This window comes from Deinococcus multiflagellatus, assembly GCF_020166415.1.
In the GTDB taxonomy this organism is placed as follows: domain Bacteria; phylum Deinococcota; class Deinococci; order Deinococcales; family Deinococcaceae; genus Deinococcus; species Deinococcus multiflagellatus.
On record NZ_JAIQXV010000004.1, the window covers coordinates 112,500 to 167,639 of the forward strand.

A 55,140-nucleotide genomic window follows, 5' to 3' on the forward strand; every position below is an offset into this window, starting at 1 on the left:
CCGAAGAAGTTGGGCTTGAACAGGCCCGGCAGATCGCTGTAGCCGCTCTGGTACAGGTGAATCAGTTCGTTGCGCCCGCCGTACACTTCCAGGTTGCTGCTGGCCGGCACGCTGGCGGTGATCAGGCCCTGGGCGCCGCCCGTCATGGTCACGTTGACCGCGTCGGTGGGGGTGTCGCCGCTGGCCGGGGTGGCACTGGCACTCTCGCCCTGCGGGCGGATGATCAGCGCGTGCGCCACCTGACTGGGGTTTTCCTGCAGCGCGGCGTACTGAATGTTGTCCACCTTCAGCTGCCCGCTGCCCTGCACGGCGGCCGGCTGCGCGCCGCCCCGGGCCAGCGCCTGCACGCGCGGGTTATCGGCCTTGCCCAGGCCCGGGAACAGCAGGTTCACCCGCTGGGGGCCGCCCGTGACCTCGGTGCGCACGTCCACCTTGAAGTTGCGGGGGTGCAGGGTCACGGTTTTCGTGACGGTCACGCCGTTCTGCACGTAACGGAACACCGCGTCCTGCCGGTTGGCCTTGACATCGGTGGTCAGGCCCGTGGGCGGCTGGGTCTGGGCCGGCTGGGCGGGGTCCAGGCCCCCACCCTGCACGGCCAGGGCCTTGCGCGTGCCCACCATGTTGACGATGCCCTTCTGGTTTTGCAGCGCGCTGAAATCGTAAGAACCGTCGGCGCGCCGCTTGATAAAGGGCGTGCCCGCATAGCTCTTGACGTACCAGCCGATCACCTCGCCGCGTTCGTTGAACACCACGTCCTGCAGGTTGCTGGTGGCGATGTACTCGTTGCCGCGCACGCCGTCAAAGTCGGCGGTGATCCACTCGGGGGTGATGGCCTTGCCAAAAGTGGGCAGGGGGCCGGTGGTGCCGCAGCCGGTGAGCAGCAGCGCGCCGCCCAGGGCGGCAAGGGACAGCAGATGTCTGGTCTTCATGGGGTGTGGGGGGGCCTCTTGGGGAAATGGTCGGGCACCGGGTCAAACCCGCCCGGCACGAAGGGGTTACAGCGCAGGATGCGCCACGCCGCCAGCCAGCCGCCGCGCAGCGAGCCGTGGCGCTGCAGGGCCTGCGCGGCGTATTCCGAGCAGGTGGGGCTAAAGCGGCAGGTGGGCGCCGGCTTGCGCGGCGAGAGGCGGCGCTGGTAAAAGCGCACGCCCCGGACCAGCAGGTCGCGCAGACCGCTCACCGGGGCTCACCGCCCGTCTGGGGGTCGGCCTGGGGGGACACAGAAGGCACGTCTGCCGGTACGCGGGCCGGCGCACCCGGGTTCCCCCCGCGCGCCCGCCGCCCCGGCGCTTTGCTCAGCGCCCGGTGCAGCGCGGCCTGCAACTGCTCAAACGGCGCGCGCAGCACCGCCGGGTTCGGCATCAGAATGGCGCGGCAGGCGGGCAGGCCGCCGGGCAGGGTGCGCAGCGCCTCGCGCACGCGGCGCCGGGCGCGGTTGCGGTCCACGGCGCGCTTCAGGGTCTTTTTGGACACCACGATGCCCACGATGGCGCGCGGCTGCCACGCTTCCCCGTGGCGGGGGCGGTACTCGGCCACGCGCAGGGTAAACAGCGGGTCGCGCACCACGGCGCCGTGGGCGCGCACCTTGCGAAATTCCCGGTCACCCCGAAGCGAATCCAGCGCCACCGGACGGCGGGGCCGTGCCTGCGTGGCGCTGGGGGGGGTGGACTGGGAAATGGCGGGCGCTCCCGGTGAAGGGGGCTTACTCGTCAGAGACGGTGAGCTGGTGGCGGCCCTTGGCGCGGCGGCGCGCCAGGATGTTGCGGCCGGCCTTGGTTTTCATGCGGGCGCGGAAGCCGTGGGTCTTGGCCCGCTTGCGGACGTTGGGCTGGTAGGTACGCTTCATGGTGCTTTCTCCTTCTGCTCGCGGAGTGGGCCACACTGCTCTTGCCGGCCCCGCGTCACGCGAGAAGCGCCTCCCTGGGGAGGCAAACTCTGGAAGTGTAGCACGCTCTGGCAAGGGCCGAAAAGGGGCGCGCATGTGCGGCAGCGCCCGCACCGGGCAGCCTCTAGCCTGGGGGACATGCCGAGTTCCCCACCCTGGAACGCGCTGCTGGCCGGCGGCGTGCTGCTGACGGCGGCCCTGAGCCTGGGTCCGGTGATCTGGCCCCGCGCGCAGGCCCCGCAGGTCACGCGCGTGGCGCTGCCCGCCCCAGCAGCCACCGCGCCCAGCCGTGAGGCCCCCACCTCCCCGGCCACCTACCCAGCCACCGCCAGCGTGCAGCCCCTGATTTCGGGGCGCCTGAACCTGAACACCGCCACCACCGAGCAGCTCGAAGCCCTGCCGAAGGTAGGCCCCGCCCTGGCCGCGCGCATCGTGGCCGGACGGCCCTACCGCACGCTGGCGGATCTGGACCGGGTGAAGGGGATTGGTCCCTCGGCGCTGAAGACCCTCCAAGGGCTGGTGACCTTCTGAGCAGCGCCGCACTCCCAGCAGTCCACCAGCCGGCCAGCGCACGGGCCACCGCAGGGGCAGGCCGCTTGCCGTGGTCAGTGCCCGCTGTGCTGGGCGTGATTGGCGGCATTCTGCTGGCGCTGGGCCTGCCCTGGGGCGCAGCGGTGCCCCTGGCGGGCGCGGCCCTGGCCCTGCTGGATGCCCGGCTGCCGCTGCTCGTCGTGGCCCTGCTGGGAGGCGGCGCTGGGTGGCTGTCGGCCCACACGGTGCTCTCGCGCCCCGAGCCGCTTACCCCGTGGCTGGGCGCCCAGGTGACCCTGAAGGGCGAATGGGACGGCCAGTTTCTAACCCTGCACGACCCGCGTGCCCGGCTGGCCGTGAGCCCCAAACCCACGCAGGGCCCTGGGCAGCTGGAGGTGGCCGGCCGACTGGTGGCCCCGCAGGGCCGCCGCACCCCCGGCGGCTTCGATCAGGCCGGGTGGCTGCGGTCTCAGGGCGGCCTGTTCGTGCCCACCCCTGGCGCCGTGCTGGTGGGGGCCCGGGTGAAGACCCACCAGCCCGAGGGCGGGCTGCGCGGCTGGTTCCGGCAGGGGCTGAGTGCGGGCCTGAGCGAGCGGCAGGCGGCGCTGATGCAGGCGGTGGAACTGGGCGACCGCTCGGACATCAGCCAGGAGGACTTTGCGCCGGGGTACGCGGTGCGCGACGCCTTTGCCCGCGCGGGCCTGGCGCACCTGATGGCGCTGTCCGGGCAGAACGTGGCGCTGATCACCGGGGTGCTGGTGTGGCTGCTGATCCGGGCCGGCGCGGCGCCCGCGTGGCGTTACGGCCTGCCAGCCGCGCTGCTGCTGCCCTACCTGCTGCTGCTGGTGCAGCCCTCGCCCAGCATCACGCGGGCGGTCATCATGGGCGCGGCGGTGCTGCTGGCGCTGGCCCTGGGGCGCGGCCGGCCCGATCCCCTGGGCCTCATCGCCCTGGCGGCGCTGGCCTGCCTGCTGCTGTTTCCGCTGTGGCTGCTGGACGTGGGGTTTCAGCTGTCGTTCCTGGCCGTGCTGGCCCTCACGCAGACCCCGCGCGTGGCCGAGCGGCTCCCGGCGCGCTGGCCCCACGCGCTGCGGCTGGCGATCAGCGCCACTGTGCTGGCCGAACTGGGCACCCTGCCGGTGGTGGCGGGCAGCTTCGGGCAGCTGCCGCTGGTGGGCCTGCCGGCCAATCTGGTGGCCGGGGTCATCATGGCCGCGCTGGTGCCGCTGGGGTTTGTGGCCGGGCTGCTGGGCCCGCTGGCGGCGCCGCTGAATGTGGCCTGTGGCCTGCTGGCTTCGGCGCTGCTGGCGGTGGCCGAAGCCTTTGGCCGCGCGCCCGTGCTGACCTGGGGGGCCATCGGGGCGGCGGGGGTGGTGGCCTACGCCACGGCGCTGGGCGCGGGGTGGCTGTGGCTGCTGGGCCGGGTGCGGGCCCGCGCGGCCCTGGGCACCCTGCTGGCTGGCCTGCTGCTGACCGCCCTGCCCGGCTGGCTGCGCCCAGCGCGAGAAGTGGTGTTTCTGGATGTGGGCCAGGGCGACAGCACCCTGATTCGCCTGCCGGGCCTGACGATGCTGATTGACGCCGGCGGTTCGGTGGGCAGCAACTACGACGTGGGCGGGCGCACCGTGGTGCCGGCCCTGCGCGCCCTGGGCGTGCGGAAACTGGACGTGCTGGTGGCCACCCACGCCGACACCGACCACATCGAAGGCGTGCCCGCCGTGCTGCGCGCCCTGCCGGTGGGGGAACTGTGGGTGGGCCACCGCAAGCGGGGCGACCCGGTGCTGGACGCCGTGCTGGCCGAAGCCCAGGCCCAGGGCGTGCCCGTGCGCGAGGTGCGGCGCGGCGACCGCGTGCAGGCTTCCGGTGCCACCCTGACGGTGCTGTGGCCCCCCGGTAACCACTGGCAGGAGGAGGACAACGAGAACAGTGTGGCCCTGACGCTGGAGTCGCGCGGCTGGCGCGCGGCGTTTCTGGGCGATCTGGCCCAGCCGGGCGAGGCGCAGGCCGGGCCCGGCAACCTGGACCTGCTGAAAGCCGCGCACCACGGCAGCCGCCATTCCAGCGGCGAGGCGCTGCTGGCGCAGGCCACCCCCGCCGACACGGTGATCAGCGTGGGCCGCAACACCTACGGCCACCCCCACCCCGACGTGCTGGCGCGGCTGGCCCAGGTGGGGTCCAGGGTCTGGCGCACCGATCAGGTGGGCACCATCCGCTGGCCAGTGCCGTAGGAGGCAGTGGGCTGTGGGTCGTAGGAAAAGACTACAGGAGGGTGCGCAGGCCGTCCCAGCCGTCAATCAGCTCAGTCAGGTGCTGGCCGCCCAGCAGATGCGCGTCCAGAATGCCGGGCAGCCAGGGCAGCACATCCGGCGGCAGGGCCTCCAGGGCAAACCAGCCCACCGCCGAGGTTTTTTCCAGCGGCTGGGGCTCGCCCTGCCACGCGCGGGTCAGGAAGAACACGTCCAGGCCCGCTGTGCCCTCCAGGTCGTAGCGGCAGGCGCCCAGGCAGGTCAGGGCGGCGGGGTCCACGCCCAGGCCCACCTCTTCCCAGGTTTCGCGCACAGCGGCCTGGGCCAGGCTCTCGCCGGTTTCCACACGCCCGCCGGGCAGGCCCCACAGCCCACTCGCATAGGACGACCCCGCGCGGCGCCCCAGCAGCACGCGCCCCTGTCCGTCTTGCAGCACCAGCCAGGACACCAGATGAAACGTCATGCGCTCAGGTTGGCATGTCTGGCAGGATTTTCCCCTCTACCCTGGGGCCATGAGCTGCATTCTGCGCGTCTGGGGGGACTTTGATGTGACCGCGTTTCTGGCCGGCACAAACCTTACGCCACATCACGTCTGGCGCGAGGGGGAACCCCAGCGGTTTCCTGATCGCATCGCGCGTGATTCTGGTTTTCTGCTCGCTGCCAGCCCGGCCGACTTCTGCCAGCCCGAACAACAGATTGAAGACGTGATCGCCTTTCTGCAGACGCACCACGCCAGCCTGCTCACTCTGAATGAGCTGCTGACCGTCACAGACCCGGAGTGGGACCACACCTATGCGGAACTGGACTTTGGCATTGAGGACCGTGTGGGCACCCTGAATGAATGGGGCCACGAAATTGTGCATCAGGGTGACCGTTTTCCGCCCATCCTGATCCGGCTGGCGGGGCAGCTGGGGCTGGGCCTGACCGTCTCCCGGTATCCCCGCACGCCCCCCGAGGACGGCGAAGCCTGAGCCCACCACCCATGCGCTATCTTCGCGGGTGCGTCACCGGGGGTGCCGACCCAGAAGCTGGGCGGCTGAGACTTACCCCAGGAACCTGATCCGGGTCATTCCGGCGGAGGGAGCGTGACCGGCCCCGCTTCTGTGGCGGCGGCCCCCGCTTCCCCTCGTGACGCGAGGGGACTTTTTTATGCGCACACCACTGCTGCTGGGCCTGCTGCTGGCTGGGGCCGCCCAGGCCCAGACCACCCTGACCGTGATCACCCACGACTCCTTTGACGTGGACAAAAAGCTCATTGCCGCCTTCGAGAGCGCCAACAAGGTCAAGGTGCGCTTCGTGAAGGGCGGCGACGCCGGCGAACTCCTGAACCGCCTGATCCTGACCCGGCGCGCGCCGATTGCCGACGTGGTGTACGGCCTGGACAACAGCCTGCTGCCCCGCGCGCGGCAGGCCGGCATTCTGGACCCCTACAAGTCCCCGGCCCAGGGCCGCGTGCCCGCCGAATACCGCCTGGACGACGCCGGCCTGCTGAACACCGTGGATTACGGCTTTGTGGCCCTGAACTACGACCGCGCGTGGTTTGAAAAGGCGGGCCTACCGCTGCCCAAAAGTCTGGATGATCTGAAGACGCCCACCTACGCCAAGCTGACCGTGGTGCAGAGCCCCGCGACCAGCAGCCCCGGTCTGGCCTTTTTGCTCGCCACCGTGAACCACTACGGCGAGGCTGGCGCGTGGGCATGGTGGCGCGCGGCGCGGGCCGGCGGCATGAAGGTCACGCGCGGCTGGAGCGACGCCTATTACAAGGACTTCACGAAAAACGGCGGCAAATACCCCATCGTGCTGTCCTATGCCAGCAGCCCCGCCGCCGAGGTCTTTTACGCCGACGGCTTCAATCCCCAGAACCTGCCCGCCCAGAGCCCCACGGGCAACCTGTTCCTGCCGGGCAGCGTGTACACCCAGCTGGAAGGCGTGGGCATCCTGAAAGGCACCAAACAGCCCGCCCTGGCCCGCAAGTTCGTGGACTTCATGCTGAGCGCCCCCGTACAGGCCGATATTCCCACCCGCATGTGGATTTACCCGGCCGCCAAGGCCACGCCCCTGAATCCGGTGTTCAAGTTTGCCCAGCAGCCACCCCTGCCCACCATCAAGCCTGCCGTCAGCGCCAACCCCCAGCGCCTCGTGGACGCCTGGGTGACACAGGTGCTGCGCGCGAGGTGAGGAGGGGGAGGCAGGTGGCGGGCAGCGGGGCGCGGGAAAAACAAACAGGCCACCCCACGCTGACCTTCAGCTTTTCAAAGTAGAACCTTCTGGACCGCACCAAGGCAGCCTGCCCCTCCACTGCCCAGGTCCAGACGAGGCCGTCGTGCCCGAAGGGCGCGGGCCATTACGCGCCATCGGAGGATGGCGTCGAAGCCAGACACGTCACCGCAGAGGGAAGCCCAGCCAACGTCAGTAGAAACTCTTGCCCAGCGCAGCGCCGCTCCCCCTGCCCCTCTGCTGCGCAGCTCTGCGAGTCTGGGGGAGGGGGCTGGGGGGTGGGGTCTACGAAACAAAACCGCAACCACCATCCCATGACCCACCTCCTCCCCTGGCTCCTCACCCTCCCCGGCCTCCTCTTCCTCACCCTCTTCCTGGCCCTCCCCCTCACCCGCACCCTCCTCGAAGGCGGCGTGACCCTGGCCGTCTGGCAGGACCCCTATTTCCAGTCCCGCCTGGCCTGGACCCTCACCCAGGCCGCCCTGACCGCTGCCCTGGCCCTGCTGCTGGGCGTGCCCCTGGCCTACCTCCTGTCCCGCTACGAGGTGCGCGGCAAGGCCCTGCTGCTGCGCCTGCTGCTGCTGCCCTTCGTGACCCCCACGCTGGTGGCGGTGCTGGGCCTCACTGCCCTGCTGGGCCCCCAGGGCGCCGTGACGCGCTGGACGGGACTGGACCTGAGCGACACCCCGGCCCTGGTGCTGCTGGGCAACCTGTTTTTCAACCTGCCCGTGATGGTGCGCCTGAGCCACGCGGCCTTCGCCCGGGTGTCGCCGGGACTGCTGGGCGCGGCGCGCTCGCTGGGGGCCCCGGCGTGGCGCGCGGCCTGGGACGTGGCCCTGCCCCTGGCGCTGCCCGGGGTGCTGGCGGGCACGGCGCTGGTGTTCCTGTATTCGGCCCTGAGCTTTGGTCTGCCCCTGGCCCTGGGCGGCGAGCGCTACGCCACGCTGGAGGTGGAAATCTACACCCTGACGGCCCTGCAACTGCGCCTCTCCGAAGCCAGCGCATTGATCGTGGGGCAACTGGCGCTGACGCTGGTGGTCACGGGGGTTTACGTGGCCCTGACCCGGGGCGGCAGCGGCGTGCCCGTGGGCGGCCGGCCCCGCGCCCGGGGCGGCGCGCGGGCGGCGCTGCTGGGCCTGGGCACCCTGACCGTGCTGATCTGCTTTGCGCCCCTGGTGGCCGTGGTGGTGCGCGGCCTGTGGGGCGCGGCCGGGCCCACGCTGGCCTACTGGCGCGGCATTCTGGCCGATGAGAGCACGCCGCTGCTGCTGTGGAACACCGTGCGCTTTGGCCTGCTGGCCCTGGTCGGGGCCACGCTGCTGGGCGGCCTGTACGCGCTGGGGGCGTGGCGGGCGCGCGCCCGGGTGCTGGACCTGCTGTCGCTGCTGCCCCTGATGGTCTCGCCGGTCAGCCTCGCCGCCGGCTACCTGCTGGCCTACCCGGCGCTGGCCGCTGGCCTGCCGCTGCTGATCGCCGCCTACACCTTGCTGGCGTGGCCGCTGGTGGTGCGCTCGGTGCTGCCGGCCCTGCGCGCCATTCCGCCCCGCCTGCACGAGGCCGCGCGCTCGCTGGGGGCCGGCGCAGGCGCGGCGTTCCGCACCGTCACCTGGCCGCTGGCCTTTCCCGCCCTGCGCGGCGGGGGCGCCCTGGCCCTCGCCACGGTGCTGGGCGAATTCGGCGCGACCCTGGTGCTCACCCGCCCAGAATGGGCCACCCTCTCCACCGGCCTGTATGAGCGCCTGGGCCGCGCCGGCGAGCGCAACCTGGGCGAAGCCTGCGCGCTGGCGACCCTGCTGCTGATCCTCTCGGCGCTGGCCTTTGCCCTGCTGGACGGCGGCGAAGGCGAGGTGACATGAGATGCTAGGGGGGATGAGCGTTGCACCTGCGCTGGCTGTGGATGGCCTGCACAAAGCCTTCGGACCCGTTCAGGCTGTGCGCGGCGTCTCTCTGACCGTGGCGCGCGGCGAAACCGTGGCGCTGCTGGGGCCGTCGGGCTGCGGCAAAAGCACCGTGCTGCGGCTGGTGGCGGGGCTGGAGCGCCCCGACGCGGGCACCGTGGCGGTGGGCGGGCGCGAGGTCACCCACCAGCCCCCGGAAACGCGCGGGGTGGGGCTGGTGTTTCAGGATTACGCGCTGTTTCCGCACCTGAGCGTGCTGGACAACGTGGCTTACAGCCTGCGGGTGCGCGGCACGCCCCGCGCCGCCGCCCAGGCGCAGGCGCGCGAAGCCCTGGCCCTGGTGGACCTGGGCGGGCTGGAAGGGCGGCGCCCGGCGCAACTCTCGGGCGGGCAGGCGCAGCGGGCGGCACTGGCCCGCGCGCTGGCCACCCGCTCGCCGCTGCTGCTACTGGACGAGCCCATGTCCAACCTCGACGAGCGGCTGCGCGCCGACCTGCGCGCCGGGCTGCGCGCGCTGTTTGCCCGCCTGGACGCCGGGGTGCTGCTGGTCACGCACGACCAGCGCGAGGCGCGCGCCCTGGCCGGACAGGTGGCGGTGATGCGCGCCGGAGCGCTGGTGCAGCAAGGGCCCACCGAGACGGTCTTTGCCCAGCCCGCCAGCGCCTGGGTGGCGGCCTTTCTGGGCGAGCCCAACCTGCTGCGCGCGGGGAGCGGGCAGGTGCGCCACGTCCCCGAACGTGCGCTGCACCTGGGCACGGGCGAGCCCTGGCCGGTCACCGCCGGGCACAGCACCGAGGGCGGTCTGCAGGTGACGGTGGCCCACGCCCTGGGCCCCCTGCGCCTGACCCTCAGCCCGCGCGAAACGACGCAACTGCACGGCGACACCCTGCGCCTGAGCGTGGACGACGCCCAGGTGCGCCTGCTGCCCGACGACCGGGGGCAAGGGTGAGCCGAGCCTCAAAAAACGCCGCTCTACGTTCCGGACTTTTTCGTCCGGAGGAACGTGCAGAGCGGCAGAGCAACAAAGAACAAGCGACGGGGTTCGAGGAAGACACCTCTAACAAGGCACTCGATATTCCGGAACAGGACGGGCTTCGTATGATCGCCTGGATTCTGGTGGGCGGGCGGGTGGTGGATACCCCCACCCTGCGCGCGCTGCCCGCCCCGGCCCTGGTGGTGGCGGCCGACGGTGGCGCGCGCCACGCGGCCACCCTGGGACTGAACGTGGACCTGTGGGTGGGCGACTTCGATTCCTCGGCCGGGCTGAACCTGGACGCCCCCCGCGAGGTCTTCCCCACCGCCAAGGACGCCACCGACGCCGAACTGGCGGTGCAGGCCGCCCTAGACCGGGGCGCACGCGAACTGGTGATCCTGGGGGCCTTTGGGGGCCGGTTTGACCACACCCTGGCGCTGGCCCTGGGCGCGCTGCGGCTGGCCGGCCAAGGCGGTCTGCGCGTCACGCTGACCAGCGGCGATGAATGGGGCTGGCCCCTGCTGCCCGCCTCGCCCCTGACGCTGGCCCTGCCCCCGGGGGCCACCCTCAGCGTGCTGGCCCTGACCGACCTGCAGGGCCTGACCCTGCGGGGGGTACGCTGGCCCCTGACTGGCGCGGCCATTCCCCAGGGCAGCGGCTGGACGGTCAGCAACGAGGTGACCGGCCCGGCCGTCACCGCGCACCTGGGGGCCGGGCAGGCGCTGCTCACAGCCCTGCCAGAGCTGCCAGCCTGAAACGGCAAAGGGAGGGGCGGCCACCTTCGCCGCCCCTCCCCTGTTCTGGCGTCCTGCTGGCTTCAGTTGGCCGGGCAGGCGTCCACACCGGCACGGGTGCCCCGGGTAAAGCGGCAGCCGTAGGCGGGGTCGGCCACCACGCTGGGGGTGGTCACGTCGTCCCCGGCGGGTTTCACGCCGGTGGCTTCCCACTTCACCAGATCGGTGAACGCTTCCACCAGTTCCGCTGGGGTGAACTCGCAGTGCCCGGCGGCGCGAATGGCGCGCTGCACCAGCCGCTCGCCATTGCCCGCTGCATTGGCGGCGGCGCGGTACAGCTGCTGGTGGCGGAAGGGCACATAGAAGTCCCCAGTGGTGTGCATGGTCAGCACCGGCACCGAGAATTCGCCGTTCACGCGGGGCAGCCAGCGCACGGTGCCAGGGCGCGCGGGGTTGGGATCGGCCGCGGCCGTCACGCGGACAATGCTGGCGTTAAACGCCTTTTCGGCTTCGGTGGGCGTGGCGCCCTGGGTCCAGCGGTAGGTGGTGTTCGCGTTGCTGTAGATGTTGCGCGGCAGCACGCCCATGACCGTGCCGTCGGCGCCACCGGTGCTGAGGACCGCCTGCTGCCACTGGGCGCTGCGGAAGCCCAGCTCGAAGACGGGGCGCGGCCCACCCGTGAGGTTGCGGGCGATCTCGCGCAGCTTGGCGCCCTGGGTGGCGTTTTCCTGCCACGTGGCCCCAGCGGTGCTGCTGAAGTTGGCCGCCAGAATATCGGGCAGCAGCGCGCGGAAGGTGTCCTGACCCTGCGGGAAGGCTTTCGGGCCCAGGCCCGCCAGCTGCGCGGCCACCAGCGGGTAATCGCCCAGCCATTGGAACTCGTATTCCTCGTCCATCACGCCGCACAGTGGCAGGGCGGCGGCATAGGTGGTCTTGTTCTTGGCCGTGGCCAGGGTTTCCTTTTCCACCGCCGCGCCGGCCACATGCCCGCCCATGCTCACGCCTACGATCAGGGTCTTTTTGGGGGCCCCGTACTTGCCGCCGGTCAGACTGCCAAAGGCGTTGGCCAGGGCGTTGGTGTCTTCCACACCCGCCTGCACGTCGTAGTAGTTGGCGCTGTAGGAGCTGGCGGCCCAGGCGTAGCCCTGGCTCAGCCACAGGGCGCGCAGGGGCGGGGCCTGCACGCGCAGTTCCTTGCCCTCGCCCGCGTAGCCGTGGGCGTACATGACCAGCTGGCCGTTCCAGTTGGCCGGCACTTCTATGGCGTAGCTGGCTTCGCCGCGCAGGCCCGCCATCTTGCCCTGGTACAGGTCGGCGCCCGGCACGGGGCTGAGGGTGGGCACCACGGCCGTAAAGGTCCGGGTGTCCTGGGTACGGGTGTCGAGCACAGGAGGCTGGGGTGGGGTACAGGCGCTCAGGGCCAGGGCCGAAAGCAGGGCGGCAGTCAGGGCACGCATAGGGAAAACCTCCAGAACAGGGGAAGTGTTGAACCGGGTTCAATTGAAAAAGGCCCGGCGATGATAGCGCCCAGGCCCGCCGCTGGGAACCCACGGGCGCTCCCCCTCGTAGGGGGGGGCGATGAGACAGGTTCGGGGCGGACGGGGATGGGGCTGCGGGTGCCTGGGCTGCGGCGGCGGCACGCTGCTGGTGCTGGCGCTGCTGGGGGGCTTGGCGTGGTTTTTCGTGATCCAGCCGGCGCGGAATTTTCTGGCGGGCTTGCAGATGCCCACGCAGACGCAGACCCAGGGACAGCCCCAGGGCACGGCGGGCCAAAGTGGCGGCGCGGCCCAGGGCGCGGGCACGGCGGCGGGCGCTCCCCTCACCAGGGCCGAGGTGCAGCAGTTCGTGCGGGTGCGGCGCGAGGTACGCCAGGCCCTGGGCACCTCGTTTACCGGCGTGCAACAGGTCTGGACGGATATTCAGAACGGCCAGAACCCCAACCTGCTGCAGATGATGGCCGTGCTGCGCGACGCGGGCGCCAGCGTGGGCGCCGCCCGGCAGGCCCAGGCGGCCGCTCTGGCCAAGGAAAGCATGAGCGCCGGCCGCTACGCCCAGGTGCGCGCAGCGGTGAACCGCGCCCTGGGCCTGCCCACCGTGGACTTTGCCCAGGCCGCCCAGGCGCTGCAAAACGGCCAGCTGCCGGACCTGAACAGCACCGTGCAGGCCGGCGGTGGCCCGGACCGCGCCCTGGTGCAACCTTTCCAGCGAGAACTGGAGGCCACGGCGGCGCTGGGCCTGCTGGGGCTCTGAGGGCTGGGGAGTGGAAAATGGGCCGTGGGTTGGCGGCGAGGTTCGGGGTGAGTAAAGAGGTCAGTTGAAGCGCTGAAGCAGGACAGCGGCGAGGGCAGGCTGGGGGCATTCCCTAGCCTGCCCGCTGCTCTTGGCCCTGTGCCGACCGGCTTGGGCGTAGGATGAACCGAGGTTCTCCCCACCCTTCCCCACAGCTGCGCCGCCCTTTCCCCGGCCCACAGGAGACGTCCATGCCCAAGCGGTTGCCCCTTTCGTCCGTCCGGCCTGCTGCCTTGCTGACTGCTGCCCTGTGCGGCGGCGCCCTGGCGGCCACGGCACTTAAGCCCTTCTCGCTGGACATCGAGAACGCCTCGGGCAGCGAGAAGTACACGGTCAGCGGCCAGGCGCCGGCCAGCTACAAGGCCGACAACTTCTTCGGCAATCTGGAAGACGCCACGCGCAAGATCACCATGAAGTTCCGGGCGGCCAGCACCCTGGTCACCTACGATGTGGCCGCGCCGCGCAAGGTGCTGCGTTCGGTCAAGACGGCCACGCGGCAACTGCTGGTGGTGGACACGCAGGGCAACAACAGTTTTTCTGACCGCTACCACCTGGGCATGACCGTCAGCGCCAAGGGGGTGCCGGGCCGCTTCGTGTTCTGCGAGGCCAGCACCAATACCCTGGGCCTGATCACCGAGGCCATCGCCATCTGCGACTCGCTGAGCCTGAAGAAGAAGTAAAACGGTTTCCGAAAGCTTCCGTCACGTACGTACAGAAGGTTTCGGAAGCCGTATCAGGGGGCGTCAACTGTTGCCCGCCTTGCGCACCGCGCGGCCAGGCTCCGGTAAGGTGGCGGCATGAACACCGAGCTTCTGCCGCCGCCGGCGTCCACAGCGCAGTCTGAAGCGCTGTTCGCCCGCGCCCGCGCCGTGACCCCCGGCGGGGTGAACAGTCCTGTGCGCGCCTTTCGCAGCGTGGGGGGCACGCCGCGCTTTATGGCCCACGCCGACGGCGCCTACCTGACCGACGCCGACGGCACCCAGTACGTGGATTACATCGGGTCGTGGGGGCCCATGATCCTGGGGCACAACCACCCCGGCGTGCGCGAGGCAATTCTGCAGGCGCTGGCGGGCGGCACCAGCTTTGGCGCCCCCGGCGAGCGGGAAGTGCAGCTGGCCGAACTGGTCACCCGCCTGACCGGCACCGAGCGCGTGCGCTTTGTCAACAGCGGCACCGAGGCCACCATGAGCGCCCTGCGACTGGCGCGCGGCGCCACGGGGCGCAAGTTCATCGTGAAGTTCCGGGGCAACTACCACGGCCACGCCGACGGCCTGCTGGTCGAAGCGGGCAGCGGCCTACTGACCAACGCTGACCACCTGGGCGGCTCGGCCCCCAGCAGCGCGGGCGTGCCCGAGGAATACGCCCGCCTGACCCTGGTCAGTGAATACAACGACCCCGCCGCCCTGGACGCCCTGATGGCGGCGCGCGGCCACGAGGTCGCCGCCGTGATTTTCGAGCCGGTGGTGGGCAACGCGGGCGTGCTGATCCCCACCCCCGACTTTGTGGCGGCGCTGCACCGCGTGAAGGCCAGCGGCGCCCTCCTCATTGCCGACGAGGTCATGACCGGCTTCCGCCTGTCCCTGCGCGGGGCCACCGGGCGGCTGGGCCTGGAACCGGACCTGATCTGCTGGGGCAAGATCATCGGCGGTGGCCTGCCGGTGGGCGCCTACGGCGGCCGGGCCGACGTGATGGACTTCGTCTCGCCGCAGGGCCCGGTGTACCAGGCCGGCACCCTCAGCGGCAATCCGCTGGCGATGGCGGCCGGGCTGGCCACCCTGCAGGCCCTGGAAGCCGACCCGGGCCTGTACGCCCGGCTGGACGCCTACACGGCGGCCCTGGCGGGCGGCCTGCGCGAGGCGGCACGGGAAGCTGGCGTGGCCATCAGCATCAACCACATCGGCTCCATGCTCACGGCCTTTTTTCAGGACGCCCCGGACAGCTCGGTGCGCACCTACACGGACGCTGCGCGCAGCGACACCGCCGCCTTTGCCCGCTGGTTCCAGGGCCTGCTGGCGCGCGGGGTGTACTGGGCCCCCAGCCAGTTCGAGAGCATTTTTGTCAGCGGCGCGCACGGCGACGCCGAACTGGGCCTGACGCTGGACGCCGCGCAGGCTGCCTTTGCAGAGGTGGGCGGCGCATGACCCAGCTGACCCAGAGCGCCCAGCTGCGCGAGGTGCTGACCACCAGCAAGGTGATCGCTGTGGTGGGCTTTCACCACGACCACATGAAGCCCGCCCACTACGTGCCGGAGTACATGCACCGCCAGGGCTACACAGTGATTCCGGTGAACCCGGCGCTGGCGGCGCGCGGCGAGAGCTATTTCGGCGCGCGGGCGGTGGCCACCCTGGCCGAGATTGGCACGCCGGTGGACATCGTGGACGTGTTCCGCCGCAGCGACAAGGTGCGCGGGCATCTGGCAGACATCCTGGCCATGACGCCGCTGCCCCGGGTGGTGTGGCTGCAGCAGGGCATCCGCGACGACGCTGTAGCTCGCGAATTGGCCGCGCGGGGCATTGACGTGGTGCAGGACCGCTGCCTGCTGGCCGACCACCGGGCGCTGCTCTGAGCATGCACGACTGGCTGGTGGTGGGCGCCGGGCTGGCCGGGCTGGCCTTCGCGCGGGACGCTGGGCAGACCGGGGGCCCAGTCACCGTGCTGGACAAGAGCCGGGGTGTTTCGGGCCGGGCGGCCACCCGGCGGGTTGCCCTGCCGGACGGGACCACCGCGCGGCTGGACCACGGCGCGCGCTTTTTCACGGCCCGGCACCCGCGCACCGTGGCCCTGGCGGAAGGCGGCGTGCGCGAGGGCTGGAATGCGGTGTGGACCCGGGGGGTGGCCACTCTGGACGGGCGCGGGCTCCATGTCGCCCAGGACACCCATCCCCGCTACGCCCCGCCACAGGGCCTGAGCACCCTGGGGCGCGTGCTGGCCCGGGGGCTGGACATTCACACTGGCGTGCAGGTCACCAGCCTCGCGCGGCGCGGCGACCACTGGCAGGTGCACGCTCAGGACGGGCAGACCTGGGCCGCCCAGCGGCTGGTACTGAACCTGCCAGCCCCACAACTGCTGCCCCTGCTGGACCCGCTGATGCTGGGCGACGCCCTGCGCCACTCGGCCAGCGAAGGCGCCCTGCAGGCCGCCAGGCGCGTGGGCTACGCACCGTCCTGGGCGGTGGGGGCGGTGTTGACGGGTGCTCCCCAGTGGGCCCACCCCGCCACCCGCCTGACGGGCGGGCCGCTGGAGTGGGTGGCCCTGGAGCACACCAAGCGCCCGCCCGGCCACCCGCCGGCCCTGACCCTGCAGGCGAACGCCGACTGGACGCGCGCCCATCTAGACGCCCCGCCCCAGGAGGTCTGCGCCCGGCTGCTGGCCGCCGCCGAGGAGGCCCTGGGCGAAACCCTGCCCACGCGTGCGGCCTTTGCCCACCGCTGGCGCTTTGCCACCCCCACCCACCGCGCCCCCGGGCCCTGCCACTGGGACGCGGCCCTGGGCCTGGGCTGGTGCGGCGACTGGTTCACCCCCGATGCCCACGGCCCACGCGCAGAAGCGGCGCTGCTGAGCGGCTGGGCCCTGGCGCGGCAGGTGACGGAGGGGCTGTGAGCTCTGGGCCATGAGCCATGAGGGAAGGGCGTTCCGGCAGCACTAGGGGGTGGACAGCCGCTGATCTATGAACCCACCGCTGTTCAGCCCCACTGACGGGTCATACGGATTCCAGATCACCCGTTACAGCCCCTCCGCGTCGCTTCAGTGCTGTCACGCCTATCCGTCACCGTTTTTCTTTCTCCCTCTGGGCGTGTTCATCAGTGATAGACGAACTGGTGAACCGCAGTCCCTACCACACCCTGGAGCCACGAGCGCATTTCTTGCTCATGGCCCATAGCCCAGAGCTCATGGCCTCTTTCACCCCAGCGCCAGTTCTGGCTGCGGCTCTCCCTGCGCCAGCCCCAGCATGGCCAGCACGCTGGCAGCCCAGCCCTCATCGTCCAGCACGCGCCAGTGGTGGGCCCACTGCCAGCGGCGGTAGGCATCGGCGGCGGCCTCTAACTGCGGCGCCGCCGCCCCGGGCCCCAGTTCGCGCAGGGGGTTAGTGGGGGGCGCCAGCAGGTGCTGCCGGGTCAGGGCGCCTTCCAGGTCCGCCAGGGTCTTGGGCCCAAAGGCGAAGGCCACGCGCCCGCCCAGAATCCAGCGGCGCAGGTCGTCCTCGGCGGGCAGGGTGTACAGAATCAGTTCGCCGCCGGGGTGACCCTGGCCGGACCGCACCAGGGTCAGGCCCGGCATGTTGTCGCGCAGATAATCGGCCACCGCCCCCACCGCGTAAGCGGCAGCGCCGGAGCGCAGATGGGCCAGGGCCACACGCGGGTCCAGCCGGGGCAGGGGAAAGGCGGGAGCCGGGGCGTCCAGCGCCACTGGGGCCGGCAGGCGCAGCGCCTGCCCCTGCACTTCCACCCGCCGCTGCCCGCGCCACTCGCTGCCGGTCAGGTGGGCGGCCAGGTCCCGCTCGCCGCCAGCAGCGTCCGTCTCGCCAAACTTCACGCCGCGCAGGCCCGCCACCTTGAACTGCAGGCTGTCGCCGCGCTTGCCCACCAGCCGCGTCTCGGTCAGGGTGTCGCGCAGGTGCCACAGGGGCAGCGGGTGCCCCTCACCAAACGGCTCGAAGGCGGCCGTCTGGTCCAGCAGATCCTGGGTGGCCCCCAGCGCCGGCAGCGCGGCGTCCAGCCGCACGCGGGGCACGGGGGCCGGGAACTGGCGTACGTAGTCGTGCACCCGGTCCCGGAAGGCCGCAAAGTGCGTTTCGTCCATCGCAAACCCCGCCGCTCCCGGGTGGCCCCCGTAGCGCCGCAGCAGGTCGCCGCTGAATTTCAGGCCCCCCACCGCGCTGATGCCCGGCGTGCTGCGCACCGAGCCCTTGCCCTGCGCCACGATGTACACCGGCTTGTGGTAGGTGTCCAGCAGCTTGCTGGCCACGATGCCCATCACGCCCGCGTGCCAGTCGGGGTGCGTCACCACCAGGGCCGGGTCGCGGGGGTCCACCAGGGTCAGGGACTGGGCGAACATCTCGTCTTGCAGCTTGCGCCGCTCCAGGTTGCGGATTTCCAGGTATTCCGCCAGCCGCCGGGCGTCGTGGGCGCTGCTGGTGGTCAGCAGGTCCAGCGCGACATCGGCCTCGCCCAGCCGGCCGGCCGCGTTGATGCGGGGGGCCAGCACAAAGGCCACGTCGCGCGCACCGGGGCGGGCCACGCGCCCCGTCTCCAGCAGTGCCCGCAGCCCTGGCAGTTCGGTGCGCGCCAGTTCGTCCAGGCCCGCCTGCACCAGCGCGCGGTTCTCGCCGATCAGGGGGGCCACGTCGGCAATGGTGCCCAGGGTGGCCAGCGGGCTGAGGTGCCGGGGCTCGCCCAGGCCCAGGGCCTCGCGCACCGCCCAGAGCAGGTGGTAGGCCACGCCAGCGCCTGTCAGGTTATGCAGCCCGCCGTCGTAGCCCTGGGTCAGGTGGGGGTGAACCACCAGGGCTTCAGGAAACTGCTCGCCGGGGGCGTGGTGGTCGGTCACGATCACCTCAGTGCCCCGGTCCAGCAGGGCCCGCACCTCGGCGTGGTTGGTCACGCCGCAGTCCACCGTCACCAGCAGGTCGCAGGCAGCGGCGTGTTCCTCCACCTTGTCGGGGTGCAGGCCATAGCCCTCGTTCAGGCGGTGCGGGATAAAGCCGTGCACCTCGGCGCCCAGTTCACGCAGGCCCAGGACCAGCACAGCGGTGGCGCTCACACCGTCGGCGTCGTAGTCGCCGTGAATGCGGATGCGCTGGCCCGCCCGGATGGCCGCCGCGATCCGCACCGCCGCTTCGCGCAGCGCCGGATTGGGGGTCAGGATCAGGGGCGGGGCCAGCAGCGCCGGGCTGAGGCCACGGCCCGCCAGCGCCTGGGCCAGCGGCGGCGCCACGCCCCAGGTGCGCATGGTGTCCAGCAGGTGGGCACGGCTGCTGGGGGCGGCCAGCACCCACAGTGGGCTGGAGGCTGGCCCGCTCACCCTTCCTCCTCGCGCGGCCCCTCGGCGGACCCAGCCGGGCGCAGCCGGGCCTGCAGGGTGGCGGTCAGGCGCTCCTCGGCCTCGCGGCGCAGGCGGGCCTCATGGCCGCGGCGCAGGCGCTCACGCCACAGCCCGGGCAGGAGCAGCAGGCCCATAAACGCCGCCCCCAGCAGCAGGAAGACCGCCACCCCGGCCCCCACCGACAGGGTGAACTCGCCGCCCCCCAGCGGCAGGGGCAGGCGCACCAGGCCAGGGTTTTCAAGCGTCACCAGCGCCAGATAGGCCAGCAGTCCCAGCAGGAACAGCACCTGAAGGAAGGAAACGAGGCGCATCCCCCCAGTGTAGCCCGCCCGGGCACCAACAAAAGGGCCCCTGCGCATGGCAAGGGCCCTGAAGAATGGCTGCCGCTTAGAAGTAGAACTTCAGGCCGGCCTTGACCCCGCCGCTGAAGCCGCCATTGTTAGCGCCCGTGGCAGGCAGCCCGGTGGCCGCGCCCTTGTTGCTGAAGTAATAGCGGCCGTTGCCTTCCACGAAGACCGAGATGCTGTCGGTGACGCGGTAGTCGGCGCCCAGCAGCACGTTGGCGTAGACGTCGGTGGCATTGGTGGTGCCAGAGTTGCGCACCAGACCGCTCGTCAGACCCAGACCGGCGCCCACGTAGGGGGTCAGGCTGCCGCCCGCACCAATCTCGTAGGTGGCGTTCACATCGGCGCTGATGGCGTTGAAGGCCGGGGTGTATTCCACGGCGGCGCGGGCGCCGACGGGGCCAATCACGTTGCTGGAGCCCACCATCGCGGTGCCCGTGAGGCAGTAGTTCACCTTGCTACGGTTGGCGCCGCTGCCCAGCGACAGGCACTCGGAGCCCGCGCCGGCCGACTTGGCCCCGAAGGCGACCCCGGCGTACAGGCCACGGCTGGGCGCCACTTCGGTGGGGGTGGGCTCGCCGATCACCACGGTGGTGGGGGGCGTCACTGGGGTGGTGGTCACGGTGCCGCTGGCGCTGGTGCCGGCGGGGCCCGCCGGGCCGGCAGGACCCTGGGGACCGGCCGGGCCCTGAGGACCAGCGGGGCCCGCCGGGCCGGCCGGGCCAGCCGGAATGTTGCGGATAGCGGCTTCCAGCGCGTCAATGCGGGCCTGCAGCGCGGCCACATCGGCCGAGGCGGCGCCCGTGCCGGTGCCCAGGCCGTTGATGCGGGCTTCCAGCGCGTCAATGCGGGCCTGCTGCTCAGCGCTCAGGCGCTCCAGGTCGGTGACGCGGGTGGCAATGGCGGCCAGCTCGGTGCTGACTTCCTGCATGCCGTTGGCAATGGCGGTCATGTCGCCCGCGTTAAAGCCGCAGTTGGCCAGGGCGCCGGCCTGCAGGGCGCGGTAGAAGATCAGCGCGGCCTGGTAGCGCGTGAGGTTCTCGTTGCCCCGGAAGGTGCCGTCGGGGAACCCCTGAATCAGACCGCACTGCACAATGCGGTCCACGGCGTCCTTGGCCCAGTGACCGGCAGGCACGTCGCTCAGGGTGACCTGGGCGGGCGCAGAGGTAGCGGGGGCGGTCTGGGCGCTGGCAGCGCCGAGGCTCAGGGCCAGGGTGGACGCGAGGATCAACGATTTGTGCATGGGGGGTCTCCTTGGATACGCAAAGGCAGGTTGGCACTGAACGTGACCTGTCTTCCTGGGTTCACCGTAGGAAGAGGCCGTGAGCCCTTTGTGAACTGGGCCCCGGAGAGCTGCTGCTGACCCACCGCCAGATGAGGGCCACCTGATCTTCGCCTTCAGGTGGGCCAGATTGTGAGACTGCACACGAGCTGATGAGGAGGCCGGCCGCCACCAGCAACGGCAAAAGGCGCGACTTCATGAGAAAGCTGTCGGAGCCGTAACCCTTGACATCTATGAGAGGTGGGGCGGGCCCAGTGAACCCTGTTTGCATGGGGTTGCAGCTCATCTGGAGGGGAGGTCAGGCGGTTTCTCATGAAGTCCGGTTCGGGTGTGATTCTCCCTATACTCGCCGCATGAGTCAGATTCACGTGCGAGGCGTGCCCGGTGACGTGGCCCCATTTGTGCTGCTGCCCGGCGACCCCAACCGGGCGCGCCACATTGCCCAGACCTACCTTGAGAACGTGCGTGAATACACCTCTCACCGCCAACTGCTGGGTTTTACCGGCACCTACCAGGGCGTGCCGGTCAGCGTGCAGACCACCGGGATGGGCTGCCCCAGCGCCGCCATCGTGGCCGAGGAACTGGCGCGCCTGGGCGCCCGCACCCTGATCCGGGTGGGCACCCTGGGCGGCGCAACCCCCAGCGTGGCCCCCGGCGATCTGGTGATTGCCACGGCCGCCGTGCCCAACGACGGCACCACCCGTCAGCTGCTGGGCGGCGCTCCTTACGCCCCGGCCGCCAGCTTTGAGGTGAACGAAGCGGCGGTGCAGGCCGCCCGTGCCCAGGGGGCCCCGCACCACGTGGGCCTGATCATGACCGAGGACGCGTTCTATGCCAGCACGCCAGAACACGCGCGGCTGTGGGCGGGGCGGGGGGTGCTGGGCTTTGAGATGGAAGCCAGCGCCATTTTCCTGGTGGCCGCCCAGCGCGGCCTGCGCGCGGCGTGCCTGACCGCCTGCAGCAACGACATTGGCGACCCCCAGCTGGTGCCCGACAACGTGCTGGCCGCCGGGGTGGACCGCATGGTGCGCGTGGCCCTGGAAGCGATTGTGACCCTGGCCGCCCGCGAGTTGCAGGGCTAAAACCCTCTGGGATGCAGCCTCAGCCGCCGGCTTCAGAGCACTCTGGGCCGGCAGTTTGCTTGTATGGCGATGAGGGCAGCAGGGCCTCCGCTGGCCACTTGAAACGGGATTGGCGGACTGGTAAGGCCCGGGTTTCGAGCCACTGCACAGGGGCTTCTCAGCCGGAAAGACAAGCCGGAATCCCTGGTAGGGAGGGCTGAACCGGGAGATTTCCTGTGCCCTGGGGGCTCCACTGCAGCCCTTATGGTGGCTACTGGCCATCGCCAACGACTACAGGTAACCAGGGGCCCCAGACCACCTCTGCGCCAAGCCTTAACCACGGCCCACCGAAGCTGCCCTTCTCTCCTCACGGTCCTGCTGCGGGACCATCCCCCTTCCCCACGCTTCCCGCGCCTCTTGAGCCGGGATTCATGCACTGGGCCCCGGGCGGCGTCATCGGCTGCCGGGCGGCCCCGTGTGGCAGGATGAATCCATGACGCAGCTGGACGAATTTGAATTCAACAACGTGCAGATTGACCAGCATGGCCCCATCGCGGTGCTGACCATCGCTCGCCCGAAAGCCCTGAACGCCCTGAACGCCGACACCCTGTCTGAAATTGCCCAGGCCGTGAACCTGATTGTGGAAGACGCCGAGGTGGGCGCGCTGATCATCACCGGGGCGGGCGAAAAAGCCTTTGTGGCAGGCGCCGATATCAGCGAATTCACCAACCTGGAAGGGGTGTACGACGGGCGCGAGATGTCGCTGGCTGGGCAGGACGTGATGCACCAGATTGCCTCGCTGCCCATTCCGGTGATTGCCGCCGTGAACGGCTTTGCGCTGGGCGGCGGCCTGGAACTGGCCCTGGCCTGCGACGTGCGCGTGGCCGCCACCACCGCCCGCCTGGGCCTGCCGGAAGTCAGCCTGGGATTGATTCCGGGCTTTGGCGGCACCCAGCGTCTGGCCCGCCTGGTGGGGGCCGGGCGCGCCCTGGACCTGATGCTGACCGCGCGGCAGGTCAAGGCCGATGAAGCCCTGACGATGGGCCTCGTGAACTACGTGGCCGACGACGCCCTGACCAAGGCGCGCGAGGTGGCCGAGAGCATGCTGAGGCACGCCCCCATTGCGCTGTCGCTGGTGAAAGAAGCGGTGCGCCGGGGCCTGGACAGCACCCTGGAAGGCGGGCTGGAAATCGAGGCCGACCTGTTTGGCATGACGGTGGCCACCAAGGATTTCCGCGAGGGGGTGGACGCCTTTTTGAACAAGCGCCGCGCGGAGTTCCAGGGTGAGTGAGGACGGCGGCGCCGAAGTGCAGGGGGGCGAGCAGAAGTTCCGCCTGAGCGTGGAAGGTGGCAAGGTCAGCGATGTGGCGGGGCGGGAGGGAGCGCCGCCCGCCCGGGTGGTGGAATTCACCACGCCGCGCGCCAAGCTCATTGAAGAGGCCAATCAGGCCATCCGCACCGACCTGCGCGAATACCCCCGCGCCCTGGCCGCCTACGAAGCCCTGCGCGCCGACCCCGAGGCCCTGGCCCACTGGGACATGGCGAACTACATCACCATGCGCAAGCTGGGGTACAACGACCACGGCCGCGTGCACGCCTTTATTACGGGCGCGGCCAGCATGGCGATCACCGAACTGCTGCTGGAAGGCGGGGTCAAGCCCGACATCATGGACAGCGGGGTGGGCGACGCTGACGACGTGTTTCTGGCCGTGATTCTGGGCACCATGCTGCACGACATTGGCAATCAGGTGCACCGGGTGGGCCACGAGGCGCACGGCATTGCCCTGGCGCTGCCCATCGTGGACCGGATCATGGGGCCGCTGTACCCGGACCCCTTCAAGCGCACCAAGGTGCGGTCCTTTATTCTGGGCGCCATCAACTGCCACGACCTCAGCCCGGCGCCGCTGACCATTGAGGGCGGCATCACGGCCGTGGCCGACGGCACCGACATCACCAAGGGCCGGGGACGCAAAGCCTTTTCGATGGGCAGCGTGGACATCCACTCCATCAGCGCCCTGGCGGTGGATCAGGTGGTGATTGAGCGCGGCCGTGACAAGCCGGTGCTGATCAGCGTGACCATGAACAACTCGGGCGGCATCTTTCAGGTCGAAGAGATTCTGGCGCCCAAGGTGATTCGCACGCCCATGCGCCGCTTCGTGGAACTGCGCGCCGCCACCCGCCCCGAAGGCGAAGCGCAGATTCTCTCGAAGGTGCGCCTGGACGGCGACCACTTCGTGATGGACCTGGAAGGCGGTGAGCAGGTGGCCGTGGAGGTCATGGACACGCAGAAGCAGGTGCAGGAGGCGGTGGCCGAGAACCTGGGCATCGGCACCGAGACGCGCTGAGCCAGGGGTGTTCCGGCGACCCAGAAGAAGGGCGGGGCCTGTGCCTGAGCGCAGGCCCCCGCCCTTGCCGTGGTGACCAGGGGTTTCACCCTGGGGCCAAACGTCGCTCGCGCAGCTCCACCGCACTTTGCTCCCCCCAGAGCCGGCCTGGGTTCTACCCTGCAAGCTCTGGAGGGCAGCCTGACGCCCTACTTATCGGTGCCGGAGAGCGGCGTGGCGCGCTCGGGGCCGCCGTCAATGCCGCCGCTGCGGTGGGTGCCCTCGCCGCCGGCCGCGCGGCCCTCTAAGTCGCTGTCGCCCGTGTTGTTGGGCACGCCCTGGCGGTCCTCGAAGTCACGGCCCCCCAGGCGGCCATCGTTGAAGCCGGGCTGGTCGTTGGGGTTCACGCTCTCCCCCATCACGTCCTCGTGCAGCAGGCTCTCGGCCACCATCTTTTCCTGCAGCAGTTCGCCTGTGGTGCCGTCGTCACGAATCTCGCCCTCGGGGGCGTAACCGCCGTCTCTGTCCACTCGGTCGTCTCGGGTCATGGCCCCACGCTAGCCCGCGCCCGGCCCGCGCCGGGTGGGACACGGCTGAGCCTGGCCTTTAGAGAACACGGCGGGAAAGGCAGCCGCAAGCGGCCTGCGCCGCAGGGTCAACCTCCCGGGTTCATCTCACACCGCGCCGGTTGGCGCCGGGGCCTATACTTGACCGTCTATGACCAAAGACCGCATCACCATGACCCAGCGTGGGTATGACAAATTGCTCGAAACGCTGCACTACCTGAAAACCACCAAACGCGAGGAAATCTCCGAGAACATGGGCCGCGCCATTGAGGACGGCGACCTGCGTGAAAGTGCTGCCTACGACGAAGCCCGCATGCAGCAGAGTGAGAACGAGGCCCGCATTGCCGAACTGGAAAGCCAGCTGGAACGCGCCCTGATCATCGAAGAAGACGCCTCGGGCGGCGCGGGCCTGGGCGCCAGGGTGCGCGTGAAAGACGCCAAGGGCAAGGAGCACCATTTTGAATTGGTGGGCACCTACGAGGTGGACGTGCTGAAAGGCAAAATCAGCGACGCCAGCCCCATCGGCAAGGCCCTGAGCGGCAAGAAGGCGGGCGAGAAGGTGACGGTGCAGCTGCCCAAGGGCACCGCCGAATTCGAGATTCTGAGCGTGGACTACGTGTAAAGAGGAGGCGGGTAGCAGGAAGCGGGGGGCGGTTCAACGGCTCCCCCTCTGCTGGAAAACCGGGCGTGGAGAAATCGTCTCTCCACGCCCGGTTTTCTGGTCTTGGATCAGGCAAGGCGGCTAGGGTCGGGGCTTCAGGGCCGGGATGCGCAGGCCGCCGCGCCCGTCCCAGCCTTTGAAGGCGTAGAAGCGGCCCGGCTCGCCCGTTTTCAGGTAGTCGCTGAGCGGCTCGCGCATGGGCGGGGCCTCGATTTTTTCCAGGGCTTCTTCGGGGGTGCAAAAGCGCGCCTCGACGATAAAGCCGTCGGGGTCGGCGGGGTTCAGTAGACCGTCCCAGGTGGCTTCAAAGGCCACGGCGATGGCCCGCTCGCCCCGGCGCTCGTCTTCGATGTGCACCGTGTAGGCCATGTGCTTGATGCCGGTGAGCTTCAGGCCGGTTTCCTCGTAGATTTCGCGGTACAGGGCTTCGGGGAGGGTCTCGCCGTGTTCCACCACGCCGCCGGGCAGGGTGTGGCGCACGCGGCCGTGCCCCTGCCAGTCGTTGCCCACCAGCAGCACCCGCCCGAAGCGGTCACGCAGAATGCCGGCGGCCACCAGCAGGTCACGCCGCCCCATGCTGCTCCTCCCCAGCCATCTCCAGCAGTTGGCGCTCGCGCTGCGCGCGGGCCAGCGCCGCCACGACCGGCGCCAGGGCCCCGGTCATCACCGTGTCCAGCGGGTGGTTTTTACTCTCCCCTTCCAGGCGGTGGTCGGTCACGCGGTTTTGTGGGTAGTTGTAGGTGCGGATTTTCTCGCTACGTTCGCCCGTGCCCACCTGCGCGGCGCGGTCACTGCGCTCCTGGGCCTCGCGGGCGGCGCGTTCACGTTCAGCGAGGCGCGCGGCGAGCACCTGCAGCGCCTTTTCACGGTTCTTGATCTGCGAGCGGCCGTCCTGGCACACCACCATGATCTCGTCGGGGGTGCCGGGGCGGTACACGGCGCGCACGGCGGAATCCGTGGTGTTCACGCCCTGTCCGCCCGCGCCCTGCGAGCGGAACACGTCAATGCGCACCTCGCTCAGGTCCAGCTGCACCTCGCCCACTTCCGCTTCGGGCAGCACGGCCACGGTGACGGTGCTGGTGTGAATGCGGCCCTGGCTTTCGGTGGCGGGCACGCGCTGCACGCGGTGCACGCCACGCTCCCACTTGAAGGCGCGGAAGGCGCCGTCGCCGGTCACCTCGGCCACCACCTTGCTGGCGCCGCCCAGGTCACTCTCGCTGGCGTCCAGCACATTCAGGCGCAGGCCCGCGCCCTCGGCGTAACGGGTGTACAAGCGCAGCAGGTCCATCACGAACAGCCCGGCCTCGGCGCCGCCGGCCCCGGCGCGCAGTTCCAGAATCACGTCCTTAGGGTCATCGGGGTCGGTGGGCAGCAGGAGCACCACCAGTTCGCCTTCCAGTTCGGCCGCCCTGGCTTCGAGCTGCTGAATTTCCTGGGCGGCGAGGTCGCGCATATCGGGGTCCGCGAGCAGTTCGCGGGCGCCGGCAAGGTCGGCGTCCACCTGCTCGCGCTCGCGCAGCACAGTCATCAGGGGCAGCAGTTCGCGGTGGCGGCGCGTTAACCGGGCGTACTCGCGGGGGTCAGCCAGGGCGGCGGGGTCGCCCAACGCACGCTCGACCATCCCGAATTCGGAGGCGAGGGCCGAGAGCCGGGCGCTCACGTTCGCCAGCCGCGCCGACGCCGGGACACCCCAGGCAGACGGAAGATACAGAAGGTGGACACAGGCAACATAGGCGCAGTCTAGCGTCCAGCCATATCGCGCAGCTGACACGACACCCGCGTGAATTCCTTACGTTTGGGAGGGTCGGCGGGCGTGGCGAGGCAGGCTGGGTTGGGAGGAACGACGGGGCAGACAGTTTGGAAAACCGCCGACAGGACCCTTGCAAATCCGCCGTGTGGGCCGACAGGCCCGCTGCTCCCACTGCGGCGCCGCTCTGCGAGTTTCCCACAAGGCAGGGACAGCCACGTCTCCAATGGACCGCGCCAGCTGAAACGTGGCCTTTGCTGATCCAGCTACAGTGCGTCCCCGAAACCACTGGCAGAGAACCGGCTGTCTCTCCTCTGCAGAGCCTTCCTGTTCAATCCACGGACAGCCGTCACTGCTCCTGCTTTGCCGCTCTCCGAGGCTCCTCGGTCAAAAAAAAGTCTGCCAAGCGTCACGCCCTTTCCTCGCCATCCGTCTAACCCGGTCCCCGGCCGCTGTGCCCGGCGGCGCTACAGTCGGGCGCATGAGAACCGTGACTGTGGGGCTGCTGGGCTGCGGCACCGTGGGCCAGAATGTCCTGACCCTGATCGAGCGCCGCGCCGCCATCTTTGCCGACTTGGGCGTGCGGATTGAGGTGGCCGGGGTGCTGGTGCGTGACCCGGGCAAGCCCCGCGACTGCCCCCCCGGCACCCCACTGACGGCGGACCCCGCCTTCTTGCAGGAGTGCGGCGTGGTGATTGAGGCGATGGGCGGCATCGAGCGGCCCCTGGCCCTGCTGCACCCCTACCTGCGCTCCGGGCGGCCGGTGATCACCGCCAACAAGGCGCTGCTGGCCGAACGCTGGGACGACCTGCGCGAGTACGCCCTGAACGGCAAACTGTACTACGAGGCGTCGGTGATGGCCGGAACCCCGGTGATTGGCCCCATGAGCACGGTGCTGCGCGCCAGCACCTTTACCCGCCTGCAGGCGGTCCTGAACGGCACCTGCCTGTACATCCTCACCCAGATGGAGGGCGGCAAATCCTACGAGCAGGCCCTATCCGAAGCGCAGGCCCTGGGCTACGCCGAAGACCCGCCCACCCTGGACGTGGGGGGCTTTGACACCGCCCACAAGCTGACCGTGCTGGCCCGCTTCTGCGCCGACGGCAACTTCCGCTACGAGGACGTGGAGGTGCAGGGCATTGAAGGCGTGACCCTGGACGACGTGCAGGCGGCGCGCGCCCGGGGCGAACGCATCAAGCTGGTGGCCGAACTGGCGCGCGAGGGGGATCGCTGGCGGGGCCGGGTGTCGCCCCAGTCCCTGCCCGACAGCCACGCCCTCTGCAACGGCGGCGCGGGCCGCAACGCGATGGTGTACGAGGGCGAGGAATGCGGCACCCTGCTGTTTGCCGGCGGCGGCGCGGGCGGCATGGTCACCGCCAGCGCCATGGTCGGCGACCTGCTGGACTGGGTGATCGGCTTCCCCGGCCACGTTCCGCTGCACTGAAAGGAGAAGTCGAAGCGCCGCAGGAGGGGGGTGCCGCGCAACAGCAACCCTCTTGCCAGCCCCGGGGCCCTGTCCCCCTCTACTTCACGCCGGGCCTCGCACCCGGAGTAGCCCGGGGCGCACGCTGGGGCCATGACGCTGCCGCCTGCCCCGACCCCGGCCCCGGACCGCCTGTGGAACCGCTCGTTCGTGCTGTGGTGGGTGGGCAACGCGCAGAGTGCCCTGGGCACCGCCCTGGCCGGAATTGCCACCAGCTTTCTGGTGCTGCACCAGACCGGCAGCGCGGGCCTGATGGGGGTGAACCTCGCCCTGGCCTTGCTGCCGGGGCTGCTTGCCCCGCTGTTCGGCACGCTGGTGGACCGCCTGCCGCTGCGCCTGCCCCTGGTGCTGGGCAACGTGCTGCGCGGGCTGCTGCAAGTGGGTGTGGGCCTGCTGGCCCTGCGGGGCGAGGTGCCCCTGGGCGTCATCTACGCCGCGTCCCTGCTGACCGGGCTGATCGGTGCCTTTTACGGGCCGGCCAGCATGGGCATTACGCCCCGGCTGGTGCCGCCGGATCAGGTGCAGCGCGCCGCCGGGCTGATGCAGGGCGCCACGCAGACCATGCAACTGGTGGGCATGGTGGGCGGCGGGGTGCTGGTGGGCACCCTGGGCAGCGCGCCCGCCCTGCTGCTGGACGGCGCCTCGTTCCTGCTGTTCGCAGGGCTGCTTCTGCTGGTGCAGCTGCCCGCCCGCGCGCCCCAGGCGGCGCGGCCGCCGTTCTGGGCCGACTTCCGCGCGGGGCTGGCCTATGCCCGGCAAAGCCCGCTGATCCTGGGCTTGCCCGCGCTGGCGTTTCTGCTGAACGCCTCGTTCGCGCCGCTGGAGATGCTGCTGCCTGCCCGCATGACCGCCCTGGGGGTTGGCGCCCAGGGCTTTGGCCTGTTCTTCGGCCTGATGCTGGGGGGGCTGGCCCTGGGCAGCTTTACCCTGGCGGCGCTGGGACAGCGGCTGTCGCCCACGCGCCTGAGCGTGTGGGGCTTAGCGGGCATGGGCGCGGCGGTGCTGGCCCTGAGCCTGTCGCAGAGTGCCGGGCAGATGTACGCGCTGGCCGCCCTGCTGGGCCTGTTCAATGCCGCCACCAACGTCTCAATTGGGGTGATTTTCCAGCAGCGGGTGGACCCGGCCTTTTACGGCCGCGTGGGCAGCCTGCTGACCATGGTGAGCATGGCCGGCATGCCCCTGGTTCTGCTGGCCCTGGCCCCGGTGGCAGACCGGGTGCCCATCGCCACCGTGTTCGCCGTGGCCGGCGCGCTGTCCCTGCTGGCGGCCCCGGTGTGGGCTGGCCTGCTGCGCCGTGACCGGCGCGCGGCGCTCCCCAGCCCCATCCCGGGCCCCCTCCCCGCCAAGCCCTGAGGGAAAATGGCTCATGGCTCATGGCTCATGGCTCATGGCTCATGGCTCATGGCTCATGGCTCATGGCTCATGGCTCATGGCTCATGGCTCATGGCTCATGGCTCATGGCCCCCCTGCACCGGCGTGAACAGCAGGCCCAGCAGGCAGGGCTGGGCCCCCGGGACCGCTTGGTCGGCGGCGGCCTGCTCGTCCACCCAGGCCAGCAGGTCGCGCAGGCGCCTTTCCAGTTCGCGCTGGCTCTGCGGGGTCAGCGTGCGGCGCCCCATGTTGCCCACGGCGCCGTGGGGCGGCGGCGTTTTCAGGGCCTGCGGCGCCACGCTCATGCCCAGCTGACCCAGCGCGTCCGTGGCCACGAGCAGTTCGGTGCCGCTGTCCCCCGCAAACAGCCGCGCCAGTTCGTGGGTGACCTCCTGAACAAAAAGGGTGCCCACGCGGGAGAGCAGGTCTTCGACCGTGGCGTGCGGCGTGAGGGCAAAGGGCACCCGGAAGGTGCGGGCCACCGCGCGGTAGAGCTTGATGGGGCGCCCGTCCCGGGGCCGCTCGCCCGCCACCACCACCAGCCCGGCCCCCAGCAGGCGCGTGAGGTGGTGGTGCGTGGTTTTCAGCGGGCGCCCGCAGCGCCGCGCGACCTCACTGGCGCTCAGGGCTTGGGGCACAAGGGGGCCCAGGACGTTCACAGTGTCTTCGGCCAGCAGCAGCCGGGCCTGTTCTGGGGTGCGCGCGGTGAAGGCGTCGGGGAGCACGTCCCCAGTGTGCCACCCTGCGTTCCATTCCGCTCACGACGAAATGGCATGGGCCACGCTATGCTGTGAGTCTCATGTCGGCCGCCCCTCCCACCGAAGCTTTCCGCGTGTCTGGCGGCGTCAACAAGGTGCGGTTTCGCGCCGAATCCGGCTTTACGGTCATGTCGGCCCGCATTCGCAATACAGAGGGCGAGGACCCCGACGCCACCGTGATCGGCGTGATGCCGCCCCTGGAAGCGGGCGACACCTTCAGCGCCGAGGTGCTGATGGAGGAGCACCGCGAGTACGGCTACCAGTACCGGGTGCTGAACATGGTGCTGGAAGCCCAGCCCGCCGACCTCACCGAAGCCGGGGTGGCGGCCTACCTGGAAGCGCGGGTGGGCGGCGTGGGCAAGGTGCTGGCCGGGCGCATTGCCAAGACCTTTGGGCCCGGCACCTTCGACGTGCTGGAAACTGAACCCGAGCGCCTGCTGCAGGTGCCCGGCGTGACCCAAAGCACCCTGCACAAGATGGTGCAGAGCTGGTCGCAGCAGGGCCTGGAGCGGCGCCTGCTGGCCGGCCTGCAGGGCCTGGGCCTGAGCATCTCGCAGGCGCAGCGGGCGGTCAAACACTTTGGCGAGACCGCCCTGGAACGCCTGGAAGCCGATCTGTTCACGCTGACCGAGGTAGAAGGCATCGGCTTTGTCACCGCCGACAAGCTGTGGCAGGCCCGGGGCGGTGCCCAAGACGACCCCCGGCGCCTGACCGCCGCTGCCGTCTACGCGCTGCAGCAGGCGGCGCAGCAGGGCGGGCACTCGTACCTGCCCCGGGGCCGGGCCGAGAAGGGCGTGGCGCACTACACCCGCGTGACCCCCGCGCAGGCCCGCCTGGCGGTGGACACAGCGGTGGAACTGGGCCGCCTGACCGACGACGCCCCGCCCCTGCTGGACACCGAAGACGCCCTGCACGACCCCAGCCGCATCTACCTGCCCCCCGTGCTGCGCGCCGAGAAAAAGCTCGCCGGCCTGATCCGCACCCTGCTGGCCACCCCGCCGGCCGGGCAGGACTGGACGGTGCCCCGGGGCGCGGCCAAGGGCCTGTCCGAGGAACAGGCCAGCGTGCTGAACCTGCTGGAAGACCACCGCCTGGTGGTGCTGACGGGCGGTCCCGGCACCGGCAAAAGCACCACCACCCGCGCGGTGGCCGATCTGGCCGAGAAGCTGGGGCTGGAGGTGGGCCTGTGCGCCCCCACCGGCAAGGCCGCGCGGCGGCTGGGCGAGGTTACGGGCCGCACCGCCAGCACCATTCACCGCCTGCTGGGGTACGGCCCGGCGGGTTTCCGGCACAACCACCTGGAACCGGCGCCCTACGACCTGCTGATCGTGGACGAGGTGAGTATGTGCGGCGACGGGCTGATGCTCTCGCTGCTCTCGGCGGTGCCGCCGGGCGCGCGGGTGCTGCTGGTGGGCGACACCGACCAGCTGCCCCCGGTGGACGCGGGCCTGCCCCTGCACGCGCTGACCCAGGTGGCCCCCACCGTGCGCCTGACCCAGGTGTACCGTCAGGCGGCGCAGAACCCGATTATCCGCGCGGCCCACGGCCTGCTGGACGGGCAGCCCCCGGTGTGGGGTGACCCCCGCCTGAACCTCACGGAAACCGAGCCGGACACCGGCGCGCGGCGCGTGGCGCTGCTGGTGCGCGATCTGGGCGGGCCGGGGCAGGTGCAGGTGCTGACCCCCATGCGCAAGGGGCCGCTGGGCGTGGAGATGCTCAACCACCACCTGCAGAGCCTCTTTAACCCCGGCGAGGGCGGCGTGCGCATTGCCGACGGGCAGGCCCGCGCCGGAGACGTGGTGGTGCAGACGAAAAACGACTACACCAACGAGGTCTTTAACGGCACCGTGGGCACCGTGCTGAAAGACGGGGGCGGGCGCCTGACGGTGGACTTTGACGGCAACGTGGTGGAACTGGCGGGCGCCGAACTGTTCAACCTGCAACTGGGCTACGCCCTGACGGTGCACCGCGCCCAGGGCAGCGAATGGGGGACCGTGCTGGGCGTACTGCACGAGGTGCATATGCCCATGCTGAGCCGCAATCTGGTGTACACGGCGCTCACCCGGGCCCGCGAACGCTTTTTCGCGGTGGGCTCGGCCAGCGCCTGGGCCAAGGCCGCCGGGCGCCAGCGCGAGGAACGCTGCACCGCGCTGCTGGAACGAATTCGCGGGCGCTAGCCTTTTACTGTGACAGAACTGTCACAGGCCGCCTAGCGAATCTGGGATTTTCCACACTCCCCGAACAGGGGGGTGAGATTTTTCGCATCTGGCTTTCATACTGGGCGTCATGCCGCCGAACCACCGCACCCAGGGAGCGACCCTGATCGTGACCCTGCTGCTCGTTATGCTGCTGCTGGCGGTCATCATGAGCATTACGGCCCAAGTCACGCTGTCTACACGGCGGTCCAGCGCCGACCAGGACGCCACCCTGCGCGCCCAATACGCTGCCGAATCCGGCGCGGCGCGGGTGCAGGCGAGGCTGCGCGCGGCGCAGACCCTGATCAGCAGCGCCCGCTTTGCCACCACCACCACCATTCCCCAGATCGAAGCCGATGTGGCGGCCTTGTGCGGGTTATCCAGCCTGCCAGCGGGCCTGAAGGTAGGCGACACGGTGTGCACGCTGAGCACCCGCCCGCAGGGCCTGGCCGAGGCCGATCCCAATAATCCTCGGGTGAACGTGCTGATGCGCGCGGTGGACGCCGCCGCATTTGCCGCTGTGGGCCTGCCCAACACCACCGACGCCCAGCGGCGGCAATTCTGGTCCGAGATGTTCTCGGGGCAGACTGGGGTGGCCCTGAACGGCAGCCTGGAAGGCGCCACGTACGCCGTGACCTATGGACTGAGGCCACAGAAAGTGGTCAAGGCCAGCGCCAATGGCTACCGGCTGGAGTTCAACGTGCCGGACGTGAAGGCCAGCGCCCAGGCCAGCGGCGCCGAGCGCCGGGTGACAGTGCGTGCCGACCAGGACACACTCAATCTGCTCATTCAGCGGCCCTCGCTGGCGCCCAACGCCCTGTTTACCAATCACCACTACCTCAGCGGCGAATCTGAAGGTCGTGGTGAAGGGATCTACTTCACCAGTCGCACCCTGTTCAGCGGCCCAGTGCACACCAATCAGCACTTCAATATCGTGGGCCAGCCCTGGTTTGGTGGCGCTGTCACCAGCGCGGGCTGCCCGGCCGGACAGATCACCACCGGGCCCACAGGCCCCACCTGCGCGGTGGCGGCCGTTCCTGGCGCCAATCTGAACGGCACTTTTGTCTCTGCCACGACCATGAGCCCCAACGATCAGGCACCGTCGCGGTGTAACGCGGGCGGCACCGGCTGCGCCACGCCGCAATTCAGCCAGGGCGTGAACTGGAATGCCCCGTACGTCCAACTGCCCGAGAACGGCAGTGACCAGCAGCGCGAAGCCCTGAGCGGCGGCGTCAGCATTCCCGGCGACGTGAATGAACTGCAGTTGTACCAGGGTACCGTGAACGGACAGACGGTTCAGCGCATCACCTACACCGTGCCGGGTCCCAGTGGGCCGGTCACCACGCAACTGGCCCTGGGTCAGAACGGCACCCTGCAACTCCTGGATACCGACGGCCAGTGGAAGGGCGCGGAGCGTCAGCCTGACGGGTCGTTCAAGCCCGGCGCCGCCTCAACGTTTAACGGCGTGCTGTATGTGGGCGGCAAGGTGGCGAATCTGAATGCCGGGCCCAACGGCGCGTCGGGGCCGGCGGTGACCTCGTTTGCGGGCCTCACACTGGCGGCGGCGGGCGACATCAACATCACCAGCAGCCTGCGCTACGCCGATCCGCCCTGCAGCGGCCAGCATGTGCGCAACGGTGACGGCAGCGTCACGCCCGCCCCCTGCAACAACCTCGACACGCGCAACATCCTGGGCATTTACTCGGCGCAGGGCAACGTCAACCTCATGAAAGACCAGATGGGCACGGACCCGTCCATTCACGCGGTGCTGATGGCGGGAACCGGCGCCGTGCGGGTGGACCAGTACAACCAGGGGCCGGCCATGGGCACGGTCAACCTCGTGGGCGGCATCATCGAGAACTATTACGGGGCTTTTGGCACCTTCAGCGGTGACACCGCCACCAGCGGGTACGGCCGCAACTTTGTCTTCGACCCACGGACCCTGCAGGGCTACGAGCCCCCCTACTTCCCCACCGCCCGCAACTGGCAGATGGCCCTGATGGACAAAGACGTGCAGCCTCTGAACCAACCGCTGCGCCTGCGCGGCGACAGCGTAAGCAGCACGGCCAACGACCAGCGGGAGCCAACGCCGTGATCCGGCCTCGACCCCACCTTCAGGCCTTCACCCTGCTGGAATTGCTGGTCGTGATGGCCATTCTGGGCATTCTGGCGGGCGTGCTGGGCTTTAATCTGCTGGGCAGTTACCGGTCCGCCCAGTTGCGCGAGGCCGCCTCACAGCTGGCCGGCGACCTGCGACAGGCGCGCAGTGACACACTTAAAAGCGGGCAGGACACCCAGCTGGACGTGACCCTGAATACGCCCGCCTACACCGTCACGCGCGGCACGGATACCCCGCAGACCCGTACCCTTCCGGGCGGTGTGGTGGCCACTGATGTCAGAGGCGGCAACCGGGTGAAGTACGAGGCGCCCAACGGCACCACCGACGGCACCGGCGTGGTCTGGACCCTGCGCCACCCCGGCGGGCGCGAAATCAAAGTCAAAGTGGTAGGGATCACGGGGAAGGTCATGATCGATGCAACGAACTGAAACGCGGGGCGGAATCACGATTGTTGAAGTGCTGGTGGGCGTGCTGCTGGTCAGCGTGATTGTGATGGTGGTGCTCACCCCCCTGACCGGCTTTTTTGGCCTCACCCAGCGCAGCACCCAGCAGGTGGGGGCCACCCAGACGGCGCAGCAGGTGCTGGAAACCATTCGCGGCGACTGGCTCTCGCTGGCCATGTATGACCAGCGCTGCACCACCGCGACCATTCCATCCGGCACCACGCTGACCGTCACCAATCTGGATCTGAACGGTGCCCCCACAGGCACGGTAACGCTGAACGCCAGCTGCAGTGGCAACACCCCTGACCCTGCGCCTGTGCGCCGCGTGCAGCTGGTGGCACGCTCCGGCACCGCACAGTCCACCCTCAGTGTGGATGTGGCCCGTCCATGAAAAGCGCCGGTTTTACCCTCATTGAACTGCTGGTGGCGGTGGCCCTGGCGCTGGTCGTGCTGTTTGCTGCCTCGAACCTGCTCATTTCCAGTTCTGGCAGCGCCACCAACCTGCAGGCGCGCAACGAGCTGCTGCAAGAAGGGCAGATCGCCATGAACTACATCGCCACCAACGTGCGCGAAGCGGCATATGTCTACCCGGACGGCACCACCCTGAACCTGGGAGGCGGCGACACCACCCGGCGCCCCGGGGGGGGCAGCTGGCGGGTGGGCGACGCGAATGCACCCATCCTGGCGCTGATCAGGGCGCCCCGGCGCGATGTGGCCACGTGCTCTAATGCAGACGAGGAGGCCAGGGCTGGCTGCTACTACTTCATTGCCTATTACCCGGTGCTGCGCGACACCTGGGTGCGGAACATTGACCCGGACGGCCAGAATCACCCTGGGATGGACCCCGCCAACGCTGACCGCTGGCTGCTGGTGGAATACCGCTGCCGCTTTCCCGGAACCAGTGCCCCCACACTGGCCCAGCTTCAGGCGCGCCTGACCGAGGGCAGCTGCTCTTCAGGGGGAGGTCTGTCGGGCGAAACGGGCCGCCTGCTGCTGGACTACGTGCAGCCCGCCGTGACCAACCTGCCGCGCCTGTTTACCATCCAGGCCGACGCCCCCCAGACCCCCGGCAATGTACGCGTGACCCTGAACCTCAGCCTCAGCCGCGTGGCCTCGGGCAAGGAGGTCAATATTCCGGCGCGCACCTCTGCGGACCCCAGCACCTGGACCCAGGCACTCAGCGCTGCGCCGCGCAACATTGGCACCCTGCCCCCGTAAGCGCCCCTCCCCCCACAGGGCCAGGGGCGTGCTACCATGAAATCCCGGAGGCCGAGCGCCCCGGTTTTTCTTTTTGGCCCCCGCAGGTGGGGGTCAGGCGCTCGCGGTCAGGCATGAAATACATCTTTGTGACGGGCGGCGTGGTGAGCAGCCTTGGGAAGGGCGTGGCAAGCGCCAGTTTGGGGGCCCTGCTGCGCGCCCGCGGCTACAAGGTCACGGCGGTCAAGATCGACCCCTACATCAACATTGACGCGGGCACCATGCGGCCCTACGAACACGGCGAGGTCTTCGTGACCGCCAGTGGCGCCGAGACAGATCTGGACATCGGCAACTACGAGCGCTTTCTGGACCTGGATATTCCGCCGGGCAGCAACATCACCACCGGGCAGGTGTACCAGGAGGTGATTCGCAAGGAACGCGCCGGGGATTACCTGTCGCAGACCGTGCAGGTGATTCCGCACGTCACCGACGAGATCAAGCGCCGTATCCGCGCCGCCGGCGAGACGGCGGGCGCCGAGATCGTGCTGATCGAGGTGGGCGGCACGGTGGGCGACATTGAGTCGCTGCCCTTTCTGGAAGCCATTCGACAGTTCAAATTCGACGAGGGCGACGACAACGTGCTGTACCTGCACCTCACGCTGGTGCCGTACCTGGGCACCAGCAACGAGTTCAAGACCAAGCCCACCCAGCACTCGGTGGCGGAACTGCGCTCGGTGGGCATCAGCCCCGACATCGTGATGGTGCGCAGCAAGGAAAAGCTGCCGCCCGAGATCACCCGCAAGATTGCGGCCTTTACGTCCGTGCGCGAGAACCGGGTGTTCTCCAGCTATGACGTCTCGCATGTGTACGAGGTGCCGCTGGCCCTGGAAGAGCAGGGCCTGGGCAAGGTCGTGGAAGACCTGCTCTCGCTGGAGCGCATTCACCCCAGCCTGGGCGTGTGGCAGAACGCCGTCAAGACCATCAAGCAGCCGGCGCGCGAGGTCACGATTGCCATTGCGGGCAAGTACACCGCCATGCCCGACGCCTACCTGTCCCTGATGGAGTCGCTGACCCACGCGGGCATTGCCAACGACGCCCGGGTGAACATCCGCTGGGTGAACGCCGAGGAACTGGCCGACCCCAGCGTTTCTGACGAGGACGTGCACTCGCGCCTCTCGGGCGCCGACGGCATTCTGGTGCCCGGCGGCTTCGGCATTCGCGGCATTGAGGGCAAGATCCGCGCCGCGCAGTACGCCCGCGAAACCGGTACGCCCTACCTGGGCATCTGCCTGGGCATGCAGATTGCGGTGATTGAATACGCGCGCCATAAGGCCGGTCTGGCGGGCGCCAACTCCGCCGAGTTCGACGAATACGCCCCCCACAAGGTGATTGACCTGATGCCCGAACAGCTGGAGGTCGCCGGGATGGGCGGCACCATGCGCCTGGGCGACTGGCCCATGAATCTGGCGGCCGGCACCAAGATTGCTGAGCTGTACGGCGTGCCCCAGGGCGGCGTGGTCAAGGAGCGTCACCGCCACCGCTTTGAGGTAAACCCCGCCTACACCGACCAACTGAAGGCGGCCGGGCTGGTCATCAGCGGCGTGACCCCCGGTGTGGCCGGGCGCGGCGCCGGGCTGGTGGAGAGCATCGAGATTCCGGGGCACCCCTATTTCGTGGCCCTGCAGGCCCACCCCGAATTCAAGAGCCGCCCCATGCGTCCCAGTCCACCGTTCGCCGGCTTCATTGCGGCGGCGCTGAAAGGAAGTGGGAAGTAGGGTGTGGGCTGTAGGGGCTCAAACCAGCGCCTGAGCCCCCCCTGAGGGCAGGAAGGGACGCAGCTGATTGCGCGTCCCTCCTCTCTTTTCCCACGTCCTACTCCCCACTCCCCACAGCCCCCACCACCCACAACCCCCGCTCCACAACCCTTTTCACCTGCGCTTCCAGCGCCGCCAGATCGCCGGTGTTCTCAATCACCCAGGTGGCCCGGCGGCGCTTCTCTTCGGCAGGGAATTGCCGGGCGTCGCGGGCCAGGATGTCCTCGCGGGTCAGGCCGCCCCGGGCCAGGGCGCGTTCCAGGCGCAGCTCCAGCGGGGCGTCGACCACCAGCACGGCGTCCATACCGGCGTCCAGGCCCCCTTCAAAGAGCAGCGGCACGTCCTGCACCACCCAGGCCTCGCCCCGGTCGGCCGCCGCCTGTTCCAGCGCGGCCATGCGCGCCCGCACCCGGGGATGCACGGTGGCGTTCAGGTCGGCCACGGCCGCTGGGTCCGGGAACACGCGGGCAGCCAGCGCGGCGCGGTCCAGCACGCCCCCCACCACCGTGCCGGGAAAGCGGGCCTCTATCTGGGCCAGCACCTCGGGCTCGGCGGTGACCAGCCGGGCCTGTTCATCGGCGTCCAGCACGGTCAGGCCGTGGGCGCGCAGCAGGGCGGCCACCGTGCTTTTGCCGGCCCCAATGCTGCCGGTCAGGCCCAGGCGGCGCGGGCGGGTGGGCGCAACGTTCACGCCCCCGACTGTACAGGCTGCGCGCCCGTCAGATGGGCGTCACAGAGGCCGCGAACACTGCCCTTATGCTGCCCCCGCCCTCTCACGGCCACTTCACCCGATTTGTCGGCGTTCTCACGTATCATGCCCTTATGCCCATTTCTGGCAGGGTGAGGCCGCGCCGCGACGCCGCGCAGCGCCCCACGGAGGTTTCCGAGTGAATCGACGCACCACAACCGGCCTGCTGGGCCTGCTGATCACGCTGGGCCTGGCCGGCGCGCAGACCGCGCCCGCTGCGCCTGCCACCCCCACCAGCCCAGCGGCGGCCCCGGCCGCTGCCCCCGCGCCTGCCGCCCCGCGCGCCATTCCCGCCGCCAACTACGTGGCGCTGGGCGTGTACTACTACGAGCAGGGGCAGTTTGATCAGGCGTACGTGGCCTACCGCGCGGCGGCCGAACTGGATCCCCGCAACCCCGAAGCCCTGATCGGCCTGGGCCGCTCGCAGATCAAGCTGCGCCTCTACAGCGCGGGCATTGAAACCCTCAAGCGCCTGATCAGCCTGGACAGCCGCAACTTTGACGCCTATATCTCGCTGTCGCAGGCCTATGTGCAGCAGTACATCGGGGCTGGGGACCGCGCCACCGTCAGCGGCAACCTGAATGAAGCCCTGCGCGTGCTGACCGACGCCGAGGCCCTGGCCCAGGCCGGCACCAGCAAGAACGTGCAGCTCAGCCGCGTGTGGAACGAGCGCGGCTATGTCTACAAGCTGCAGGGCGACGCGGCGCGCGCCATTGACGCCTTCAAGCAGGCGATTGCCCTGAACGCCGACAACGCCATCCTGCTGTACAACCTGGGCGACATGTACTACGCGACCGGCAACCTGCCGCTGGCGCTGGAAAGCCTGCAGCAGGCGGTGATCGTGGACCCGCGCGATCCGTACAACCGCGCCTACTACGCCAAGCTGCTGGCCCTGAGTGGCAACCTCACGGCGGCCCGGCCCGAAGCCGCGCAGGCCGCCCGGCTGGCCCCCAAGAACGCCTACGCCGTGGGCCAGTACGGCGTGGTCAGCTACCTGGCCAAGGACACCGCCACCGCCCGCGCCCAGCTGACCCAGGCCGTGACCCTGGACCCGCTGCGCTACCCCGAGTTCTACTACTACCTGGGCCGGCTGGCCCTGGACAGCGGCGACCTGAAGGGGGCCCGCGAGCAGCTCACACGCGCCGCCGCCCTGGGCAGCAACACCCCCGAATACCTGTACTACCTGGGCCTGAGCTACGAGCGCGGTTCGGGCGCGGTGGCCGCCGACCGCCTGAAGGCCCGCGAGAACTACGAGCGCGCCCTGAAGCTGAACCCGGGCTACAAACCAGCCCAGGACGGCCTGAACCGCGTGAAATAACCGGCATTGCTGTCACAACGTTCTGACAGAAGAGTGGGCGCTGGACACCCCCTTCATGTAGCCCCCTGGGTGACCCCCAGGGGGCTTGATGTTGTGACGGGGCTTTGAAAGAGGACTGAAGTGTGGCCCGATGACGGCTGTGAGGGCTTTTTTCGGGCTTCTGTTCCAGCTGGCCGCCTTCCCCTACGGGGCGGGGCGTTCATGTTCGTGAAAGTGACCGGGCTGAAAGTCTGACATTTGTACCGTGAGGGCACTTCAACCGCATCCGCCGACAGGCCACATGCGAAAAGGACCCTCACATGCCCAAAACTGCCCTGACTGCCCTGTTGCCCTTCGCCCTGCTGCTGGCCTCCTGTGGTGGTGGCCCCAGCGCCCCCGCCGCCAGCGCACCCACCACCGTGAGCAGCAGCGCCGCCGGCGGCGGCCAGAGCACGGCCCCCAGCGGCGGCGCTGGCGACCAGACCATGAGCGCCCAGGAAGCCCAGATTCTGGCCGAAGTGAACGTGGCCCGCGCCCAGGCCCGCTCCTGCGGGGGACAGGCCTTCGGCGCCGCGCCCGCCGTGACCTGGAACGGTTACCTGGCCGCCGCCGCCCGGGGCCACGCCGCCGATATGGCCGAGCGCGGGTACTTTAACCACGTCACCCCCGAGGGCCGCACCCCCGCCCAGCGCATGGAAGCCGCTGGCTACCGGGGCTGGACCCAGGTGGGCGAGAACATTGCCGCCGGTTACACCGCGCAGAACGTGGTGCAGGGCTGGCTGGACAGCCCCAGCCACTGCAAGACCCTGATGGACCCCGGCCTGAAAGAACTGGGCGTGGGCTACACCTACCGCCCCGGCAGCACCTACGGCACCTACTGGGTGCAGAACTTCGGCACGCGGTAACGGCGCGCGCCCCGCGCTCCGGGGTTGAAGCCGGAGCGCCTGCAGAAAATCCAGGGCGGGACTGTTCTGTGAGGGGAACAGTCCCGCCCGTTTTCGTGGGGCGAAGGCGACAGGCGCGTGGGGCCTCCATGAGCCCTGGGCGCCACAAGCATGAAGTGGGGTCGGGTGGCGGCCCGGGGAGCGGTGGGGTATGCCTGAGGCTGGCCCAGCGGCAGGGTTCACCGCCACGCCCCCGCCCACGGTCCAGGAGGCCACACCATGAAAATCGCTGTGATTATCGGCAGCACCCGCGCCGCGCGCTTTGCAGACAAGCCGGCGGCGTGGCTGCGCGGCATCCTGACCGGGCGCACCGACGCCGAGTACGAGTTCGTGGACCTGCGCGACTATCCCATGCCCTTTTTCGACGAGGTGGCTTCCAACGCCTGGGCGCCCACCCAGAACGAGGTGGCCGTGCGCTGGCAGCAGAAGATCGCAGAGTTCGACGGCTACATCTTCCTGACGCCCGAATACAACCACGCGCCCACCGGGGTGCTGAAAAACGCGCTGGATTACTCGTACCCGGAATGGAACAGGAAACCGGCGGCCTTTGTGGGCTACGGTTCGGTGGGGGCCGCGCGGGCCATCGAGCAGCTGCGGCAGATCGCCGTGGAACTGCAGATGGCGCCCATTCGCACCAGCGTGCACATTCAGGGCGCCGACTTTTTTGGCGCGTGGCAGGCGGGCGCCGCGCTGGAAGAGATGGCGCACCTGCAGCCCGGCGTGCAGAACATGCTCTCAGAGTTGCACTGGTGGGCGGCGGCCCTGAAGACCGCGCGGGAGGCGGCGCCCCAGGGCTAACAGCAGTCATCCGTTCCATTGAGGGGAGTGAGGGACCCCCTCAACGCCACTTCAACCGCCCTCTGTCGCGGTGACCCGCGCCGCTCGCCCCACATGATTTCAAGGTGAACCCTTCAGGTCATGTGGTGACCGCTAGGAATCCAACGGTACACCGCCGCGCCCGCTCCAGCCAGGAAGCGGGCGCGGCATTGCGGTGGGCCTTAACCGCCCAGATACGCGTGCAGCACGCGTTCGTCGTTCACCAGCTGGGCACTGTCGCCGCTGAAGGTCAGTTGCCCGGCCTCCAAAACATAGGTGCGGTGACTGGCGTTCATGGCGAGGCGGGCGTTTTGCTCCACCAGCAGAATGGTCACGCCCTGCTCGTTCAGTTCGCGGATGATGGTAAAGATCTCGCGCACGATGATCGGCGCCAGGCCCAGGCTGGGTTCGTCCAGCAGCAGCAGTCGGGGGCGGCTCATCAGGGCGCGGGCGATGGCCAGCATCTGCTGCTCGCCGCCCGAGAGCGTGCCGGCCAGCTGGTGCCGGCGCTCGCCCAGGCGGGGAAAGCGTTCGTACATGGTCTGCAGGTCGGCCCGCACGCCGCCCTTGCGGGTGTAGGCGCCCAGTTCCAGGTTGTCCTGCACGCTCTGGCGGGCCAGCACCTGCCGCCCTTCGGGGCTCTGGGCGATCCCCAGGCGCACGGCTTCATCGGCGGGCAGGCGGGTAATATCGCGCCCGGCAAAGCGGAGGCGGCCCGCCACCGGCCGCAGCAGCCGCGACACCGCCCGCAGCGTGGTGGTCTTCCCCGCCCCGTTCGCGCCGATCAGGGTGACCACCTCGCCTTCGTCCACGGTCAGGGACAGGCCGCGCACGGCCTGAATGGCGCCGTAGTTCACGCTGAGGTTCTCGATTTCCAGCAGCGGCATCTATTCGCCTCCCAGGTACGCTTCGATCACGCGGGGGTCGCGCTGCACGCTGGCAGGGTCGCCCACGGCGATCAGCTCGCCAAAGTTCAGCACCGCCACGCGGTCACACAGGTTCATCACCAGCGGTACGTGGTGTTCAATAACCAGCACTGTCAGATCAAACTGATCGCGCACCTGCCGGATAAAGGCGGTCAGCTGGCCTTTCTCGGCGGTGTTCATGCCAGCGGCGGGTTCGTCCAGCAGCAGCACGCGCGGCTCGGTGGCCAGGGCGCGGGCAATTTCCAGGCGCCGCTGGTCGCCGTAGCTGAAGTTCCCGGCCAGCTCGCCCGCCCGGTCCCCCATCCCCACGAGGTCCAGCAGGGCCCAGGCGCGGCGCTCCACCAAGCGCTCTTCGGCGCGCGCCGCCCCGAACACCCCGCGCCACAGGCCCGCGTGGGTGCGGGCATGCTGGGCGATCTTCACGTTTTCCAGCGCCGAGAGGCCCTTGAACAGGCGGATGTTCTGAAAGGTGCGGCTGAGGCCCGCCTGCGCCACCCGGTGCGGCGGCAGGCCCGTAATCCGCTGGCCCTGGTAGGTCAGGCTGCCCCCCGAAGGCGGGGTGAGGCCCGTCATCAGGTTGAACAGCGTGGTCTTGCCCGCGCCGTTGGGGCCGATCAGGCCGAAGATCTCGCCCGGGTACACCTCGAAGCTCACGTCGTTGACGGCCACCAGCCCGCCGAAGCGCCGGGTCATGTGCTGTGCCTGCAGCACGGGCGCCGCTGTCATGGCTTCACCTCGGCCACCGAGACGGGCGGGCCCTGCACCGGGGGCCGCTGCGGGGGCCGGGGCCGCGAGAGGCGCGACAGCGCGCCCACGATGCCCTGCGGCAGGTACAGGCTGGCGACCACCAGCACCAAGCCGTTGATCACCAGGCGCCAGTCGGCCAGGAAGCGCAGCACCTCGGGCACGGCGCCCAGCAGCGCGCCGCCCACCACCGGACCCCAGATGTTGCGGCTGCCGCCGATCAGCACCGCCGCCAGAATGGTGATGCTGGCGTCGAAGGTGCCCTGCTTGGCGTTCCAGGTGTTCAGGAACGGCGCGCTCATGGCGCCCACCAGTCCGGCCAGCACCGCGCCGATCACAAAGGCCAGGACCTTGTAGCGGGTGGGCGGCACGCCCATGGCGTCGGCGGCCAGTTCGTCCTCGCGGATGGCGCGCAGCGCCCGGCCCACCCGTGAGCGCTCCAGCTGCCACGCGAACAGCAGGGTCAGCGCCAGCAGCGGCCCGAACAGAAAGATGTACGGCCAGCGGTCCTGAAAGCCAAACGCCTGCGGAATCCCGAAGATGCCCACCGCGCCGCCTGTAATGGTGAGGTTCAGGGCCACCACCCGCAGAATCTCCACAAAGGCAATGGTCGCCAGCGCGAGGTAAATGCCGCGCAGCCGCAGGGCGGGCACCCCCACCACCACGCCCAGCAGCCCGCCCAGCACCGCGCCGGCCAGCCAGGTGAGGGGAAAGATGGCGCTCCCCAGCGTGTCGCGCAGGCCCGCAAACGCCGGGTTGGTGAGCATAATGGCCGCCACGTAGCCGCCCAGCGCGTAAAAGCCTGGGCTGGCGAGGCTGAGCTGCCCGGCCTGCAGCGGAAAATAGAGGCTTAAGCCCAGCAGGCCCGCCTGCAGCATGGTGGCAATCAGGAAGCCGTAGGTTTGCAGAAAATCGGCCACGTTACACCTTCTGGATGGCGCTGCGGCCCAGCAGTCCCTGCGGGCGCACAAGCAGAATGGCGAACAGCAGCGCAAAGGCCGCCGCGTCCTTGTAGGCCGAGTAATCGGCGGGCACAAAGGCTTCTGCCAGCCCGATCACCAGCCCCCCCAGCACCGCGCCCGGAATACTGCCCAGGCCGCCCAGCACAATCACCGCCAGCTCCTTGAGGCCGTAGGTGACGCCGAAGTAGGGCCCCGCCACCCCGAAGGCCGTGCCCACCAGCGTGCCGGCCAGCCCGCCCACAAAGCCCGAGAGGAAAAAGGTAATCACGATAAAGCGGTCCACGCTGATCCCCAGCAGGCTGGCGGTGCCAGGGTTTTCGGCCACCGCGCGCAGCGCCTTGCCAATTTTCGTGCGGCCAATCACGTAGCCCAGCACGGCCAGCATGACGAGGCTGACCGCGAAGATGATCACCTGCACGGTGCGGATAATCACCACCTTGCCGCCCAGGGTGAAAGACAGGGCGGGCGGCGTATCGCCGTAGGCATTGTCGGGGAAGCTGTAGATTTCCGCGCCCACCAGCAGCTGAATCAGGTTCACGATCACCAGCGCCACGCCCAGCGAACTCACCAGCGCCAGCAGCGGGTCGGCGCTGCGCGAGCGCATGGGCCGGAAAGCGAGGCGCTCAATGAGCACCGCCACCAGCCCGGCCAGGGCCGCGCCCAGCAACGTGGCCAGGGCAAAGGTCAGCGGTTGGCCGGAGAAGGGCGAGCCGTTTGGAAACAGGGTGAGGCCCCTGAGAAGCCCGTTGTTGGAAAACTCGCCCACCACCAGCGTGTAGGTGAAATAGGCGCCCAGGGTGAACACCGCGCCGTGCGCAAAGTTGATGATGCCCAGAATGGAAAAGACCAGGGTGTAGCCCAGCGCGAAAATGGCGTACACACTGCCAATGGCGAGGCCGTTTAAAAGGTTCTGAAGCAGTTGACTGAGTTCCACGGCGAACAGCCCTCCTTGGGTGCTGGAGCGGGACCAAACCAGATGCAGGGGGCCACGCCCTGTGAGCAGCCGACCTCACAGCGCATGGCCCACCGCCGACCCGCCTTACTTCAGGTACACGAAGCTGCCGTTCTTGGCGTCTTTCATGCGAATCTGCGCCACGTAGAACTCTTTCTGAATCACCTCGCCGTCCTTATCAAAGGAAATCAGGCCCAGCGGCGTGTTGTATTTGCCCAGCAGAATCTGCTTGTTCAGTTCCACGCGCAGGTCGTCCAGGTCCCAGGTGTTCAGTTTCTTCTTGCGGTCAATCACCTTCAGGGCCTCGACCATCACCTGCACGCCCGCGTAGGCCTGGGCAGCGAACTGCGGCGGGGCCTTTTTGTACTGCGCGGTGTATTCCTTCACGAACACCTGATTGGCGGCGCTGGGCTGCGCGGGGCTGTAGGCCTGGGCGATAATCACGCCGTCGCACAGCTTCTGGCACACCGGGAACATGTTCGAAGTGTTCAGGCCGTTGCCGCCGATAATCAGCCCCCTGTAGTTCGACTGCCGCAGCTGTTTGACCAGATTGCCGCCGTCGGCCGCCAGCCCGGAAATAATCACGAGGTCCACCTTGGCGTTCAGCACCGCCGTCACCTGCGTGGTGAAATCTGTGTCGGTGGTCTGGAACTTCTGCACCGTGGCCAGGGTCAGGCCCTGGGCCTTGACCGTTTCCTGGAAGGTGCCGGTCTCGCTGGTGGAAAAGGCGTCGTTCTGGGCGTACAGGACCGCCACGTCCTTGATTTTGGGGTCCAGCTTCAGGGCCTGCCTGACCGCGTTGGGCGCCACCACCGCCACCGGGGCCGACACCCGGGCGATAAAGTTGCCAATCTGCGGAATGCCCTTGGCGGTGTTACTGGGCCCCAGCACCGGCACCTTGGCGCGCTCGGCAATGGGGTCCGAGGCAAAGGCCTGCTGCGAGAGGGTGGGCCCCACGATGCCCACCACCTTGTCCTTGGTGATCAGCGTCTGGAAAGCGTTGATGGCCCCGGCCTCGTCGCCACCCGTGTCCTGAAACACCAGTTTGAAGGGCGTGCCGTTGATGCCGCCACGCGCATTGAGGTATTTCTCGGCAAAGCGGGCACCGATCACCTGCTCCTGGCCCAGCAGCGCGGTGTTGCTGGTCTGGGCCACCGCAATCCCGATGGATACGGTGTCTACCTTCTGGGCCTGGGTCAGCCCCAGCGTGAGCAGCAGGGCCGCAGACAACAGACGGGGCAGCGCGGTCTTGGACATGGCAACTCCTTACACTTCCGGCCCCGGTGTCTCCGGATGGGCCGGTCAGACAGACAGAGCGGCCACGCCCGCCAGGGGGGCAGCACGCACCATCACAGCCGTGACCAACGGGTGGTCACGCCACCTGCGCAACTTGTAGAAAAGGACAGGGTGAGTGTAGGCTGAGGCCAACGGGCAAGTCAACTGTTTGAATGTTCAGATCAATGAACTCGGTTCAATAAGACTGGGCATGCACGCCCCAGGAGCCTCCATGACCATCACCACCCCGGCCCCCCTGCGGGTCACCCGCCCCGAACGGCGCCTGAGCCTGCGCACCAAGGCGCTGCTGATCAGCGTGCTGCCTATTCTGGGACTGGGGGTGCTGCTGGCCGCGCTGCTCACCGCCCAGCGCCGGGCCGAGGTGGGGACCATTTCGCGCTCCCTGAGTGCCTCGGTGGCAAGCGTGCTGGCCAGCACCCTGGACGTGACGGACCTGACGCAGGTGAACGTGCAGCTGCGCGCGGCGGTGGCCTCGCCCAGCGTGGCCTTTATTGACGTGCAGCCTGCGGGCGAGGCCCCGCGCTACTTTTTCAGCGACGAGCCGCAGACCGACTGGCTGCTGCGCGCGCAGCTTGACGCCTTTTTGCAGGCCCAGCCCGGCGGCACCCACCTGGAAGTGCCAGACACCCGAGCCCAGGCCTACCGCGCCGCGCAGGCTGCCCTGGAAGACACCTGGGGCGTGGGCGCCCCCCAGAGTGTGACCGAGCACCTGCGGGACGCCGTGGCCCGCCTGAGCGCCACCGAAGGCCAGACCCAGGTGTACGAGGTCACGCAGCTGGACGTGTACGACACGCCGGGGGGGCGCGTGCTCCGCCTGCCCGGCGAGGCCGCCCCAGCCGGGCAGCCGCTGTTTCATCTGGCGATTGGCGTCACGCTGGGCAGCCTGAACACGGCGCTGCACCGGCAACTGCTGCTGGTGCTGCTGGCGTGCGCCGTCACGGCGATGATCGCGGCCCTGGTGGCCTACTGGGCGGTGCGCCGCGTGGTGGGCGTGATTCTGGCGATCACCGAGGCCGCGCAGCAGGCCAGTCTGGGACAGCTGGACGGGCCCATTCAGATTCGCCCCGGGGGCCGCCCCGACGAACTGGGCGACCTGATCAGCGCCATTGAGCGCCTGCGCGTAAGCCTGCACCTCGCCCTGAGCCGCCTGCGCCCGGGGGGCCGCCCATGAGCGAGGGCAGCGGCGCCTTTTCCCCCGAGCCCCTGGACAAACGCTCGCTGGGCGAGCACATCGCCGCGCACCTGCAGGCCCTGTTGCTGGACGGCCAGCTGCGCCCCGGCGACACCCTGCCCAGCCAGCGCGAACTCGCCACCCGCTACGGCACCAGCGTGGCGGCCGTGCGCGAGGCCATCAGCATTCTCTCGGCCAGCGGTGTGGTGGACGCCCGCCCCGGGCGCGGCACGGTGGTGCTGCCTGTCACCCAGCAGGCCCCCAGCATCAACCTGTGGCTGGGGGTGGTGCACGACGAGGCCGAAGCCCGCGCCTTTCTGGACACCCGGCAGGTGCTGGAGCACTACACCATTGCCCAGGCCGCCCGGCGCGCGACCCCCGAGCAGCGCGCCGAACTGCTGGCGCACCTGCACGCCATGCGCGACGTGCAGGGCGACCCGGAGCAGTTCATTCAGGCCGACCTCGCGCTGCATCTCGCCGTGGCGCAGGCGGCGGGCAACCCGGTGGTGTTGCGGCTGCTGCGGGCCATACATATGCCACTGGCGAACGTGCTGCGCGCCGTGAGCACCGAACTGCTGCAGGGCGGCCGTTTTCCAGCGCTGTACGCCACGCACGAGGACATCATTCACGGCATCATCCGGGGGGACGCAGGCGGGGCCACGCGGGCCTTTGACCACATGCTGCACCAGACCACGGAAGGCGGCGTGCTGGAACGCGCTCTGGGCCGCCACGCCCAGCCCGAGCCGCCGCTGGGCCCGGCCTTTTTAGAAGACCTGCACTGGAACCTGACCCGCCTGATTGGCCCCATGGCCGACGTGCTGATTCCCGAAGCCGCCAGCGAACTGGGCGTGGACCCCGGCGCCCTGACCCGCAGCCACCTGGGCCGCTACCTGGCGAACCTGGCCCGCCAGTTGCCCGAAGCCAAACAGGCCGAGTGGCAGGCCCTGGCCGAGTTGCTGGAAAAGCGGTACGGCTGAACCGGGCGGGCACCGTAGCCGTTCCAGGGGCCCGCAGGAGAGGGGCGCCCTGAACGGCCGCTCGCCTGAGCCGCTTGGCGGATGCACCGGTGCAGGCCCGCGCCTATCCTCGTGGGGATGACCTGGCGAGACGACACCCAGTAGGCCCGTTGGAGGGGGCCTACTATGGCCAGACGTTTATGGGCGCGTGATACGGGACTCCTCTGATTCCAAAGCATATTCGGAAGGGCACAAATATGCTTTTCCATCGCCGGAGTCCCGTATTCTCTCGTGTTCGCTTCGCTCAGCCCTCGCCTTCGGCTCACCCGAGTTCCTTATGAACAGCACACGCGCCGCCTTGTCGCCCGTCGTCTTGCGCACCACATTCAGCCATTTTTCGGTTACGGGGAGCCCCGGGCTGTTCAGGCCGCGTGGCCCCGGCAGCAGTGGTGCGAACTGGGCCAGTTTGAAGAATGAGTTCCCGCGCAGGTGCTGGCCTCCCAGCATCCGGGCTCGGTGCTGGAACCGGTGCGGCGCCGGCGCCGCAAGCCCAGGCCGCACTGGGCCGTGATGGGTTACCGGGTGGGGTTTGCCCAGCGGCTGGGCGCTCCTTTTCGCACGCCCGTCATGACCTGGGAACTGGAAGAAGCCGTGGTCCGTTTTCAGCAGGCGCAGGCCCGGCGCTGGCTGAAACGGGGCGGCCTGAGGGGCGGCGTTTCTGCGGCAACCCGTGTGGCCCGTCGGCGCTGGCGCCGGGCCGGCCGGGCGATCTGCCGCCTGGCCCAGCAGGGCGACCTGAAACGCGCCGAAGCCCTTGATCCCCAGCCGCGCCGCCTGGGCGTCATGTGGGAGATCTGGTAACGGGCGGGGGCGGCGTCTGTGGCCGCCCCCTTTTTATTCATTCTTTGGAAGATCCACGAGAGACACGATGTCGCCAGTGCGGCGCACAGACGGCAGGGAGCTTGAGCGGATGAATCGGTCCTGACTTCTGACGCGGCGTCACATTCCGTAGCACACATCTAAATGATGCGCCGATCGAACAGCCTATAATATAATCATATGAGTATGGAGCGAGCCCTTTCATTAATACAGAATTTTCTGGATCCATCCTTTATAGGTCAAGCTTCTGATAAGGAAGTCTATGAAATGGGAGAGGAGTTGAAAAGTATTACAGGTCATCCGAAGCCTCTTGATGTGCTGTTTCACACCTTCTACGAAGAAGACCTAGAGGATGGTCTCATACTTACGCCAGAATTTCTCCTTGATTTCATGGTGAGAAAGCAGTCAGAAATTGACCCACAAGGAGGCAGTTAGACGATATCCATAGACTCCCTGTCATGCCTCCCTAATTTTTACCCCAACTTCTATTTGCAGCTTCCGGTTACTCTAGCGAGCTTCGCTCACTTAGACATTTAATTAAATTTTTTACCTAAATATTCCAAATTCAAGCCACTTGAGAGCTTTGTAACGTTAGCTTGCAGCCCGTCCGCAGTCCTAACGGCAGCGTGAAGAGAATTGTTATATACAGTGTTCAAAAGTGACAAAGTCCTGCTAGCCCCGCGCCGCCCGCTGCGCCTGCACGAAGGCCAGAAACGCCTCGCGGTCCAGGGTGTTGACCACCTGCGCCGGGGTCAGGCCGGCTTTCCGGGCCACCATCACGCCGTATTTTGCGTCGGCCAGGCCAGCGGGCACATGGGCGTCGGTGTTGATGGCGAAGGTCAGGCGCTCACGCCAGCGCAGGGCCACGCGCCAGTCCAGGTCTAGGCGGTAGGCGTTGGCGTTGATTTCCACCACCGTGCCCTTCTCCTCGCAGGCGGCCAGCACCGCGTCCAGGTCCAGCGCGTAGCCGGGGCGGCGCAGCAGCAAGCGCCCCGTGGGGTGGCCCAGAATGGTGACCAGCGGGTGCTGCGCGGCGCGGATCAGGCGTTCGGTCTGGCGCGCGGCGTCCAGGGTAAAGAGGCTGTGCACGCTGGCCACCACGTAATCCAGCTCCTGCAGCACGTCGTCTGGATAGTCCAGAGAACCGTCTTCCAGAATATCCACCTCGGCGCCCGCCACGATGGGCAGCCCGGCCGCCTGCAACTCGCGGATTTCTTTCAGCTGGGCCTGCAGGCGCTCAAGGCTCAGGCCGCCCGCATAGTGCGCGGCGCGCGAGTGGTCCCCGGTGCCCAGGTAGCCGTGGCCCAGGCGCACGACTTCCCCCGCCATCTCGGCAAGGCTGGCCGCGCCGTCGGACCAGGTGGAATGGGTGTGCAGCATGCCGCGCAGGCTCTGCACGGTGACCAGTTCATCCGGGTGGGGCAGCGCCGGCCACAGGGCGTCGTGTTCGGGTTCGCGGTACTCGGCGGGGCGCAGGGTGAGCTGCAGGGCCTGGGCCACGTCGGCCTCGGTGGGGGTGTCCAGCGGCTGCCCCTGGCGAAGCAGGCCGTGGCCGCCCAGTTCCAGACCCTGGGCACGGGCCGCAGCCTGCAGGCCCTCGCGGTAGGGCGCGCTGCCGCCCATCGTCAGGTCCAGGGCGCCGCGCACCGCCGGGGTGGGCGCAAAGGCCACCTCGACGGGTACGCCGTCCACCCGCCCGGCCAGTACCGGGCGGCCCTCTAACGGCGCGAGGCCCTCAACGACCCCCGCCAGCGCCTCGCCCAGGGCATCCGGGCTCCCTGTCACGGTTACGCGCGCAGCCCGCACCGTGTCCAGGCCCCGGCGCACGTCGCCGGCCGGGCGAGGGTCAAAGGCGGCCAGTTGCCGGCACAGCAACTCGGTCACCTCGCACGCGGTGCTGAGGTGCTGGCGCTCCTGCGCGGCCAGGGCAAACTCCACCGCGCCCAGAAAGCCAGCGGCACTCTTGGGGCCAAAACCGCGCAGGGCCGCCACCCGGCCGTCGCGGCAGGCCTCGCGCAGGCCTTCGAGGGAATCAATGCCCGCGTCCCACAGCGCCCGGATCTTCTTGGGGCCCAGCCCGCGCACCCGGAACAGACTCAGCACCCCGGCTGGAATGAGGCTGGCGGCGTCTTCCAGCGGCGCAAACACCCCGCCGCGCGCGTAGGCCAGCAGGTCCGCCGCGATTGTCTTGCCCACCTTGGGCACCCCGGCAAACCCAGCGGCGATCAGGGTGTCGGCCTCAGCGTCCAGGCTCTCCAGGCTGCGGGCGGCGCTGCGAAACGCCTGGGCACGAAAGGCATTGTCGGCTGAGCCCAGCAGGTCCAGCAGATCGGCGGTGGTTTTGAGCACCGAGACGAGTTGCTTTTTCGTCACATCGGACATGGGATTCAGAGTAGCGGGGCGCTCCGCAGATAGGCTGCTTTGGTCCTCCAGCTATAGCACAGCCAACAGCCAGCCTCGCTTTCCATGCCGGGTCCCCGCATGCCTGGGCCGACGCCCGCTCTATGTACGAGGTGCGAGTAAGCTGGGTCGCTTTAAACGGCAACTGCGGTGATCCCGGGCCGAGGACGCATAACAAAACGAGCGACCAAAGGTCCCCCTGAATTGAGCGACCATACGTAGGACGTCGCGCCCAATGACGTCTGAATGTATCAAAAGGTGTGGCCGACCCTATGGCCCCAAACCAACGGCAGGTTCTCTGCCATGGAAAATTGGATGAGATAAAGAAAGTCAGGCAGGGCGCGCGCTGACCGGCCGAGTCGGCGGAAATGACGCTAACCACGAGGTTTGAAGCTGGATTGTCTCTGTTCATTAAAAACCGACAGAGGAGGCACAAGTAACGCTAATGCCGGCATTAAGTCTTGCGATTTTAATCTGGCTAATATGAATCAGGATTGTGAAAATACATCCCTCGAGCCAATAAATTTATCTATTTCGAAATAATGCGGCTGCTAATGGTCTTTTCTGAATTCTTTGTATTCTTCTACCTTATCCCAGAACAATTCTGGAGAGATGCTGCCAATCAAATACCTCTCAGCATCCCTGAAGAAGAGAGATATAAACTGCGATACCCCATAGTAACCGGCAGAATCAGAGAATGTTTTCTTCATCTCTCTGTAGTGCTGCGAGGGCAACGTTATAATGTCTCTGATTAAAATAAAGTTTTGCTGATCTTTGTTAACTAATATACGTATTTGATGATCGTTAGTAATGCTTTTTATACTATCGACCACATCAAGCAGGATGGCCTCCAGCTCCGCGAAGGGCCTTTTTTCATTTATACTGGGCTGCCACAGAGGGTCTATAAAATGTGACCAGGAACTATGATAATAATTTTCTGTTGACAACACATAATATCTTAATTGAAGTATGTGGATGAACTGCCTATTATATTGATAATCAACATAAACCTCAAAGTTACTAGGGTTAGATAGGATTAGATGCGCAGGGAATATATCTGTTTGCTCTTTCACTTTAACCCCATGTAGCTTCTTCCCTTAGCTGTTAAGACATACTGCCCCAAGTCGTAGTCAAGTTTTACCAGCCCCATTTCCTCATAATCTTCAATTATTCTACTCTTCGGCTGTTTGGCAATTGTATATTCCACAATTAAATGCGCATATCGATATGGCGTAACCGGTCTGATATTACTTTCTTGCATCTTAACAGCTTTTATGTCAACACCCTTTTCAGCCAGCTCTTTTAAAAGATCTTCATAAAGGTCATGCTTATCTAAAAACTTATCCATTAGCTCGGGACGCAGATTTAAGTATCTTGCCTCATTATATTCGTGGCTTATAAGATCTTTAAGGTGTTGCAATTCTTCATTAGTAATTTATTCGCCTTTAGTCACCCTCTGCCATAAGAGAGCATGTCCGCATTTGGCTCGAAGCGAGAGACTCTGACGATGCCGTCGTCCATGCGCATGAGATGATCACGCATTATCAGGTGTTGTTTAGCCAGGAGCACCTGTTCTTCTGACATACCCACCAACTTGGCAATTTTTGGTACATCGTCCTGACGCGCACGTATCGAAGGCCAGAAATCTTTTACAGCAGGCCATTCATTTTTCGGGAATTTCGCCAATCTGGCATCTTGACTTGCATTGGCTGCAGTGCCAGCCACGCGGCCTGTATTCACTTCCCCGGCAGCCCACCGGTAGCGGCTGCCACGGCTCAGGCCCTGCACGCTGCTGGCCAGCGGGCCCAGGTTTTTCAAACCCGCTGCGCCTGCAGCCACCACACCGGCACCCAGCAGCAGGGCATCTACCTGCGCCAGCACCACCTGCGCCTGAGCGGCTTCCGGGCTGACACTCGAGAGTGCCTGGCCGCCCATGGCCTGCGTGTTCGACACCCCACGCTGCGCCTGACTGCTGAGCAAGTTTCGAGTGGTCAGAGTGGCGGTGCTGGCCAGGGCCGCTGCCCCTACCAGTACGAATTCAGGGGCCAGCAGAGCCGCAATCGTGAAGCCCAGAGCCGCTAGCGTCAGCCCGATATCCGTCCAGAGGTTCGTGCGGCTCTGGCCTTCCAACCACGCTGTCACAGCCCGGCTCTTGGCCGTGGTGGCACCCGGCTGAATGCCCTCTTGCTGCATCACCTGGTACAGCAGCACGTCCATGTGGCCTGTGGGCAGGTGGCCACCCTGAATCCTGGCGCGCAGGTCAGCAATGGCCTTACGGGTTTTGCTGTATTCCTCGTTCAGCAGGCCACCTAGCCTGGCATTTGCCGCCGCCGTATTGGGTGACGCGGCCAGGCCCGTGGCGCCGAGTTTCTTAGCCAGCAGCGCCACTTCCGGGTATTGCGCGTGCAGATAGTCACGGGCATCTTCAACCCGGGCCAATTGATCAAACTGCCTCAAGAGGGGCTCATACTGCTGCCGGAATTGCTGGAGTTGGGCAGCCGTGCTGGCAGAAGTCGGTGGTTGCAGACCAGCAGCGCGGGTTCGGCTCCAGTTCAGATAGATCAGCTGCATCAGGCCGTCTTGCTGATCGCTCAGCCTCAGACGTAGGGCTGGATTTGTAAACGGTCGGGCAGCGTCTGACCCCGCTGCCAGCACCTGCTTCTCGACTGCTCCAACCAGACTCTGCCAGGTGCGCTCCACCTGGACATTTTTCTGCGCCACCAGATGGAGCGCGGCCCAGGCAGGGTTGTCAGGACTGGTGCGCGCCATCGCCTTTTGCCGGCTGATCAGGCGCTGTTCGTTCTGTCCAAGGGTTTTCAGGGCAGCCTGCTTCAGCTTGGCCTGGAACGCTTTGACATGTTGCTCGGCG

The 55,140-nt window shown here is 68.4% G+C and carries 54 protein-coding genes and 1 riboswitch (2 of these 55 running past the window's edge); of the genes, 31 read left to right on the forward strand and 23 right to left on the reverse strand.

All coding sequences use genetic code 11. The annotated features are described in order from the left end of the window. From yidC to rpmH, 4 genes are all read right to left on the reverse strand, one after another. On the reverse strand, positions 1 to 929 hold the 5' portion of the coding sequence (gene yidC / locus K7W41_RS07570; RefSeq protein WP_224606466.1) for a membrane protein insertase YidC. The gene continues 745 nt to the left of window position 1, outside the view; only the first 929 of its 1,674 coding nucleotides appear in the window; it begins with the start codon at positions 927 to 929; its stop codon lies beyond the left edge, outside the window. Then, positions 926 to 1,180, reverse strand: a complete 255-nt coding sequence (gene yidD, locus K7W41_RS07575; RefSeq protein ID WP_318010901.1) for a membrane protein insertion efficiency factor YidD — start codon at positions 1,178 to 1,180, stop codon at positions 926 to 928. The genes yidC and yidD overlap by 4 nt, the downstream gene beginning before the upstream one ends. Beyond that, a complete protein-coding gene (gene rnpA / locus K7W41_RS07580; RefSeq protein ID WP_224606469.1) occupies positions 1,177 to 1,626 on the reverse strand; it encodes a ribonuclease P protein component in 450 nt (149 codons plus the stop codon). Before rnpA ends, yidD begins: the two co-directional genes overlap by 4 nt. 76 nt (positions 1,627 to 1,702) lie before the next feature. Further along, on the reverse strand, positions 1,703 to 1,846 hold the full coding sequence (gene rpmH / locus K7W41_RS07585) for a 50S ribosomal protein L34 (RefSeq protein ID WP_019585335.1): 144 nt from the start codon (positions 1,844 to 1,846) through the stop codon (positions 1,703 to 1,705). A 177-nt stretch (positions 1,847 to 2,023) separates the two neighbouring features. On the opposite strand from rpmH, the gene K7W41_RS07590 reads away from it, so the two are divergent. Further along, positions 2,024 to 2,416, forward strand: a complete 393-nt coding sequence (locus K7W41_RS07590; protein WP_224606471.1) for a ComEA family DNA-binding protein — start codon at positions 2,024 to 2,026, stop codon at positions 2,414 to 2,416. A 65-nt stretch (positions 2,417 to 2,481) separates the two neighbouring features. Next, complete coding sequence (locus tag K7W41_RS07595) at positions 2,482 to 4,644, forward strand: DNA internalization-related competence protein ComEC/Rec2 (RefSeq protein WP_224606473.1); 2,163 nt, start codon at positions 2,482 to 2,484, stop codon at positions 4,642 to 4,644. Between the two features lie 31 nt (positions 4,645 to 4,675). Here the strand turns inward: K7W41_RS07595 and K7W41_RS07600 are convergent, their stop codons facing one another. Further along, positions 4,676 to 5,125, reverse strand: a complete 450-nt coding sequence (locus K7W41_RS07600; RefSeq protein WP_224606476.1) for an NUDIX domain-containing protein — start codon at positions 5,123 to 5,125, stop codon at positions 4,676 to 4,678. 49 nt (positions 5,126 to 5,174) lie between these two features. On the opposite strand from K7W41_RS07600, the gene K7W41_RS07605 reads away from it, so the two are divergent. The 5 genes from K7W41_RS07605 to K7W41_RS07625 all read left to right on the forward strand — a co-directional run bounded on the left by K7W41_RS07605 (position 5,175) and on the right by K7W41_RS07625 (position 10,505). Beyond that, positions 5,175 to 5,633: a hypothetical protein gene (locus K7W41_RS07605; protein ID WP_224606479.1), complete on the forward strand. Its 459-nt coding sequence runs from the start codon at positions 5,175 to 5,177 to the stop codon at positions 5,631 to 5,633. Positions 5,634 to 5,661: 28 nt separating this feature from the next. After that, positions 5,662 to 5,763: riboswitch (TPP riboswitch) on the forward strand. A gap of 48 nt (positions 5,764 to 5,811) precedes the next feature. Further along, entirely contained in the window at positions 5,812 to 6,840 is a 1,029-nt protein-coding gene (locus K7W41_RS07610) for a thiamine ABC transporter substrate-binding protein (RefSeq protein WP_224606481.1), read from the forward strand. A 353-nt stretch (positions 6,841 to 7,193) separates the two neighbouring features. After that, positions 7,194 to 8,735 carry an ABC transporter permease gene (locus tag K7W41_RS07615; RefSeq protein WP_224606484.1) on the forward strand — a complete coding sequence of 514 codons (1,542 nt, stop codon included), beginning with the start codon at positions 7,194 to 7,196 and terminating at the stop codon, positions 8,733 to 8,735. 13 nt (positions 8,736 to 8,748) lie between these two features. Next, positions 8,749 to 9,726 carry an ABC transporter ATP-binding protein gene (locus K7W41_RS07620; RefSeq protein WP_224606487.1) on the forward strand — a complete coding sequence of 326 codons (978 nt, stop codon included), beginning with the start codon at positions 8,749 to 8,751 and terminating at the stop codon, positions 9,724 to 9,726. A gap of 149 nt (positions 9,727 to 9,875) precedes the next feature. Further along, entirely contained in the window at positions 9,876 to 10,505 is a 630-nt protein-coding gene (locus K7W41_RS07625; RefSeq protein ID WP_224606490.1) for a thiamine diphosphokinase, read from the forward strand. 62 nt (positions 10,506 to 10,567) lie between these two features. Here the strand turns inward: K7W41_RS07625 and K7W41_RS07630 are convergent, their stop codons facing one another. Next, positions 10,568 to 11,941, reverse strand: coding sequence for an alpha/beta hydrolase family protein (locus tag K7W41_RS07630; RefSeq protein WP_224606493.1), 1,374 nt, complete (start codon positions 11,939 to 11,941; stop codon positions 10,568 to 10,570). A 121-nt stretch (positions 11,942 to 12,062) separates the two neighbouring features. Here K7W41_RS07630 and K7W41_RS07635 point away from each other — a divergent pair, with 121 nt between their 5' ends. The 5 genes from K7W41_RS07635 to K7W41_RS07655 all read left to right on the forward strand — a co-directional run bounded on the left by K7W41_RS07635 (position 12,063) and on the right by K7W41_RS07655 (position 16,373). Next, complete coding sequence (locus K7W41_RS07635; protein WP_224606496.1) at positions 12,063 to 12,734, forward strand: hypothetical protein; 672 nt, start codon at positions 12,063 to 12,065, stop codon at positions 12,732 to 12,734. 230 nt (positions 12,735 to 12,964) lie between these two features. Continuing rightward, positions 12,965 to 13,453 carry a hypothetical protein gene (locus tag K7W41_RS07640; protein ID WP_224606499.1) on the forward strand — a complete coding sequence of 163 codons (489 nt, stop codon included), beginning with the start codon at positions 12,965 to 12,967 and terminating at the stop codon, positions 13,451 to 13,453. Between the two features lie 117 nt (positions 13,454 to 13,570). After that, positions 13,571 to 14,914, forward strand: a complete 1,344-nt coding sequence (gene hemL, locus K7W41_RS07645; protein ID WP_224606501.1) for a glutamate-1-semialdehyde 2,1-aminomutase — start codon at positions 13,571 to 13,573, stop codon at positions 14,912 to 14,914. Then, the gene (locus K7W41_RS07650; protein WP_224606504.1) at positions 14,911 to 15,339 is read left to right on the forward strand and encodes a CoA-binding protein; all 429 of its coding nucleotides are present in this window, start codon (positions 14,911 to 14,913) and stop codon (positions 15,337 to 15,339) included. Before hemL ends, K7W41_RS07650 begins: the two co-directional genes overlap by 4 nt. Positions 15,340 to 15,341: 2 nt before the next feature. Then, positions 15,342 to 16,373 carry an NAD(P)/FAD-dependent oxidoreductase gene (locus K7W41_RS07655; protein ID WP_224606507.1) on the forward strand — a complete coding sequence of 344 codons (1,032 nt, stop codon included), beginning with the start codon at positions 15,342 to 15,344 and terminating at the stop codon, positions 16,371 to 16,373. Positions 16,374 to 16,673: 300 nt separating this feature from the next. On the opposite strand, the gene K7W41_RS07660 is transcribed toward K7W41_RS07655, so the two are convergent. The 3 genes from K7W41_RS07660 to K7W41_RS07670 all read right to left on the reverse strand — a co-directional run bounded on the left by K7W41_RS07660 (position 16,674) and on the right by K7W41_RS07670 (position 20,402). Continuing rightward, positions 16,674 to 18,722: a single-stranded-DNA-specific exonuclease RecJ gene (locus K7W41_RS07660; RefSeq protein WP_224606848.1), complete on the reverse strand. Its 2,049-nt coding sequence runs from the start codon at positions 18,720 to 18,722 to the stop codon at positions 16,674 to 16,676. Positions 18,723 to 18,790: 68 nt separating this feature from the next. Beyond that, positions 18,791 to 19,126 carry a hypothetical protein gene (locus K7W41_RS07665; RefSeq protein WP_224606511.1) on the reverse strand — a complete coding sequence of 112 codons (336 nt, stop codon included), beginning with the start codon at positions 19,124 to 19,126 and terminating at the stop codon, positions 18,791 to 18,793. 76 nt (positions 19,127 to 19,202) lie between these two features. Next, complete coding sequence (locus K7W41_RS07670) at positions 19,203 to 20,402, reverse strand: S-layer homology domain-containing protein (RefSeq protein WP_224606514.1); 1,200 nt, start codon at positions 20,400 to 20,402, stop codon at positions 19,203 to 19,205. Between the two features lie 392 nt (positions 20,403 to 20,794). Here K7W41_RS07670 and K7W41_RS07675 point away from each other — a divergent pair, with 392 nt between their 5' ends. From K7W41_RS07675 to K7W41_RS07685, 3 genes are all read left to right on the forward strand, one after another. Then, a complete protein-coding gene (locus K7W41_RS07675; protein ID WP_224606517.1) occupies positions 20,795 to 21,523 on the forward strand; it encodes a phosphorylase family protein in 729 nt (242 codons plus the stop codon). Between the two features lie 472 nt (positions 21,524 to 21,995). Beyond that, entirely contained in the window at positions 21,996 to 22,793 is a 798-nt protein-coding gene (locus K7W41_RS07680; protein ID WP_224606519.1) for an enoyl-CoA hydratase-related protein, read from the forward strand. Then, positions 22,786 to 23,847, forward strand: coding sequence for a phosphohydrolase (locus tag K7W41_RS07685; protein WP_224606521.1), 1,062 nt, complete (start codon positions 22,786 to 22,788; stop codon positions 23,845 to 23,847). The genes K7W41_RS07680 and K7W41_RS07685 overlap by 8 nt, the downstream gene beginning before the upstream one ends. Positions 23,848 to 24,035: 188 nt before the next feature. Here K7W41_RS07685 and K7W41_RS07690 read toward each other — a convergent pair whose 3' ends face one another. After that, positions 24,036 to 24,374, reverse strand: a complete 339-nt coding sequence (locus K7W41_RS07690; protein ID WP_224606522.1) for a hypothetical protein — start codon at positions 24,372 to 24,374, stop codon at positions 24,036 to 24,038. A 169-nt stretch (positions 24,375 to 24,543) separates the two neighbouring features. Here K7W41_RS07690 and greA point away from each other — a divergent pair, with 169 nt between their 5' ends. Further along, positions 24,544 to 25,014, forward strand: coding sequence for a transcription elongation factor GreA (greA, locus tag K7W41_RS07695; RefSeq protein ID WP_221088101.1), 471 nt, complete (start codon positions 24,544 to 24,546; stop codon positions 25,012 to 25,014). Between the two features lie 120 nt (positions 25,015 to 25,134). Here the strand turns inward: greA and K7W41_RS07700 are convergent, their stop codons facing one another. Continuing rightward, positions 25,135 to 25,629, reverse strand: coding sequence for an NUDIX hydrolase (locus K7W41_RS07700; RefSeq protein ID WP_224606524.1), 495 nt, complete (start codon positions 25,627 to 25,629; stop codon positions 25,135 to 25,137). After that, a complete protein-coding gene (gene prfA, locus K7W41_RS07705; protein ID WP_224606526.1) occupies positions 25,616 to 26,713 on the reverse strand; it encodes a peptide chain release factor 1 in 1,098 nt (365 codons plus the stop codon). The genes K7W41_RS07700 and prfA overlap by 14 nt, the downstream gene beginning before the upstream one ends. A gap of 568 nt (positions 26,714 to 27,281) precedes the next feature. Between prfA and K7W41_RS07710 the strand changes: the two genes are divergently transcribed. Then, complete coding sequence (locus K7W41_RS07710) at positions 27,282 to 28,244, forward strand: homoserine dehydrogenase (RefSeq protein ID WP_224606527.1); 963 nt, start codon at positions 27,282 to 27,284, stop codon at positions 28,242 to 28,244. A 132-nt stretch (positions 28,245 to 28,376) separates the two neighbouring features. Next, a complete protein-coding gene (locus tag K7W41_RS07715; protein ID WP_224606529.1) occupies positions 28,377 to 29,636 on the forward strand; it encodes an MFS transporter in 1,260 nt (419 codons plus the stop codon). A 95-nt stretch (positions 29,637 to 29,731) separates the two neighbouring features. Here the strand turns inward: K7W41_RS07715 and K7W41_RS07720 are convergent, their stop codons facing one another. Continuing rightward, complete coding sequence (locus K7W41_RS07720) at positions 29,732 to 30,379, reverse strand: ArsR/SmtB family transcription factor (protein ID WP_224606532.1); 648 nt, start codon at positions 30,377 to 30,379, stop codon at positions 29,732 to 29,734. Positions 30,380 to 30,453: 74 nt separating this feature from the next. Between K7W41_RS07720 and recD2 the strand changes: the two genes are divergently transcribed. The 6 genes from recD2 (at position 30,454) to K7W41_RS07750 (ending at position 38,141) form a co-directional block, all read left to right on the forward strand. Beyond that, the gene (gene recD2 / locus K7W41_RS07725; RefSeq protein WP_224606535.1) at positions 30,454 to 32,589 is read left to right on the forward strand and encodes an SF1B family DNA helicase RecD2; all 2,136 of its coding nucleotides are present in this window, start codon (positions 30,454 to 30,456) and stop codon (positions 32,587 to 32,589) included. A 109-nt stretch (positions 32,590 to 32,698) separates the two neighbouring features. Then, complete coding sequence (locus K7W41_RS07730) at positions 32,699 to 34,702, forward strand: DUF4900 domain-containing protein (protein WP_224606538.1); 2,004 nt, start codon at positions 32,699 to 32,701, stop codon at positions 34,700 to 34,702. Next, positions 34,699 to 35,154, forward strand: coding sequence for a pilus assembly FimT family protein (locus K7W41_RS07735; protein WP_224606541.1), 456 nt, complete (start codon positions 34,699 to 34,701; stop codon positions 35,152 to 35,154). Before K7W41_RS07730 ends, K7W41_RS07735 begins: the two co-directional genes overlap by 4 nt. Next, the gene (locus tag K7W41_RS07740; RefSeq protein ID WP_224606544.1) at positions 35,141 to 35,560 is read left to right on the forward strand and encodes a hypothetical protein; all 420 of its coding nucleotides are present in this window, start codon (positions 35,141 to 35,143) and stop codon (positions 35,558 to 35,560) included. Before K7W41_RS07735 ends, K7W41_RS07740 begins: the two co-directional genes overlap by 14 nt. Beyond that, entirely contained in the window at positions 35,557 to 36,387 is an 831-nt protein-coding gene (locus tag K7W41_RS07745) for a prepilin-type N-terminal cleavage/methylation domain-containing protein (protein WP_224606547.1), read from the forward strand. Before K7W41_RS07740 ends, K7W41_RS07745 begins: the two co-directional genes overlap by 4 nt. Positions 36,388 to 36,500: 113 nt before the next feature. After that, complete coding sequence (locus K7W41_RS07750) at positions 36,501 to 38,141, forward strand: CTP synthase (RefSeq protein ID WP_224606550.1); 1,641 nt, start codon at positions 36,501 to 36,503, stop codon at positions 38,139 to 38,141. Positions 38,142 to 38,238: 97 nt separating this feature from the next. Here the strand turns inward: K7W41_RS07750 and coaE are convergent, their stop codons facing one another. Continuing rightward, a complete protein-coding gene (coaE, locus tag K7W41_RS07755) occupies positions 38,239 to 38,871 on the reverse strand; it encodes a dephospho-CoA kinase (protein WP_224606552.1) in 633 nt (210 codons plus the stop codon). A 196-nt stretch (positions 38,872 to 39,067) separates the two neighbouring features. Between coaE and K7W41_RS07760 the strand changes: the two genes are divergently transcribed. The 3 genes from K7W41_RS07760 (at position 39,068) to K7W41_RS07770 (ending at position 41,967) form a co-directional block, all read left to right on the forward strand. Then, positions 39,068 to 40,246 carry a tetratricopeptide repeat protein gene (locus K7W41_RS07760; RefSeq protein ID WP_224606554.1) on the forward strand — a complete coding sequence of 393 codons (1,179 nt, stop codon included), beginning with the start codon at positions 39,068 to 39,070 and terminating at the stop codon, positions 40,244 to 40,246. A gap of 299 nt (positions 40,247 to 40,545) precedes the next feature. Continuing rightward, complete coding sequence (locus K7W41_RS07765; protein ID WP_224606556.1) at positions 40,546 to 41,130, forward strand: CAP domain-containing protein; 585 nt, start codon at positions 40,546 to 40,548, stop codon at positions 41,128 to 41,130. Positions 41,131 to 41,388: 258 nt separating this feature from the next. Further along, positions 41,389 to 41,967 (forward strand): NADPH-dependent FMN reductase, encoded by a 579-nt coding sequence (locus K7W41_RS07770; protein WP_224606558.1) that lies wholly within the window; start codon positions 41,389 to 41,391, stop codon positions 41,965 to 41,967. Between the two features lie 200 nt (positions 41,968 to 42,167). On the opposite strand, the gene K7W41_RS07775 is transcribed toward K7W41_RS07770, so the two are convergent. The 5 genes from K7W41_RS07775 to K7W41_RS07795 all read right to left on the reverse strand — a co-directional run bounded on the left by K7W41_RS07775 (position 42,168) and on the right by K7W41_RS07795 (position 46,826). Continuing rightward, positions 42,168 to 42,872: an ABC transporter ATP-binding protein gene (locus K7W41_RS07775; protein WP_224606560.1), complete on the reverse strand. Its 705-nt coding sequence runs from the start codon at positions 42,870 to 42,872 to the stop codon at positions 42,168 to 42,170. Next, positions 42,873 to 43,637, reverse strand: coding sequence for an ABC transporter ATP-binding protein (locus tag K7W41_RS07780; protein ID WP_396115309.1), 765 nt, complete (start codon positions 43,635 to 43,637; stop codon positions 42,873 to 42,875). Beyond that, positions 43,634 to 44,575 (reverse strand): branched-chain amino acid ABC transporter permease, encoded by a 942-nt coding sequence (locus K7W41_RS07785; protein ID WP_224606562.1) that lies wholly within the window; start codon positions 44,573 to 44,575, stop codon positions 43,634 to 43,636. Before K7W41_RS07785 ends, K7W41_RS07780 begins: the two co-directional genes overlap by 4 nt. Before the next feature lies 1 nt (position 44,576). Continuing rightward, positions 44,577 to 45,551: a branched-chain amino acid ABC transporter permease gene (locus K7W41_RS07790; RefSeq protein ID WP_224606563.1), complete on the reverse strand. Its 975-nt coding sequence runs from the start codon at positions 45,549 to 45,551 to the stop codon at positions 44,577 to 44,579. A 105-nt stretch (positions 45,552 to 45,656) separates the two neighbouring features. Beyond that, entirely contained in the window at positions 45,657 to 46,826 is a 1,170-nt protein-coding gene (locus K7W41_RS07795) for an ABC transporter substrate-binding protein (protein WP_224606565.1), read from the reverse strand. Positions 46,827 to 47,076: 250 nt separating this feature from the next. Between K7W41_RS07795 and K7W41_RS07800 the strand changes: the two genes are divergently transcribed. From K7W41_RS07800 to K7W41_RS07815, 4 genes are all read left to right on the forward strand, one after another. Beyond that, the gene (locus K7W41_RS07800; protein ID WP_224606568.1) at positions 47,077 to 48,036 is read left to right on the forward strand and encodes a HAMP domain-containing protein; all 960 of its coding nucleotides are present in this window, start codon (positions 47,077 to 47,079) and stop codon (positions 48,034 to 48,036) included. Beyond that, positions 48,033 to 49,013, forward strand: coding sequence for a FadR/GntR family transcriptional regulator (locus K7W41_RS07805; RefSeq protein ID WP_224606571.1), 981 nt, complete (start codon positions 48,033 to 48,035; stop codon positions 49,011 to 49,013). Before K7W41_RS07800 ends, K7W41_RS07805 begins: the two co-directional genes overlap by 4 nt. Before the next feature lie 468 nt (positions 49,014 to 49,481). Next, entirely contained in the window at positions 49,482 to 49,853 is a 372-nt protein-coding gene (locus K7W41_RS07810; RefSeq protein WP_224606574.1) for a hypothetical protein, read from the forward strand. 204 nt (positions 49,854 to 50,057) lie between these two features. Then, complete coding sequence (locus tag K7W41_RS07815; protein ID WP_224606576.1) at positions 50,058 to 50,306, forward strand: hypothetical protein; 249 nt, start codon at positions 50,058 to 50,060, stop codon at positions 50,304 to 50,306. A gap of 237 nt (positions 50,307 to 50,543) precedes the next feature. Here K7W41_RS07815 and K7W41_RS07820 read toward each other — a convergent pair whose 3' ends face one another. The 4 genes from K7W41_RS07820 to K7W41_RS07835 all read right to left on the reverse strand — a co-directional run. Beyond that, positions 50,544 to 52,253: a DNA polymerase/3'-5' exonuclease PolX gene (locus K7W41_RS07820; RefSeq protein ID WP_224606579.1), complete on the reverse strand. Its 1,710-nt coding sequence runs from the start codon at positions 52,251 to 52,253 to the stop codon at positions 50,544 to 50,546. 569 nt (positions 52,254 to 52,822) lie between these two features. Then, entirely contained in the window at positions 52,823 to 53,344 is a 522-nt protein-coding gene (locus tag K7W41_RS07825) for a hypothetical protein (protein WP_224606582.1), read from the reverse strand. After that, a complete protein-coding gene (locus K7W41_RS07830) occupies positions 53,341 to 53,691 on the reverse strand; it encodes a hypothetical protein (RefSeq protein WP_224606585.1) in 351 nt (116 codons plus the stop codon). Before K7W41_RS07830 ends, K7W41_RS07825 begins: the two co-directional genes overlap by 4 nt. Positions 53,692 to 53,720: 29 nt before the next feature. Further along, a protein-coding gene (locus K7W41_RS07835; protein ID WP_263489636.1) for a hypothetical protein crosses the window boundary here: on the reverse strand, positions 53,721 to 55,140 show its 3' portion. It continues 230 nt past the right edge of the window; only the last 1,420 of its 1,650 coding nucleotides appear in the window; the start codon falls outside the window, past its right edge; the stop codon is at positions 53,721 to 53,723.

What these genes read in the sequence shown, in the direction of transcription:
- rpmH (WP_019585335.1), bottom strand. Translation starts at nt 1,846, where the DNA reads ATGAAGCGTACCTACCAGCCCAACGTCCGCAAGCGGGCCAAGACCCAC.
- K7W41_RS07590 (WP_224606471.1), top strand. Translation starts at nt 2,024, where the DNA reads ATGCCGAGTTCCCCACCCTGGAACGCGCTGCTGGCCGGCGGCGTGCTG.
- K7W41_RS07600 (WP_224606476.1), bottom strand. Translation starts at nt 5,125, where the DNA reads ATGACGTTTCATCTGGTGTCCTGGCTGGTGCTGCAAGACGGACAGGGG.
- K7W41_RS07605 (WP_224606479.1), top strand. Translation starts at nt 5,175, where the DNA reads ATGAGCTGCATTCTGCGCGTCTGGGGGGACTTTGATGTGACCGCGTTT.
- K7W41_RS07610 (WP_224606481.1), top strand. Translation starts at nt 5,812, where the DNA reads ATGCGCACACCACTGCTGCTGGGCCTGCTGCTGGCTGGGGCCGCCCAG.
- K7W41_RS07615 (WP_224606484.1), top strand. Translation starts at nt 7,194, where the DNA reads ATGACCCACCTCCTCCCCTGGCTCCTCACCCTCCCCGGCCTCCTCTTC.
- K7W41_RS07620 (WP_224606487.1), top strand. Translation starts at nt 8,749, where the DNA reads ATGAGCGTTGCACCTGCGCTGGCTGTGGATGGCCTGCACAAAGCCTTC.
- K7W41_RS07625 (WP_224606490.1), top strand. Translation starts at nt 9,876, where the DNA reads ATGATCGCCTGGATTCTGGTGGGCGGGCGGGTGGTGGATACCCCCACC.
- K7W41_RS07630 (WP_224606493.1), bottom strand. Translation starts at nt 11,941, where the DNA reads ATGCGTGCCCTGACTGCCGCCCTGCTTTCGGCCCTGGCCCTGAGCGCC.
- K7W41_RS07635 (WP_224606496.1), top strand. Translation starts at nt 12,063, where the DNA reads ATGAGACAGGTTCGGGGCGGACGGGGATGGGGCTGCGGGTGCCTGGGC.
- K7W41_RS07640 (WP_224606499.1), top strand. Translation starts at nt 12,965, where the DNA reads ATGCCCAAGCGGTTGCCCCTTTCGTCCGTCCGGCCTGCTGCCTTGCTG.
- hemL (WP_224606501.1), top strand. Translation starts at nt 13,571, where the DNA reads ATGAACACCGAGCTTCTGCCGCCGCCGGCGTCCACAGCGCAGTCTGAA.
- K7W41_RS07650 (WP_224606504.1), top strand. Translation starts at nt 14,911, where the DNA reads ATGACCCAGCTGACCCAGAGCGCCCAGCTGCGCGAGGTGCTGACCACC.
- K7W41_RS07655 (WP_224606507.1), top strand. Translation starts at nt 15,342, where the DNA reads ATGCACGACTGGCTGGTGGTGGGCGCCGGGCTGGCCGGGCTGGCCTTC.
- K7W41_RS07660 (WP_224606848.1), bottom strand. Translation starts at nt 18,722, where the DNA reads ATGCGCACCTGGGGCGTGGCGCCGCCGCTGGCCCAGGCGCTGGCGGGC.
- K7W41_RS07665 (WP_224606511.1), bottom strand. Translation starts at nt 19,126, where the DNA reads ATGCGCCTCGTTTCCTTCCTTCAGGTGCTGTTCCTGCTGGGACTGCTG.
- K7W41_RS07670 (WP_224606514.1), bottom strand. Translation starts at nt 20,402, where the DNA reads ATGCACAAATCGTTGATCCTCGCGTCCACCCTGGCCCTGAGCCTCGGC.
- K7W41_RS07675 (WP_224606517.1), top strand. Translation starts at nt 20,795, where the DNA reads ATGAGTCAGATTCACGTGCGAGGCGTGCCCGGTGACGTGGCCCCATTT.
- K7W41_RS07680 (WP_224606519.1), top strand. Translation starts at nt 21,996, where the DNA reads ATGACGCAGCTGGACGAATTTGAATTCAACAACGTGCAGATTGACCAG.
- K7W41_RS07690 (WP_224606522.1), bottom strand. Translation starts at nt 24,374, where the DNA reads ATGACCCGAGACGACCGAGTGGACAGAGACGGCGGTTACGCCCCCGAG.
- greA (WP_221088101.1), top strand. Translation starts at nt 24,544, where the DNA reads ATGACCAAAGACCGCATCACCATGACCCAGCGTGGGTATGACAAATTG.
- K7W41_RS07700 (WP_224606524.1), bottom strand. Translation starts at nt 25,629, where the DNA reads ATGGGGCGGCGTGACCTGCTGGTGGCCGCCGGCATTCTGCGTGACCGC.
- K7W41_RS07710 (WP_224606527.1), top strand. Translation starts at nt 27,282, where the DNA reads ATGAGAACCGTGACTGTGGGGCTGCTGGGCTGCGGCACCGTGGGCCAG.
- K7W41_RS07715 (WP_224606529.1), top strand. Translation starts at nt 28,377, where the DNA reads ATGACGCTGCCGCCTGCCCCGACCCCGGCCCCGGACCGCCTGTGGAAC.
- recD2 (WP_224606535.1), top strand. Translation starts at nt 30,454, where the DNA reads ATGTCGGCCGCCCCTCCCACCGAAGCTTTCCGCGTGTCTGGCGGCGTC.
- K7W41_RS07730 (WP_224606538.1), top strand. Translation starts at nt 32,699, where the DNA reads ATGCCGCCGAACCACCGCACCCAGGGAGCGACCCTGATCGTGACCCTG.
- K7W41_RS07740 (WP_224606544.1), top strand. Translation starts at nt 35,141, where the DNA reads ATGCAACGAACTGAAACGCGGGGCGGAATCACGATTGTTGAAGTGCTG.
- K7W41_RS07745 (WP_224606547.1), top strand. Translation starts at nt 35,557, where the DNA reads ATGAAAAGCGCCGGTTTTACCCTCATTGAACTGCTGGTGGCGGTGGCC.
- K7W41_RS07750 (WP_224606550.1), top strand. Translation starts at nt 36,501, where the DNA reads ATGAAATACATCTTTGTGACGGGCGGCGTGGTGAGCAGCCTTGGGAAG.
- K7W41_RS07765 (WP_224606556.1), top strand. Translation starts at nt 40,546, where the DNA reads ATGCCCAAAACTGCCCTGACTGCCCTGTTGCCCTTCGCCCTGCTGCTG.
- K7W41_RS07770 (WP_224606558.1), top strand. Translation starts at nt 41,389, where the DNA reads ATGAAAATCGCTGTGATTATCGGCAGCACCCGCGCCGCGCGCTTTGCA.
- K7W41_RS07775 (WP_224606560.1), bottom strand. Translation starts at nt 42,872, where the DNA reads ATGCCGCTGCTGGAAATCGAGAACCTCAGCGTGAACTACGGCGCCATT.
- K7W41_RS07780 (WP_396115309.1), bottom strand. Translation starts at nt 43,637, where the DNA reads ATGACAGCGGCGCCCGTGCTGCAGGCACAGCACATGACCCGGCGCTTC.
- K7W41_RS07795 (WP_224606565.1), bottom strand. Translation starts at nt 46,826, where the DNA reads ATGTCCAAGACCGCGCTGCCCCGTCTGTTGTCTGCGGCCCTGCTGCTC.
- K7W41_RS07800 (WP_224606568.1), top strand. Translation starts at nt 47,077, where the DNA reads ATGACCATCACCACCCCGGCCCCCCTGCGGGTCACCCGCCCCGAACGG.
- K7W41_RS07805 (WP_224606571.1), top strand. Translation starts at nt 48,033, where the DNA reads ATGAGCGAGGGCAGCGGCGCCTTTTCCCCCGAGCCCCTGGACAAACGC.
- K7W41_RS07815 (WP_224606576.1), top strand. Translation starts at nt 50,058, where the DNA reads ATGGAGCGAGCCCTTTCATTAATACAGAATTTTCTGGATCCATCCTTT.
- K7W41_RS07820 (WP_224606579.1), bottom strand. Translation starts at nt 52,253, where the DNA reads ATGTCCGATGTGACGAAAAAGCAACTCGTCTCGGTGCTCAAAACCACC.